Genomic DNA, 53,964 nt, shown 5'->3' with positions numbered 1-53,964 from the left:
CGTTACGCACCCGTGCGCCACTCTCACCACCAGCAAGCTGGTGGATCCCGTTCGACTTGCATGTATTAGGCCTGCCGCTAGCGTTCATCCTGAGCCAGGATCAAACTCTCCATTGTAAAAATGAAGTTATCGATCTGACCCGATATTCTCGGAATCAATCTTTATTATTATGTCTATTACTGATTGACTTAGGTCTGTTTTTTAACTTTCGTCTGAAAACAGACTACTCGTTACGCTACATGAATATCAATATCTTTAAGAACTATCTCGCCTCCGCTCGCGCTTCGGCTTTTATATCACGCCGGTTCAGAACCGGCCGATTTTTCTCTCTTTCAAACACCGGCTGCATCGCGCTGCCGGGCCGGAACTTCCTTCTTTCGAACCCCTGTTCCGTTTGGGACTGCAAAGGTAGAAATCTCTTTTTAAAAACAAAAAATATTTTTTTATTTTTTTTCTTCCCGCTTCCACGTTTCCGTGGTCCACCTTCCCATCAATTTCCTACCAATTCTTCTATCAAACAACACCCGCTTATCAACCTCACTTTCATCCCTTTGTCGATCGCGGGGTGCAAAAGTAAGAACACTTTCCTTGAATGCAAACAAAAAATTAAATTATTTTATAATTACGCTGATAATCAGCGTAATTAATTTTTTGCAATCTGTATTCTCCTCAATGAACAAGCCTGCGCCAAAAAAGAGCAGGGTTACAAAAATACGGATAATTCAAATACGATCCCAAATAAATGCATAATTCCTTGAAGAACCAGATTGTCAGGCTTTAGGTAAGTTTATTGCACTGCCAGGCACTGCATTGCCTTTCCCATCTGTCAGAAATGACATGGGGTTTTCCGGATCCTTAATAATTTCAAATAACGTATACTTCCAGGGTTTCCAAAAGTTTTCCAGCACCTGTCCATACGTTTTTACCTGCCAAGGATCAAAAATAGGCCTCATACTCATATCGGCCAAAGACATCGGTTCGACATAAATCTTTTCGTCCGTTGGTAAGATTGTATATTCAGGCAACCGGTTAAACAAATAGGCCGAGTAAAAAAAGCGTGCACATAGCTCCTCAAACTGAATCGGGTGGAGACGCATTCCTTCCATCTTTTCCACAAATTCCTGGTGGTAAATCCGGTTCGTACCATTGTCCTGCAGGCACACAATGATACCAACGTCATTCATTCTGAGCGAATACACCAACGTGTTGATCTCGTCACGGTAATTAAACGTCCGTTCAGCGTTGTCAACCTCAAAAACCAACACGGTAAATGGTACCCCGCCATCAAATTGCATGGGCAAAATTAATGACTGCAACATCAAATGCAGATTTTTGAATTTATGTGCAAGCACCTGCGAAAAATTCATTGCTTCTCCGCTGAGCATTTGCTGCCGAATACCTGTTTGTATTTCATTGAACACGACTCCGTATACCATCCTGGCCACCCATTGAAAAAGTAGCAGGCGGTCTACCTGTTTCACTGCTTCATATCCGTTGTTAAACGCTGCCTCCACCCGGCTATCCATTTCGGCGATCCGTTCGGCTATTTCCGTTGCACAGGGCAGTTGCAGCTGCTTGTAGGTACGGATACTCTCATCAAGTAGCTTGAAAGGCTTATCTTCAAGATCAAATTTCCGCATAAGCCAATGGGGGAAAACCTGTATTTGCTCATCCCCTGATTGCAAGGTTTGCCCACTCAGGAAACAGGTATCGTTGTCGAAACGAAAATTCTTGAAGGGATTATATAAATGTATGGGCATGTATCAAGCTATGTTCATTAATTGTCAGTCCAGGGAGGGAAACGATATTCCTTTTATCTTACGGTACAGTTCAACTGCATACAGGTCGGTCATTCCAGAAACAAAATCCAGCACTGAGCGGATTTTCGTATACGCATCGTCCTGTTGTGTGTGAAATTGGCGCGGCATCAATGCCAGCAATTTGGTATCGTAAGGTGTCCTGTCTTGCTTCAGATAAGCCGGAATAAACTCTTCGAGTAGCCCATTCATTACCTTATAGCCAGCTACCTCAATCTGTACGACCGACTGCGCATTATAAATTTTCTTAACCGACACTTCCTCAATCGTACCCATTGCCTTCACCAAATCTGTATCCACCGCTTCAATCAGTGCTCGACCAAATACCCCATTCAGAAACGCATCCTGATTTTCTGTAAATACGGTTGCGCACTCCCCAATTAACGTATTGATTGCCTTGGCTCTCAACAAGCTCACCCGGCTATCAAAATCGGCAAGCTTTTGCAAGCGCTCTTTCAAGTGTTCATCCCGGCAAACGGGCAGCAGTAAACTCTCGACCTGCTCATAGGGCAGAATACCCAACCGATGGGCATCTTCCAGGTCGATAATGTTATAGCAAATATCATCTGCCGCCTCCACCAAATAAACGAGCGGATGCCGTTTATAGCCACTCGGAGCTTCTGTGTCCTTCAACAATCCTAATTCGGCCGCTATTTTATCGAAAACGGTTCGCTCCGATTGGAAAAACCCATACTTCTTTCGATGATGCACTTTTTTGACGTGGCCGTCCGCGGCCGCACACGGATACTTTACAATCGCCCCCAACGTACTGTAAGTAAGAGCAAAACCATGCTCGTCCTTGCCTGCAAATGGATGGGTCAATATCCGCAGTGCATTGGCATTCCCCTCGAAATGCGTCAAGTCAGCCCATTCGGCCTCGGTTACCTGCTCTTCAAATACGCCCCCCATGCCCGCCGTAAAGTAATTGGAAATAGCCGCTTCGCCCGAATGACCGAACGCCGGGTTCCCCAAATCATGCGACAGGCAAGCCGCTGAGATAATGTTGCCAACCTCCTGCAGATAGGGGAGCTCACGGTCAATATCTGGATTTGCCTTCCGCATCTCATTATAGAAAATGCGGCCCAACGACCGCCCGACGCTAGCCACTTCAAGACTATGAGTCAATCGGTTATGGACAAACACACTGCCAGGTAGCGGAAAAACCTGCGTTTTATTCTGCAACCTGCGAAAAGGCGATGAAAAAATCAACCGGTCATAGTCGCGCTGAAATTCAGAACGCGCATCCTGCTGATCATCCTGCTTGCGAGATTCATATCCCCATCGTTTGGCGGATAGCAATTGCTGCCAGTTCATTATACCCATGTCGCCGCAAAGGTAAGAAATCTACCGTTCGATGCTCTCGCGAAGATCCTCCAAAATTTCCTGATAAACCGCATCATCCATAATTCCGTTTTCCTCGTAATTTAACATTCGCGATGTTCAGGGCAGATTCATCCGGAAAACATTTTCTTTCAGTCCTTGTTGGAAAAAAAGAAGGAGGACCCTACAATGAACAGCCAACAACATCCTCCGGTTGATCCGGAGAAAAAAGAAAAAGGCCTCGCCGAAAACGAGCGCGCTAACCATATCGCTTTTGATAAACAACAGCAATATGGCGATTCAGATGATGATGCTGATATCCGCGAGACCGATAACCCCGATGACGTAGACCGGGAAGGAGGAGACCTAGCAGGTACAGCCTCCGGAGGCTTGGATGACGACGAAACGTAGCAATCACAGCGATCCCATCACGCCATACTTTAAACACCAGGCAGCGATTCTGACGCAGTAATCCATTTCACCATCTTGTGGATATTGAAGTTACGTCCGAACGCCTGCAGCACCAGCCGATCATCCGGCCGAAAGACAAAGCCGGCCTTTTCGTAGCAACGTATGGCCGGCGTATTTTCGTCCCAAACGTTTAATTCCACGGCGTCGCAGGTATATAGCCGCCTGCATTCTTCCGCCAGTGTCGTAATAAAGCGAGTTCCCACCCCCTTTCCGCGCATCGCCGGGTTTCCTACCAAAATTCTTCCCAGTCTCGGCCGGCCATTGTCCTGCGGGATGATTTCGCCAAACGCCACCGGCTGTTCTTCGAACCAAGCTGTATACATGGGTCTGTCCGGATGCTCCGCGCGATATTCCGTGAACTGCTCGAGGCTCAACGGATATGAAAAGCGGTCGCCCGAAAATTGAAACAGCGGTTCTGGCGAGGTCACCCAACTTTGGAGCCAGCCGAAATCAGCCTCCTTAAACTGGCGTAGTATTAGCTCATCCACGGGAAAAAACCCTTTTGCCTGCAGTCAAAACGGCAACTGCAATCAGCCCCGCTATAAAACCGATAAGCATTTCCTTCAAGAACGAAGGCCATGAAGCCAATATATGATGGAGATAATCGATATTATGCACGAATATACCACCCGAAACCAGAATCAGCGCGACGGTACCGATCACGCCTAAACCTTTGATTACAATTGGCAGTGATTTTACTAGCAAATGCCCCAATTTAGCCAACCAGCCGGTGTCCTGAGTACGTTTTATCAATCGAAAACCCGCATCGTCCATCCGAACAATAAGTGCGACGATACCGTATACTCCAACAGTAGCCAGCAGTGCCACCACTGAAACGGTAAGAATCTGTATCGGCAGGCCTTTCTCCAGTACTGTTCCCAGACTGATGATTACAATTTCAATCGACAGGATGAAATCGGTGGTCACAGCTGCCTTAATCTTTGCCTTTTCAGCATCACTCTGCCTTTCCTCGCTCTCCTCAACAACTTCATGTCCTTTCTTCGGACGGTGAAAGAAGAATTCGATGATTTTTTCGACACCTTCATAAGCTAAGTAAAAACCTCCTAAAACCAGGATGACCTTTATTGCCACGGGAAAAAACACATTAAGTGCCAAAGCCACCGGAATAATGATCACCTTATTGAGGAACGATCCTTTGGTGATGGCCCATAGCACTGGTAACTCTCGTGATTCCAGAAAACCCGTTGCCTTTTCAGCGTTGACCGCTAGGTCGTCGCCCAATATTCCCGCAGTTTTGCGGGTTGCTACTTTCGCTGTCGTGGCTACATCGTCCATCAAAGCGCTTATGTCGTCCAGAATTGCAAAAAAACCTGATGCCATATCTTCGTAATGGTATGGCAGTAAAAATATAAATTTGGAGGCTATTTCCTTCTGCTTTTTGTTATTCGTTATCAGCACTCACGGTTCCATCGCCTAGCGTAATGCCAAAATCGCCTCCTCAGCCGGGCTTATCTCTCCGATCATGTACTGATGGATTCCGCAGATTTTCATCTCGTCCAGTATGTCTACGAGACTCGCATATGCTGCCCGTGCGCTGGGACGTATCACTACGGTAATACCTTTTTCCTCTTTGGTCAAGGTCCGCACCTCATCTTTCTTTTCCAATAGCACCTCCCGTATACCTCCTTTACCCATACTGGATGTATATGGACCCGCCAGAGGCTTATCCAGCATACCCCAATACCAATCCACCCGCCCGTCCCCGCCGAGCAGCAACGTAATGGTCCGGTTATCTGCCAACGGCATGAAATCTGTGGAGTCCGCTGTATCGGGCATCGCTACATCGAGTGCCTGTTGTTTGTTAATGTTAGTGGTTAGCATAAAAAAGGTGATCAGCAAGAAAGCCAGATCAACCATGGCGGTGAGGTCAACCCTGGGTTGCAATCGCCGTCCGGTGTTCAATTCAGCCATGATGTAAGAGGTTTATATACCTAGTTGATGATAATCGCCTGTATTTTCCATAAGCCAATTTTCGTAGTTTTGCTGCCATCAGTTAGTCAACATGGCGGTACGAAGAATTGTCGTAAACACGGCAACGGAAAACATAGAATCAGCACACCACTTTTATCACGACATTCTCGGGTTGGAGGTACTCATGGACTTGACCTGGATTCGCACATACGGCCTAGGCAGCTCCATGCAGGTCCAGATCAGCATTGCTAGCGAAGGCGGTTCGGGAACCCCCGTACCTGATATCTCCATTGAGGTTGATGATGTTGACGACGTATACAACCAAATGGTAGAAGCTGGATTTACTGTGACTTATGGTCCGGCCAACGAACCCTGGGGAGTCAGGAGGTTTTACGTAAAGGATCCTTTTGGAAAAACTGTGAATATCCTTTCGCATACCTAATGTATTGATACGTAAATCATGGACTCGAACACATAAATCGTAATTATACGCGCCTTGAAAAAAATGAACCAGCCATACCATGCCATCAAAACTTCGCTGCTAGCCGCTTGCCGGCACTATGTAGACGAACGCATTGCCAATGCCCTGCAAGCCCTCGCTTCGGCCAGTGACGCGGCCGCCGATGATACGAAAAGCAGTGCGGGTGACAAATTTGAAGCCACTCGTGAAATGATGCAACAGGAAATTGCCAGGCACCAGCAATTACTGGCCGATGCGGAACGCATGGCGCAGGTGTTGGCCTCCCTAGACGCACGCCCACACTCGGGGCCTGCAAAACTAGGTAGTCTGATCGAAACCGATCGGGGCACCTTTTTCCTCGCCGTCAGCGCAGGTCGTCTTGACATGGAAGGCAACGCCTATTGGGCAGTGTCCACCGCTTCTCCCATCGGCAGCCGGTTAGTCGGCCTACAGGCGGGCGACCGTTTTTCTTTCAACCAAGTAACATATGTCATTACACAGGTCTCATAATTGAATTCTTCGTATTTTGCCCACCATGACAGCCTGATACATAATGGATACGATGTATGTTTCATTAGCCGCGCTTGCGCTAACCGTCGCCTTCGTCATTTGGAGCACGGGCCGTAAAAAGCTGAACCCCTTTTTTGCCCTAGCCTTGGCTGCACTGGGTGTCGGATTGCTTACTGGGATGCCTTTACCCGATATTGTGGCGCAGCTGAAGGCTGGCTTCGGCGACACAATGGGTAAAGTGGGCGTACTCATCATCCTCGGAACAACGTTGGGTGGCATCCTGGAAAAAACTGGAGCCACCGTTCGCATGGCCGAATACCTGATCCGAAGCGTTTCTAAAAAGAATGCTCCGTTGGGCATCGCCCTAACCGGATACATTATCGGCTTTCCGGTCTTTTGCGACAGTGGCTTTATCGTTTTAAATGGATTGAACCACTCCATGGTCCGAAAAACTCATTGGAACATGGCCGTCATGGCCACTACGCTAGCCACCTCTCTTTATGCCGTGCATTGTTTGGTACCGCCCCACCCCGGCATTACCGCGGCCATTGAAACCATAGGTGCCGATTTCGGAACCATCATGCTTTTAGGTGCCCTTCTTTCGATACCAGCTGCCGCCGTAGGCCTCCTTTACGCCCGTTGGAAGGGAAAGCGCGTGGCCGATGACTATACACCTTTGACGGATGCTTCCCCAGAATCGGCACAATTACCGCCCACGTGGCTATCTTTCCTGCCGGTACTGCTCCCCATTTCCCTGATTGCCTGTGGCTCCTTAGCCCACCTCTTTGCTCCCCAACTCCAGCATTTTGACAGATTGGTTCAATGGCTCTTGTTCGTAGGCGATCCCAGCATCGCCTTGGGAGCGGGTATTCTGGTAGCCCTCTTTTTGGTCAAACGGGCCGATCGCGCGAAGCTTCCGGGCTGGCTTACCCAAGGTGTAGAAAAAGCGGGCGTCATCGTGGCTATTATCGGTGCAGGCGGCATGTACGGGCAACTGCTTCAACATTCGGGTATCGGTCGCGATATCGGGACCTTGCTGGGCGGCACCTCACTGGGCATATTTCTACCATTTCTGATTACTGCATTTTTAAAATCCGCCCAAGGATCGTCCACGGTCGCCGTCATAACCGGCGCATCGCTTATCGCGCCCATGCTAAGCAACTTAGGATTGGATCATCCGCTCGGCTTATCGCTCGCCATACTGAGTTTGGGGGCGGGCAGCATGTGCGTAAGCCATATGAACGATTCTTATTTTTGGGTCGTCAGCCGGTTTTCTGGTATCAGCGCCACCGTTACCCTCAAAGTCTTTACCACCGCTACGATGCTCATGGGGATGGCAACCCAATTGCTTATTTGGGCAATCTGGGTCTTAGCACCCACTAGCTGGTCTTAACCCCACCAAGGTTCCCGCCCTGGCGTCGAATACAGTCACCGTCAACTTACCGATGACGATTTGAAAATCAATTTTCAATATCATATCGTTCGGAGCTTCCGGTCAGCGACAGTTATACGGCTGCCGGCGACGCACTCGTCGGAATGGAAACCGTTGAGCGGACGATTTCGGATAAGCCGATTAACCGGTACCCAAGCAAGTCATTTACTATACCGCACATAGCTTTGCTGGTAGGCTATTGTATCCCTATCGCCCAGTGTGGCCAGAAAATCTTTATTAAATTCGTTAAATAGCTTACCGGATGCTACGCGTATATTGGCTTGTCCGCTATTGCCGGACGGGCGGCTAAGTTTATAAATCATCACGGGAAACAAGAACGACCGATCCGTCCCACTGCAATACGTCACTACTTCCCCTTTATACGAGATTTGCCCTCCCGAATGAAACATCTGCAACGGATCGTTATGTTTACTCAGTCGATAGGTATCCAGGATTTTCCGTGGCTCTTCACCCCTTGCATAAGGGCCTAATATAAATGGAGAACGAAAGACCACCGCTGTGTTGCCCTCACGAGATACGCGATAAAGCACGGCAGAAATGCCAAATTGCGCTGTGCTATCCGTTATAAACGTCATGAAGTCGTCGGGTCTCGGTGCAAATGATGCATTAAATCCTTCCTCACTGTTAATGAACTCCGCAATTACTCCTTCGTCCGTTATTTCGCCTGATTTCGTATACAACCTAACCGATCCACGGCTTTCCAAAGCGACTGCCTTCAACTCAATCGGGAATATCTTTGCAGGCTTTCCCCTGTATTTGCTGCAGCCCGCTACTGCCGCCACGGTACCTGCCATCATTAGGATCACGTTCAACTTCATCTTTTTTTGCACTTATGGTTTCAAATATAAACGGTCATACGGATATTACCACTCTAATCTTAAGGCCCTTCCCTCTGGCTTCCGTATTCCCTCCCTAGATTTTACCGATTTTTATCCATCCGATATTTTTTGTATTCGAAAGTCGAGCGCGGCAAAAAAAGCCATGCTACTTTTGTTTCATTAAAGAGCAGCAAGATGTTAAACGAATTAAACCGGGTGATTGACTATATCGAAGATCACATGACCGACGAGTTATCGCTCGAATCCATTGCCGAATATGCCGGCATTCACGATTTTCACTTCCGAAAAATATTCTTTTACCTTTCGGGGCATACACTTAATGAATACATTAAGAACCGGAAGCTGTCTGAAGCCAACAAGGATTTACTCGCCGGAGAGCGGGTAACCGACGTGGCCTTCAAATACGGTTACCAGTCGATGGACGGCTTTACCCGAGCCTTCAAAAAATGGAGCGGGTTTCTACCATCGGATGTGATCAAAAAAAAGACCCGCAAAACTTTTCCCAAACTTTCATTTATTATTACTGTAACAGGAGGTACTACCATGGAATTTAGAATTGAAGACAAACCCGCATTTCGCTTTGCGGGTGTAAGTAAACGCGTTCCGATGCAATTTGAAGGTGTCAATAACGAGATTGTCAAGCTGGCACGAAGCATTACCGAAGAGCAAAAAAAAGAAATGCATTCCCTTCAGAATATTGCACCTTATGAAATCGTCAATGTTTCGTACGATGCCGATGCCAAGTTTTTGAAGGAAGAGGGCGATTTGACCCACCTGATCGGTGTGCTAACCACCGAAAGCGAAGTAAGCGAACGGCTTGATACGATTTCCGTTGAACCCGGCACTTGGGCCGTATTTCCGAACGACGGCCCGTTTCCGGCTACCTTACAGCAGACCATGGCCAACATCTACGCAGTATGGCTGCCTTCTTCCAGCTATGAGGTGATTGATGCCCCTTCTTTCTCCTTTACAAAGATGGACGGGCAGAAACCGGACCACGCGTATAGCGAGGTATGGATTCCCGTGAGGAAAAAATGATGCACGTGCTTGCTAACCTGCCGGTTCCGCTTTCAATTGTTCAATAATCGGCAGGTCGGCAGGCGCCCAATCGTACCGGTCCAGTTGGTCTACCGTTGCCCATTGGGCGTCTGCATGTTCTTCGAGCAGCAACCCACCACCTGCTACCCTCGCAATAAACGGCACCAAACGGATCCGAAAGGTTGGATAATCGTATTCCACCGGCCGGAGCCGTTTCATTACTTCGATATCCAAGTGCAGTTCTTCCTTAATTTCACGGATAATGGTCAGTTTTTCGTCTTCCCCCGGTTCCACCTTTCCGCCCGGAAACTCCCATTTCAATGGCAGATCCATTGCGCCGCTACGCTGACAGACTAGTATTTTACCGTTCTGGATAATGATCGCACAGGTAACAATGAACATGAGCTGTGTTTATTTGGATAAAGGTACTATTCGTATGCGGATTTCCAAAAGCCAGTCCGCACAACTATCTCCATTTCCCATTGGATGTGAACAACATTATCATCATATTTGATCGACATCAGGAGATCATTGCATCCATGCAATAATCCTCAAAATCGTATTTTCACCTTTATAAAAATGCCAATGGATTATCAATTTGACGACCCTATCGATCGCACGCATACAGATTGTATAAAATGGGATACTGCCGAACCCGGCGTATTGCCCATGTGGATTGCCGACATGGATTTCAAGGCCGCTCCCGCTATCCAGCAGACGCTGGAAAAACGTGTGGCGCATGGAATCTTCGGATATACCCACACCCCGCAGCGGTTCTACGACGCCATCATCGGCTGGTGGAATAAACGGCATGGCTTTGCCCCCCACCCAGACTGGCTGATTCCCGTCACCGGAGTGGTTCCTGCATTATCCGTTATTATCCGGGCATTGACCGATCCAGGCGACAAGGTCCTGTTGCAGCCGCCCGTATACAACCACTTCTTTGCCAGCATTGCCCACTGCGACCGTCAGGCAGTCCAAAACAACCTGCGCCTGCATAACGGTGTATATGAATTTGATTATGAAGATCTGGATGCCAAAGCCTCCGATCCTGCGGTGAAGCTGCTCTTGCTCAGCAATCCACACAACCCGGTGGGCCGTGTCTGGACAACGGAAGAACTGTTGCGCATCGGCGAAATCTGCCTGCGGCATAACGTTGTGGTTGTTTCTGACGAAATCCACTCCGACCTTGTTTATGATCCGCACAGGCATATTCCCTTCGCATCCCTGGGCCATGACTACGCGTTGCGATCCATCACGGTTAGTTCCCCTACCAAAACCTTCAACATCGCCGGGCTGCAGGCTGCTTATTTATTTTCCGAAAATGCAGCATTCAGAGAACAGGTACGCCACATACTGGACATGCAGGAAATGACGCTCCTAAATCCCTTTGCCATTGAGGCCCTAGTTGCCGCCTATGAACAGGGCGAACACTGGCTGGAATCGCTAAAAACCTATCTGGCTGCCAACTTTACGTATTTGACGGACTTCTGTCGGTCCCACCTGCCGCAGATTCAGGTAATCCCCCTTCAAGCCACGTACCTGGTGTGGCTAGACGGTCGTTCAGTTATTCCCTCCTCTGCAGATTTCGCCGACAAATTGTTACGCGAACAGCGGTTGTGGCTGAGTCCCGGCACGCTATATGGGGATGCCGGTGAAGGCTTTTTACGCCTCAATATCGCCTGCCCGCGGCCCCTGCTGGAAGAAGGGTTGGTCCGGCTATCGCAGGCATGGTCCGATTCCTGAGTGTCCGCCTCATTTAGACTACAACTCCACCCGATTTGGCTACGTCGCCGGATCGGCGGCCGCCGAACTTTGTACCATCGTTCATTTAAAATCATTTGACTAATGGTACAACAACAAGCTGATGCGGCAGACGTCGTGAAAAGAATAGAAAAAGTATGGTTCATCACCGGAGCTTCACGGGGGTTCGGGCGGGTGTGGACGGAAGCGGCCCTCCGACGTGGTGACAAGGTAGCCGCAACTGCCCGCAATTTGGAAAGCCTTGCCGACCTGCAAAAGTATGGTGCAAACGTGTTAACACTAGCCGTAGATGTCACCAATCCAGAGCAGGTGCACACCGCGGTAAATGACGCCCACGCCCATTTCGGCCGATTGGACGTTGTCTTAAACAATGCAGGTTATTCCCTTGTGGGAGCCATTGAAGAAGCCCGCGCAGACGATATCCGGCAATTGTACGATACCAATGTACTCGGGCCGGTAGCTGTCATTCAGGCCGCGTTGCCTTTGCTACGAAAACAAGGACACGGTCATCTCCTGGGCACATCCAGTTCCCTGGGACATGTGGCGCATCCGGTAATCGGCTATTACTGTTCCTCCAAATGGGCATTTGAAGCCATTTATGAAAGTTTAGCCATGGAAGTAAAACCATTCGGCATTGATGTCACCATCATCGAGCCGGGAGCGTATGCCACGACGTTCGGTAGCCCGGAATCTTTGAAGTTCGCGGACAACCAGCCGATCTATGACCCGCTGAAGGCCGAAGTGTTCGGAAACATCCAGCGCCTGGAAAAAGGGGACCCCGAGGCAACACCAGCCGCGCTTTTTGCCGCGGTCGACGCTCCAAACCCACCGTTACGCTTATTTCTTGGAAAGCATAGCTTACGGGAGGTTCGCGAGGTGTATGCTGGTCGACTGAAGACCTGGGAAGCATGGGAAACCGTTTCAAATGCAGCGCAAGGATAAAACCACCAACAGCCGGTATCCGATTCAGGGTACCGGCTGTAAATACGGTTATATACCCTATTTTTGTAACATGAACAAACACGGACACGCACCGCGGCAGTTCGATTCGTTATCCGAAGCGATGAAAGCAGCCGGCTTTTCTGCTCCCCAGCATCCGTTGATTGCATTGGTCAACGGTGTAGACCATCCCATCGCCGGGGTGCCACCCCAGCACCGTCACGTATTGAATTTCTATAAGATCTCCTTCAGGCCTCATCTAGGCGGCACATTGCGGTATGGCCAGACGTATTTCGATTTCAGCGAGGGCGGACTGTTTTTCGCCGCCCCCCATCAGATTGTCGGCAATAACGAGCAGGTCGGCGACCGGATGGCTGAAAATCATTGCATCAATCAGCAAATCACCTTATTGATGCATCCTGATTTTCTCTTAAACTATCCCTTGGCGAAAACCATTAAGCGATACCACTACTTCTCGTATTCCATCAACGAGGCTTTGCATTTATCTGACAAGGAAAAAGAAATCATCCTCTCCATTTTCCGGAACATGGAAGACGAGCTCAATAGTCGCATCGATGACATTAGCCACGACGTAATTATTTCACAGATTGAGTTATTATTGAATTACGCCCAGCGCTTTTACAAACGGCAGTTCATCACGCGGAGGCCGATTAACGACACGGTACTGCAAAACCTGGACGCCCTACTGGACGAATATTTCGATGGACAAACGTCATTGACCCACGGCATCCCTACCGTCCAATCTCTTGCGGATCGGTTGAATTTTTCCCCGAGTTACCTCAGCGACATGCTGCGATCCCTCACCGGGCAGGGTACCCAGCAACACATTCACAACAAACTGATTGAAAAGGCCAAAGAAAAGCTTTCCACTACCGGCCTATCCGTTTCGGAAATTGCGTATGCATTAGGCTTTGAACATCCGCAGTCGTTCAGTAAGTTCTTTCGAAACAAAACCAATCAGAGCCCGATGGCGTTCCGCGAAAGCTTTAACTGACAAAACCCTTCCCGTATTTATACGCTAAGCTGATCAACAAAGCCAGCCCAAAACTGAGCAATGTACCAATTAGTACATATTCCGTCAGCTTTCGATCTTTCGCTGTCGATAAGTCACTGAAACGAAAAATTGATTTGGCGGCAATTAAAAATCCGATTGCCTGCCATTGGTTCATCAAAATAAAGCAGAAGAGGAACAGCCGTTCCAGATAGCCAATGTATTTGCCAGCATGGGTGAGTGAATCGGTTTCGGATTTTTGCACGATTCCCTGTTGATTTGATTTCCCCCGCGATGCTTCCCGCGCCTCAAGGCCCCAGCTTGACAGCGACTGTTTGATAATGATCGAAGAAACAAACGTAACGCAGATCGTTGCCACGAGAAACAACATTACCTCATTGGTAAATAGCGGTTGCAACGAAATCGCGTAGGGTTCATAAAGATAGACCGCCAATAAGATGAAACCACTATGCGCCAACTGATCCAACCAAAACAACGCCTTTTTATTTACGCGCCCATATAAATGGGTTTTCGTGATGTCAATGATCAGGTGACTTACAATGACCGTTAAAAACGCTTTCCAGTAAAAAACATCAAACTTCAGCAAAAGCAGAAGCGTCAAGGCATGGATCGCGATGTGCAGGTACAAATGCTTTGATTTATGTTTATTATCTGTTTTGCCTTTAACCCATTTATCGGGTTGAAAGACAAAATCTCCCAAAACATGGGCGAGAAATAATTTTAGACCTAACGTGACCATGCTTTGAGAATTTGGTGTTCGAAAAATTTCTCCATTCGCATCACCGCATCGTATCCACCCCGTTTGAGCGCTTCGCTGATGCTGCTTTGCGATTTATTCATTTTTTTAGCCAATGCTTCCTGGTTCATTTGGGGATTTTCAATCGCGGTCTGGATAGCCTCAGCTGTCGCTGGGCTCCAATTATCCATCGTCAGGGACGCGAGCGACAAGAGCAGGTTACCCACTTCGTCCCATTGGTCATTAGCCGTTGCGATTGCCAAGGTTTGCTTTTTTAGCGTATCAAAACACTCACCTGAAAGGATGAAAGCGCTACCCGTAGACGATGTAACTTTGCTTGAAGCATGGTCTTCCATACCAATGCCTATCGCGATTCTCACGTCAAGTGGTGTGGTTCGCTTTACGCCTGCTTTTATGTGGATCGCTGCCTTCAGCGCCTTTTCAGGAGCAACACGGATCTGAAAGCTATCCCCACGGAATAATTCCCAGTCATTAGGTTCATTTCCATACTGGCATAAGATACCGATCAGCCCGGGCTGCCATTCGTCTGCAAGTTTTGTACGGGAATTGACGATGTCTCCTGTTAATACTCCTATCATATTTATATGAATGTGTTTTTTCAAATATCGGTAAAATAGCCGATAAATCAAAATATCGGCAAATTAGCCGATAATGCAATTTATAGCCCCTACATCCGATCTGCCAGCATCGTCGCTGCGTAAACTCATTAATCAAACCGTATATGGCGGTTGTTTTCCACCGAGGTAAACTCAACGTCAAATATAATACTAAAAATATTAGTTTGAAAATAAAAGAGAAAAAGTTACATAGGTTGTTTTCCGGGCCGGTAAGCCCACAAGTAGCCCCAGGCGAGGGCGGCCACCACCATCGTCCCGAAGAAAATATACGGAATGTGGATAATCACATCGCGGTATACCCATCCTGCGAATAGCGCCCCCAAGCCAATCCCCGCTTCCAGGGCAATGTACATGGTCGCCATGGCTTTGCCACGTTGCTGTGGGTGGCTCAGGTCTATTGTCCAAGCATTTACGGCCGGCGACAGGATACCGGCGCCTATACCGTAAACCGCGGCGCCCGCAATCAGCCAAACGGAACTGTTACCCCATGTCAGGATACCCATTGACACAATAAGCGTAGCCAGCCCATACTGCATTACCGGCACGCGCCCATATCGATCCGAAAGCCTGCCGGAGAAAAACCGTATAGCTACCGAGGCGATGGTAAACGCCACGAAAAACATACCGCGGTTGGATATGCCCAGATGCGTCGTCCAATCAGGAATCAGCGTAAGGATCACCCCGTACGCTATGTAGGATAGCAGGGTGACGATCGCCGCTGGAATCACCCGTAGGTCGATGATATCGGTACGAGATATGCGAAAGGAAGACAGCTTCAGCCGTTGCCGCTGCTGTAGGGGCAATGTCTCGTTCATGTTCATTAAGATCACAATGGAAAGCAATGCGAACGCCGAAGAGCAGTAAAAGAGCGCGTCGATCGAGTATGCCTGACTAATGGCGCTCCCCACAGCCGGGCCTATGGCCATTCCCAAGCTAAAACAAAGCCCATGCACGCCTGCGGCTTCACCCCATCGTTCCCGTGGAATGATGTCGGCAACATAAGCCGCCGTTGCCGTAGGCTTAAAGCCCGTAGAAAATCCGTGTATAAGGCGCAGAAACAGAAATCCCGACACGCTGGACAGCACGGGGTAGAGGAAGCCGCACACGAAACATACGATGGAGCCCACGGCCATCACGGGCACTCGTCCTATCGTGTCAGTTAGCTTGCCACTAAACGGTCTTGAAATACCCGCCGTGAGCGTAAACAGTGCAATGATAAGCCCTTTATATTCTCCACCGCCCATGCTGCTCAGGTATTCCGGCAGTTCCGGGATCAACATATTGAAGCTTGCGGAAAAAAGCAGGGAACTCAAACAGAGCAGCACAAACGGCAACCGGTAAATCGACGGCGAAGCATCCTGCATGGGTCACTCACTCTTCCGCCTTATCCCGCCGCAGGATCACCGACACTATCCCGATCAGGGCGACCAGGATCACGCCTGCGGTAATCGCATACAGCCGATGATCATCGCTGAATTCCGGAAGCCGACCCGCTTTCTTCAAACCTTCCAGAACCGCGAAGGATAGCAAAGTCGCTATCATCAGGATAGCTAAGCATAGTTTCGATTTATTAATTTCATTCATGATTATCTCCTTTGCCGGCCGTTATCTGACCCACCCAATTAACACTTCGCCGTTTGGTTTCTGTATTTGGTTAATTGCAAAGGTAAAAGTTTTCGGCATGGATCAAAATTTTGCCCAACGCTTAAGCCATTGATCAGAATCCGATATTGCACACGCTGATTGCACAAACTTTTTCGTTAACTTTACGAACGAGTTGACAAACCGATTCTTAGTATTATGAAGCGACGAGAAACAGATTCAAAAACGGACGCGGGCTATACGTATGCCGACCAGCCGACCACTTGTCCGAAATGCGGAAACCTTACCACATTCGTGGGATCTTTTTTCCAGCCCGCAACGCAATGGCACACGTGTCTATCGAGGAGCTGCCGGTATTCGTTTATCCAGGTCGCAGACGAGTAAATTACAACCCCTCCCATCCTATTATGCAAACGAGTTTACGATACCTATGTACGTTATGGCTAGCTTTTTTCAACTGTGTTGCTACGATGAGCGAAGCCCAGCAACCTTCTGCCCGAAAAGCCCAATTCCGTGCGGCCACCTACAACATACGCTATGATGCCGATGCCGACAAGCAATCCGGCAATGGTTGGAACGTACGCAAAGGCCCCTTGTCCGATGTGATCCGTAACCATCAATTCGACGTGGTTGGCACCCAGGAAGGCGATGCCACCCAATTGGCAGACCTGAAGGGCCTGCTACCGGGTTTTGATTACGTAAGCCACCCCTATGGCGGTAAAGGCGATTTGCATAATTGCGCCACTTTCTATCGCACCGCCATGTTTGAGGTGCTGGACAGCGGCGTATTCTGGTTTAGCGAAACCCCTGATGAGCCTAGTATTGGCTGGGACGCTACCGACCGGCGTATTTGCAACTGGACAAAATTCAAGGTGAAGGAAACCAGCAGGGAATTTTACTTTTTCAACGTCCATTTCTACTGGCAGCTGGAAGTAGCCAGAAGAGAGTCGGGGCCGCTGCTCGTCGAGAAAATCAAGGAAATCGCCGGGAAAGTCCCCGCCATTTGCGTGGGCGATTTTAATTCCACGGTTGAAACCTACCAGATTAAAACGATAAAAACACTGCTCCACGATGTGTATGACCGCAGCGAGACTCCCCGCCAGGGAGTAGAAAATACCAACTTAGGAGGTGGTGTTTTTCAAGGCGAACCCAAAAATCGCATCGACTATATCTTTCTGACGTCCCATTTCGAGGTGAAGGATTACCAGGTGATTTCCGATGTCTATAACGAAAATCGCTATCCATCGGACCACTTGCCTGTTACTTCGTCGTTAGCATTTTAAGTTCCTCTTGACACAAACTAAGCCATTTCCCATCCCGATCGCACCGGCTCCCGGAGAAACGGATCTGCTTCAGGCAAACCCTTCGCCCGCATGTTCTCGCTATCCCAATAAATCTTCTTTCCCCCCAGTCGGAGCGACAAGACGCCAAGCAGCGTTATTTCGGTAAGGCGGGCTCCGTATTCAAAATTCGAACTCGCGGCCGGTCCGCCTTTAATGGCATCAACCCAATCTCGAAAGTGTCCATTCGAACGGGGGATACTGGGCTTTGGCGGATTATATCGCTCGCGGCGCCTTTCAGGAAAGATCCGCGGGTTTGAACCTCCCGCTCCCGTTACGATAATACCTTTCTTTCCAATAAAAAGCGAACCACGACTAGGCAGTTCCACGTTATCGGGCAGCAGTTCCGGCCGGGGAGGCTGCAGCCCTCCTGAATACCATACCTGCTTAAATTCGGGCTGATTGCCGTTTTTCGCAAAATGGTAGTACCCGATTTCACCGTAAGGGGCAATATTCGCATCGCTATAGCCCGCGGGCAGTACCTCAACGCTTTCAGGCGCATGAAGGTCAAATGCCCAAACCGAAGCATCCAGATCGTGGCAACCAAAATCGCCCAATGCGCCGCAACCCAGTACCCAAAAATCCCTCCAGGTTACCGGTACATACTCTTTATGACAAGGCATATAAGGTGTAGGTCCCAGCCACAGGTCCCAGCCGATCGATTGTTCATCGATCGCAGGCCCCGCGGGCAATCCCTTTAAACCTGGATTCCACCGCGAAGCAGGCACCCAGGTATGTGCCTCTTCAACTTTCCCGATCGCACCGTCGCGAAGATACTCAACCGTCTGCCGTATTCCTTCCCCGCTGTGAAGAACATTTCCCATTTGCGTCGCCAGACCGGTTTCCAAGGCAACCTCCCTTACTTTTCGCGCCTCCCAGACGTTATGCGTCAGGGGCTTTTCACAATACACGTGCTTACCGGCCCGCAACGCTTTTATCGACACGTACGCATGCGTATTATCGGGCGTTGAACACATGATGGCATCGAGAGATGATTCTTTCTCCAGCATCTCCCTGAAGTCAATATATTCATTGATTCGGTAATTCCCGTTGGTCGATTTATAATGGCTCTCGATCATTTCCTTTACCGGTTCACGCCCCGCCTTAGACTTGTAGTAGAAATCTTTTAAGTCCCAGTATTTAGCAGGATCAGCAACCGCCGTAATCTGTACATCCTTCAATTTCAAGAGCTCTTCCGCGTTTTGCCTGCCTTTGCCGCCCGCCCCAACAATGCCTACCGTTATTTTATCGCTGGGTGCCAAAAACCCTCTTCCGCCCAGCACATGCCTGGGAACGATCATAAACCCAGCCGCCGCGATTGCCATTCCTTTTACAAATTCTTTGCGTGAATATTTGCTTTGCTTCATATCACAATTTTAATTGGGGTAAACGAGTAAAGTGCTTTTCAAACTTACGTAAAAAATGAGAATTAAGATTAAGGGTTTAAAAAAAACCGAAATCCGGCGTTCTCCCGATGGGATCCCGTATTTCCGGCTTTCGTTCGCGTGCAGAGAATGTTTAACGGTCAAAGCAGCCGATGGGTCAGCGCCTATCTGTTCGTGTTCCGGTAAAAATACACCCTATCAAACGCCCTGTAAAAATAAGGTGGTTTATCCGGGTCTTTCTGAATTTCCATAATCAGCCGGCTACATTCGTCGCGGCTTCCAGCATGAGCGATGGGAAACCTGTATTGTCCGAGTACAGCGTCATACACAAACGAGACGACGGGAGCATCCGGCCGCATAAGCGAGCTAAACAAATACTGTCGTCCCTTCTTTTTCCAGGAAAGAATTGGCCGTCTCCGCCATTCGGCGTCTTTAGGCCATCCGGTCTTTCCCTGAAGATAACTCGCGTATAACCGTAACTCCAATTCATATGCCACCGGACGCCCACTCGCAATTCCTGGCGACCCTTTCTGCTCTTGGGCAACAAAAGCATCCAACGAGGTTCTAAACGGGGTATCCGCAACATTGATCAACGATCCATCACGTTCCACAATAAAGCAAATAGATGTCCTGTCCTGTAAACGATCGATCCAACTATGCCCTTGGCTTATTTCCGCTTTCAGGTAGTCATGGAGTCGCCGAGAAAACGCTTCCATTCCTCCCAACGGCTCAACCATGATTTCGATGGACTGAAAAATTTGGTCCGTCGTATACCCTTTCACGCTTACCAATGCCCGATCCGTATAACGGTCAAAATAAATTTGCCCCGTTAACCTCGCGTGCGAGGTACCACCTAAAATTTGATTGATCAGGCCATCCAACGTATCCAGGGTATATTCAGGCAAAGGAGTCTTCGGAGCTATATGGAGTTTAAACCGTAACGCTAGGGTATCAAATTTCAGCTCAAAATCGCGATGGAGATCTCGTATGCCGGTTCCGGACAATACTTGCTCAAATGCGGTCTTTAACCGTTGCAAGGTTCCCGGAGAAACGGGCTTCTCCTCGGCTATCTGGCCATCCACCCCCAAAACCGGGAAAAGCATCAAGAGCGCCAGGAACGCCGTTTTCATATTTATCGCTAATCTACTAAAGCGCTAATCTACTAATTTCAAAAACAATACGCCAACCTGTCGATCCTCCCTGTCTCCTCCACTCCGTGGCGCCGTTCAAAATTTTTATGTATAATTGGTGGATTATGACAAACGATTCACCCGTCTCTCACACCCTATGAAGTCCACATCTTATTCGCTGTTTGTATTCTTTCTTGCATGCCTATTGCAGGCAAACGCAAAGCACGGGCCTGTAATCACGCCTAACGATTTTTCTGGCAGCGACATCGAGCGCATTCGTCAGGCGATTGCCGCTGCGAAAGGCACTACAAACAAAGTGGTTATCCCGCAATGGAATTCCAATGGAACCACTTATTGGGAAATCGATAGCGCCATATTGTTACCAAGTAACATGACGGTGATTCTGGATAATTGTACCATCCAACTATCTGATCGCTGCAGAGACAATATGTTCCGGAGTGATAACGTAGGTGCCGGTATCAGTCACCCGGACTGGAATTACAACATTCAGATTGTGGGTGTGGGCGAGGCGCTCCTGCAGGGAGCAGCGAACCCAAGGGCTACGGGCGACGCATACCGGAAGCTGACTACCTCCAACGAATCAGGCCGGGTCAGTTACGGCAGCGATGCCGGCAAGAAAGACGTGAAACAAACCGGAGATTGGCGCAATAACCTGATTCAAATCGCTTATGTTGATGGGTTTAAATTAAAGAACGTCACCATAAAAAATTCGCACGCTTGGGCTACCTGCTTTGAACGCACCAAAAACGCGGAATTATCGGCGTTACGATTCATCAATCCTGAATACATTACGGTGGATGGAAAGACCGTCAAGGCATATAACAAAGACGGTATAAATTTAAGGCACGGTTGTAAATATTTCCGCATCGACAACATAACAGGCATCAACGGTGACGACCTGATTGCTCTTTCCAGTCTTGACGTTGCACCTTACTTTCATACTTCGGGGGATATCCATTCCTATCAGGTCACGTCAACCAAATGGCGTGGGCCCGAAGACGACACTGAGCAGGTTTTCATCACCAATTGCCAAACCAACTACACGGGCGTAGCCATCAGGGCAAGCGATTCTGCCAGTATCCATCATGTTTACATTGACGGCGTCATTACCCAGGCGCGCCCGGATACACCCCCGCCTTATGGTGGCAGTCCTTACACGCTGTTAGTGGGCGGCCAAGGTTACGGCGCGGCATCTATCCCGGGGAAGATCCACCATATTTACGCAACGAATCTTACCGGAGACGGCAAGTCGCTAATACTGGTCGCATCCCCCATAGCTGATAGCCAGTTCCTCAACAGTGTATATACCGGTGCGGCGCCGACAGCCATTACGTATCAGATTGAAAAAGCACAAACAAAAAATGTATTGGAAGTCAATCTGATGAAAGCACCGATGGGTGAGTGAATAGTTGCCAAGTATCATCCCATTAACCGGGAATCTCAAACCAAATCCCCGTCAACGACTCACAGCGCTCCCACAACTGTTCAGCTACATTGCGGGCATTAGCGGGCAAGCGTGCCCGCTTTTTTTTCCGTTTTACGTAATAGCCGCCATTCTGCAAATCTGCGTTTTCCTGTGCTGCAAGATACACCATTGTATCCGCACCCTGCCTTACAGAACTTAAAAAAGGCCGGAACCATCTGAAAAAATGATGATATACCGATGTGCTGTCTTTGGCGAAATTGGAAGCAATCACACCCGGATGAAACGCATACATCCCTATGCGATTGGGGTCATCTGCCAACTGCTGCCTCCGTGCAAACTCAACGCCCAGGAGGATAATGTATAATTTTGCGTCTCCATATGCCTGTTGAGCGTTGAATTTCGTTTCATACATCAGGTCATCGAGGTTAGGTTTTCCCAACATGTGGGCCATCGAAGACGTATTGATGATTTTGGCCCCAGGCCGTCTTTGCAAAGCAGGCAAAAGCAGCGCCGAGCACATAAACGGAGCCAGCACATTCAACGCGATGGTCCGTTCCCAGCCATCCACAGTTTCCTGCCGCACTTTATTCATCACACCACCGGCATTGTTGACGAGCACATCCAACGAGTCATACCGTTGATTAAAGGTGTCGGCCAGCTTAACCGTGTCCGCCCGGCTTTCCAGATCGGCAATCAGGATATCCAGTTTCGCATCCGGATATCGGACCTGTATCTCCTGCTTTACCAAGGCGGCTTTCTCCGCATTACGCCCGTGTAGAATCACCTCAAACCCATTCGCTGCCAATTGAAATGCAGCCGCCTTTCCGATGCCTTCCGTTGCTCCGGTAATTAAAACCCGTTTGGACCCCGCCCTCATATGCTAGATGCTATACTCATATTTACATTTACTTTTCAGTTGTTCACTATCGCACTCGTTAGGGCCACCAAGTCATATTGGCCTAAGCAATCAACAACTTCACAGGCCGGGACGAGCATAGACTCGAAGTCAAACCGTACGTCGAGCCAAACTAAGCATAAAATTTGAGTATACGATTACCGCGCCCTTTTTCATGCCGTTTCGAAGCGAATTAAAAAAAGCGAGGCTGCCCCAAAAGTAGTTTTGAGGCAGCCTCGAATCCGTTCAACTAGTTATACCCCGGATTTTGCGGAAAAGCCTCCGAACCGCCGGCCGTACGATCTATCTGGTCCTGAGGGATTGGCCGCAGCACATGGTAGTCCTGGATGTTGTCGCCCCCGTCGGGATTATGCGCGCGTACCCGGTCTACCAACGTATGCGTACGCACGAGATCATACCAGCGCAGCTGCTCACCGAGAAGCTCACGGCCACGTTCTTCCAGTATCAGGTCGAGCGAGAGCTCCCCGGCCGTCACCATCATCGCGGCCCGCCGATTTGCGTCTTCGGCTTCATCCAGCCCATCATAAGCCGCGCGCCCGCGTACCTCGTTAAGATAAGTTACCGCTTTCGCTTCATCGCCGGCATACATTAACGCCTCGGCGGCGATCAGGTAAGTTTCGGCGAGCCGGAATGCGAGAAAATCGCGCGAACCAGCTTCGTAGTTCATATCCGGCCGTTCCGGATCGAGAAACTTTGTCAGCGTCGGATAGAGCTTCTGCGTGTAGTCAGCCGGCTCAATGACCAGAAAATTCTTTGACGCCTTTACCGCGGGATCAAGCTGGTAACCCGGCAGCCAGACGGCCGTGTCTCCCTCCGCATAGGTTACCTCCTTGCCATTCACGGTATAGGTACCCGGGCGGGTACATAAAAATACGTCCTTGAAACTTTTCCGGTAACGCGTATCGTTTACCCGATCAGCAAACAGCGTTTCCAGGGTATAGGTAGTCGGCATAAACCGCTTCCAGGGCTGGCCATCACGCACATTCCGGTTCATCCCCGGCAGCACATCATACTCCATCAGGAAGTACCGGTGCGCCGCATTTCCCGTTCCATCCGCTTCCGAATTGGCACCGTTAGTGATCGCGTTTTTTGTATATTGGATCGCCCAGATCACTTCCGCATTACGTTCTCCCGAACCCTGTTCGAACACCTTAGCAAAATCATCCAGGAGCTGAAAACCATAATCGTTAATCACCTGCTCGGCAAGTGCACCCGCTTCAGCATAGTCGCTGTCTTCAGCCGCCTCCGAAGTAGCCCGGGTAAGCAGCACGCGGGCGAGCAGATGTGCCGCAGCAGGCTTGATCGCCCGCCCGTAATCCGGCGACGTTTCCGGAAGTTGCTCAATCGCGAAACGGAGATCCTCTTCGATCACTGCATAAACTTCCGAAACCGGGCTCCGAGACGCTTCCGTAGTTACCTCGGTCGTTTCGTTGACGCTAAGGTGCACCGGGCCGAATTGCTGCACCAGCGTAAAGTAGTAATAAGCCCGGAGGAAGCGAGCTTCCGCAACACGCACGTTCCGGATCTCCTCACTGAGCCCCTCAACCGTCGGTGCCCGGTCTATCACCGCATTGCAGGTGTTTATGCCAATATAGAGGTTGTTCCACAGGTCGCGCACAAACGTGGTCCGCGGATCAAACTGCGACGTATACTCATTGACGAATTTGTAGGAACCATCCGACCCCATGGTGTACGTGTCGGTTCCAAAAACGGTAAGGGTCATGCCCAATTCATTGGCGTGAAAGGTGCGCAGCGTGGAATATGCAGCCCTGACACCATCTTCAAAGCCCTCCGGCGTAGATAAGTGGGTATCACCCACCTGCGAGCGGATTTCCTCATCCAGCATGCGTGAGCAGGAGCTCCATACGACAGCCAGAAAGAGAGCAGATATCATTGATAATTTAGCCATTTTCTTAGAATTTAACGTTTAAACCAAAAAGCCATGTGCGCTGGGGCGGCGTATCTACCGGAAGCTGCTCGCTATCCGCATTAAAATCGATACCCTCAGGGTCGATACCCTGATGCCTATTGACGTAAGACGAAATAATCAGCGGTTGCTGGGCACTAACGTAAATGCGCAGTGACTCCGCCTCGATTTTTGCCGCCCAGCTTTTCGGGAAGTTATACCCGAGGTTAACGTTTCGGATCTTCAGAAAAGAACCGTCGAAATACGCCATAGACGTATTATAAACCGGCTTTTCCTGGTTCTGGTTGGGCCGCGGATAAGCGTTAGTGGGGTTATTCGGTGTCCAGTAATCGACATCCAGGTTGTTATAGCGGCCAAATAAGGTATTGTGCACCTCGTGGAAACGGCTGTAGATCATGTTGCCGTGGTTGAAGTAGAGAAATACGGAAAGGTCAAACCCCCGGAATCCAAAGCGGTTTGTTAAACCGCCGGTCAGTGACGGCCGGTTATTCCCCAGGATGACCCGGTCCAGGTCATTGATCACCCCATCTTGGTTCTGGTCTTTAATTTTGATTTCACCCGGCACCCGGCCATAGCTTTCAGCCGCATCGGCCTCGTGGGTTTGCCAGATGCCTATTTTTTCAAAATCGTAATATACCTGAATGGGCTCGCCGATAAACCAGCGGTTTCCCACATCATCCTGGCTACCGCCGTAGAGTTCAAGGATCTTCTCGTTGTTCGTCGCCAAATTCAGATCCGTACTCCAGCTAAACCCACCTTCCCGTTGGGGCCTGATATTTTCTGTGGAAATGCTGAACTCGAAACCCGTATTCTGCGTTGCACCCACATTCTCCATGACCGAGCCATAGCCGCTGGTGAACGGAAGCTGGCGTTGCATCAACAGATCGCGTGTCTTTTGCTGATAGTACTCCGCGGCACCCGATATCCGACCGCCCAATACGGCGAAATCCAGACCAAAATTAAACTGGCGGGTCGTTTCCCACTTTAGGTTATCGTTGCGCAATTGGTTGGGGCGAAAGCCGAATGCCCCCGTCTCATCAAACGCATAGGTTGTCCGGCGGAGCAATCCCTGCGTGCCGTACGGATCAATCCCGGTATTTCCCGTCTCCCCGTAGGTTGCCCGGAGTTTAAGCAAGTCAAAAACACCATTCCCCTCCATAAACGATTCGTTGCTGATGTTCCATCCCAAGGCGACCGAAGGAAAGAAGCCATACCGATGGTTCCTGCCGAAGCGCGACGAACCATCGATACGCGCGGTGAGCGTCACCAGGTAACGATCGTCGAATACATAGTTGGCGCGCCCCATGTAGGATAAGATGTCCCACCGCTCGAAATCACTGCCCGTGCCGAGAATCTCTTCGGCAGCCCCAAAGTTGTAGTACTGCATCTCTTCCACCGGAATGCCGCGCACGCTGATATTCGTAGCTTCATATTGCCTATGCTGGATGCCGAACAATCCGGTCAGCTCCAACGCATGCACCTCGTCGAATACCTTATTGTATTTTACGATATTTTCCAGCGTGTAGTTAAAAACGAGGTCCTCATTGCCCTGAGCGGCCGAAGATCCGCCTAAACGAGCATTGGTAAACTTACCCTGGAAATTGCCGACCCGGTTCTGCACCAGGTCCGGCCCGAAGTTCAGCCGGTAGCTGAGGCCCTCCGCAAGTTCCACCTCGCCATAGATGCTGCTAAACAGGCGGAGGCGCTTATTCCGGTTGAGCAGCGCACCGGGCACCAGTTCAGCCAACGGATTGCTCCGCAGTCCGTCGGGCGTCGGCAAAAAAATCAGCTCCCCATTGTCATCGTATGGAACACCCAGTGGATTTTCCAACAACGTGTCGTCGTACGGATTAAGGCTTTGTCCGTTGCGGACACTATAATTTCCAAGTATGGATGCGCCGATGCGTATGCGGTCGCTGATGTCGTGATCCAGGTTCACCCGCATGGCGTACCGGTTAAAGTCTTGGACAGAAATGACCCCTTGGTCATTCATATAATTGAAGCTCAGGTTAAAGCGCGTCTTCTCCGAGCCGCCCCTTACGCCCAGTGAATGATTCATGCTATTACCTGTTTCGAGCATCAGGTCTTGGTAATTGGTGCTGATCCCTGCGGCGATCGAAGCTAACTCCACCGGCGAAAACAGACCCGGCGTATTGGCGTCGGCATTCGGATCACCATCGTCGTAGTCGCCCGTAGCCCGGCGCGACTCCCGCTTGAACTCGGCAAATCTAGCGCCGTCCATCATGTCAATCTGTTTATACGCATTCGAAAACCCAAACCAGGTGTCGTAACTCACCACCGTTTTTCCTGTATTGCCCCGGTTCGTCGAAATGATCACCACGCCATTGGCACCTCTCGACCCATAGATTGCGGTAGCCGAGGCATCTTTTAACACCTCCATCGAAGCAATATCCTGCGGGGGTATGTCCTGCAAACCACCCGTAATCGGGATGCCGTCAATGACGTACAACGGATCATTCCCTGCGGAAAACGACCGGTTACCCCGGATGCGGACCGTAGCCCCGCCACCCGGCTTATTGCTGGTATTTGTCACCAAGACACCTGCCGCCCTACCCTGCAGCGCCTGTGATGCCTGGGTTACCGGCACCTCTTGGATCGATTTCGCATCTACCGAAGACACGGCGCCTGTGATGTCACGTTTGCGTTGGGAACCGTAGCCGACCACCACAATCTCATCCAGTTCATTGGCCTCTTCGGGTTGCATGGATACGATGATCTCTTCGCCGGGGTCTGACTGCACGGGGTATTCCTGCGTAACGAAGCCGAGAAAAGAGATCACCAGGGTAGCCCCATCCGTTGGGATGGCGATGGCGAAATTGCCCTGCTCATCGGTAGACACCCTGGTATCGGTCCCTTTGACGCTCACCGTCGCACCGGCAAGCGGCTGTTCCGACCCGTCAACAACCTTTCCACGGATGGTCGCCTGGGCGACAAAGTCACGAGCGCCATCTGCAATGGCAGGGCCGCGTGCAGCCGCGGAATGGACAGCCAGCAGCATCAACCAGCAACTGAGAAATACAGATTTGATTTGTTTCATACATTAAACATTTAACTATTAATAGATCTAACTGGTAAACAATAACCGGGTAACCGGCTTACGATAAGCCGGTATCTGTTAGTAGTATCTGGAGTATGAAAGCAAACCTTGTTTGCATTTCGGGGGAAAATGAAGAGTAATGTGTAACCCCCCCAGCCCCCTCGTAGACAGGAATTAAAACGCACGGAAAAAGCCCAATGTTTCAGCTGTGTTAAGGTTTTTTTACGAAAACGTTGTAGTAGTATGGCTGATTTCCCGCGCAAGTGTGAGCAAATGGTGCCGCAACGCGGTTCATGCACGCCCGAAAGTATCTTCCAAAGGAAGCGTGGCGGCCGCCCTATTGACTATTGTGCAGGTATTAACAATTAAGTAATATTAAGTTTATATTTTTGCGCTGTTCCAGTTTAATTTTTATGGATTACTTACTGTTTATTGTTGCACTTTTACTCCTTCTGGCCATTGCAGACCTCATCGTGGGGGTAAGCAACGATGCCGTAAATTTTTTGAATTCGGCAATCGGAAGTAAGGTCACTACGTATCGGAATATCATCCTGATCGCCAGTGCGGGGATATTAGCCGGATGCTTCTTTTCCAGCGGAATGATGGAGATTGCCCGTAAAGGAATTTTCCAGCCCCAGCATTTTACGTTTGATAAAGTGATGTGGATTTTTCTGGCGGTTATGCTTGCCGATATTGTATTATTCGACATTTTCAATGCCCTCGGCCTGCCCACATCGACCACCGTTTCGATCGTCTTCGAACTGCTTGGTGCCGCGGCGATTGTCGGTTTCCTGTTCGCCGCAGAGAAAGGGGAAGCCATCGGCGAGGTAATGAAATACATCAATGCCGAAAGTACATTTTCCATCATATCGGGTATTTTCTTATCGATCGTGATTGCATTTACGGCGGGGGTGGCCGTCCAATATGCGGTCCGGTCGGCCTTTACCTTTCAATACGAAGACAGGTTGAAAAGCCTGGGAGCCCCTTTTTCCGGAATGGGAATCACCGTGATCATCTACTTTCTGTTGATCAAAGGACTTAAGGGCACGACGCTGGCACAAGCCGACTGGGTAAGAACGCTAAACGACAACATCGTTGTCTTTATACTGCTTATCCTGGTTGTTACCACGGCAATTTCATTCTGGCTGCAGCGCCAATTTCGCGTAAACCCCATCAAGATTGTCGTCATCGCCGGCACATTTTCCCTGGCAATGGCATTTGCCGGAAACGACCTGGTCAATTTTATTGGCGTTCCCATCGCCGGATTGATGGCATACCAGAACTGGGTCGACAGCGGCGTTCCCGCCGATGCACTGTATCAGGATTACCTGGCGACAAGCGATGTCATCGTACCCACCTATATGCTGGGAATAGCCGGACTTGTCATGGCATTAACTATCTGGCTAAGCGCCAAAGCCAAAAAAGTTACGGAGACAGAAATCAGCCTGAGCAAGCAGGATGAGGATGGAAGTGACGATCGCTTCAAGCCAAATACCGTATCCCGGCGGGTGGTAAAAACCGCTATGTTATTAGGCAGCGTCTTTGATACGTTTATCCCCCGTAATATCAAGCGGCGATACGACCTGAGTTTCGAACGGGACAAGCTACGCAAAGCCACCCGGGTGGATCAGGATGCACCCGCTTTTGACCTCATCCGGGCGGGAACCAATCTCGTGCTCGCGAGTATACTCATCGCATGGGCGACATCGCTGAAATTACCACTGTCTACCACCTATGTAACGTTTATGGTCGCAATGGGCACGTCGCTAGCGGACCGCGCATGGGGCCGCGAATCGGCTGTATATCGGGTCACGGGCGTACTCAGCGTAATTGGCGGGTGGTTCATCACGGCATTGTTCGCGTTTTCGGTGGCCGCGTTCTTTGCATTCGTGATTTACCAGGGCGTACTGCCCACGGCCATTCTGCTGGGCGTGGTCGCCGTTTACATCGTCGTTTCCAATATAAAATTTGCCCACCGGGAACGTCAGTCAAAAAAAGAGAAAAGCCGGCTCAGCCTACTGGAGGAGCCAGACCTCGATGTGTACATCCGCAGCAAAAACACGCTTGTGACCATGATCATTGAAGCATCCGGCCATTACAGCACGATTTTGAACGGCATACGCAATGGCGATGCATCGGCCATAAAGAAGACCGACAACGAGCTCCAGGAGCTAATCAAATACACGTATAAACTCAAACGGAACAGCCTTCGGGCGATCCGGCAGCTTGGCGCCGCCGACCGGCGATCCGCAGAGGTGATCGTGCACGGTGCGGACCTTATCCAGGACCTGCTTCAGTCGGCAAAGTTCCTGAGTACTGAAAGTCTCCAGTATATCGAAAACCTGCACGAATCCCTTGCAACCGGGTTTATTGCCACCCTTGAGGAGTTAGGCGTAAAAATGGACAAGTTTTTCACGCTGGTCACCAACCAGCTTAATGAGGAAGACGGGCCGAATGTGTCGCTGATCCGCAAAAGCCGCAATGAAATCCGGGAATTCATCAACACCAATTTCGGGAATGAGCTCGATCTTATCCGGCGAAAAAACATCGGCAGTAAGCAAGCGCTGCTTCAAACCAGTATTTTTCTCCAGAGCCGGGACATTCAGGCTGTGCTGTTCCGGATATGCAAGATTTATGGCCGGTTTGAAAATTAAGTAGCCCCACCCTGCCGGACCGCACTTACAATTTCAGTGTAGCTTCCAGCGGCAAATGATCCGAGTAGTGGATCTCTTTCCGGACGAGGGTGCTGTTCCTCTTTTTAAGAAGTGACGGAGATACGAAAATATAATCTATTTTTTTGACGGGTTCGGCTGCCGGAAAGGTAGGCGCCAAACCTTGGTCCATAAACGTTAACCGCTCCGAAATCAATTCAATCTCTTTCGTATCGGGCAGGGCATTGAAATCGCCGGTCAGTATCACCGGTTCGCTTCCAGCCAAATGGCGCATGATTTCCTCCGCTTGGATCAATCTTGTCGGCTGATCCAAGGCCAGATGCACCGTGGAAAACACCAGTTCTTTTTTTCCCACGCCGAGTTTAACAGCCAAGAAAGCCAGCGATTCCTTTTTTCCGTTCTTCATGGAGGTAATACGTTCGTTGCGTTGCTCCTTGATGGGAAACTTGGATAAAATCCCTAAGCCATAAGCCCCTCCATCGTAGGCAAAATGCCGGTAAAATGCATAATGCATGCCCGTGATCTCGGCCAGCACTTTCATCTGGTCCCGATTCCCCGATCGTCGGCAAAGGCTGTCCACCTCCTGCAATCCCACCAGATCCGCCCCGGATTCTTTGATGAACGCGCCGATTTCCTGCAGCGTCATTTGTTCGGCGGCATCTGCCCCATGATGGATATTGTAGCTCATCACCTTGAGGCTTTGACCTTGTGAAGGGAAGCTAAACAGCATAACCCACAAGCAGACCACCCCGAAAAAGAAACCCCTGTTTGCCATGTTCAAAAAATTAAATGTTGATGCCCCTTCCCGGAGCATCAACAATCAGTTATACCATTATCCGGTCAATATCGCGTCACTTCCAACCCGGATTTTGAACCAGGTTCGGATTGAGTACAATATCTGAATTGGAAATCGGATAAAGATACTTTTTATCTTCAAAACTACGCTCTTCGTTAGCACCCCAGATCACGTGGCCGGAAGTTCCCTCAGAGAGTTTGGAAATATTGTTATCGATCACAAAGTACGTTACCCCCGCCTGCGGGGCATCCGGCGTTCTGGAGACGAACGATACATCCGGCGTACCATTCCCATCCAGATCCATCGGGTGGTTCATGGCCGGCACATATATGCCCTTCCACGGCATTTCCACCAGTTCGCCTTTTTTCCACCGCATCAGATCCTGGTACCTGAGGTTCTCATAGCATAATTCGATACCGCGCTCCCTTCTGATTTCCAGCAGATACTTGTCAGCTATCCCGGGAAAATACACTTCCCGGAGATACGGATCAGCCGTTTGCGGGATGGCTGTGTTCACCCCGGCCCGCTGCCTGAGCAGCCCGATGGTCTTGGCCCATTCCACGTCGTCAAATTCACCCAGCTCCGCTTTCGCTTCAGCGTAATTCAAGAGTACCTCCGCATAGCGCATCAACGGGATCGTATTATACGCTTCGCCAATCCCATCCAACCTTTTGTCGTCCATGCTCCATTTAAGCAGGTGATAGCCGGTAAAGGTGTAACCGAAGTTCGGCGGTGCGGGGCTTCCATCGCTTCGTTTGTAACCCAGCGACCTGACCGTCTGTGCCAGGCGATGATCACGGTTCGCCATCTCATCCACAAACAGCAGCTCATCATATCCGGCCTTATCCGTAAACCTGCTTCCATCAGTCATCAAATACGTATTGATGAACTGCTTGTTCAGCCCCCAGCGCGAACCGTAGGTAGCCGAATTGAACTTCCAGGTCAGCGCATGCCATCTTTTCAAGGCGTTGTTGAAGACCATCGCAAACATCACTTCCTGGCTGACGGCGTTTTCAGATATGAACAGTGTCCGGTAGTCGGATGTCGGCTTTCCGGTGTTGTAAAGCGAATATGTACCCGCATCCATCACCATTTTGGCCGCATTGGCCGCCTCCCTGAGCCATTGATCGGCTGTACTCACCAGGTTCAGTTCCGTATGATATTTCCGGTAGGTTCCTTCGTAAAGCGCGATTCTGGATTTATACGCCAACGCCACTTGGCGGGTAATCGTCGACGAAGTATTGTCTTTCGCTTCGCGGATGTTTTCCGCCGCAAAGTTCAGGTCTTCCAACACGTGCTGCATCACCACCTCCCGTGGGTCCTGCGTTTTATACAGCGCCTCGTCATCGGTGGTCAACGGTGTATCATACCAAGGCACATTTCCGTAACGCTGTACCTTTTCAATATAAAACCAGGCCCTGAAAAACCGCGCGATGCCAGCGTAGTGGTTTCTGGCTTCCTCGGGAATGGCCTCGTTGTTATAATTGGCCAGGAAGTAATTAATATTCCGCAGATTGGACCAGTTCCAGGAACCTTCGTCTACCGACGAATAATTCCCGGATATAAAGTTCGAGCTTTGGGTTATGGAAGAATAATCGGCCATACCATCGCCCTGCGTTGCCGCATCCGCAGAAGGAAGCATTTGCTGATAGAACGAGTTGGTATAGAGTTCCAGGTCCTCTTCCGTCGCAAAAAAAGAACCCGGCACCAATTTGTCAAAGGGTTCTGTTTCGAGGAAATCATTACAAGATGCCAGCGATAACATCAAACCGACACTGGCGGTTATATATAACATTGATTTTTTCATGATCAATATTTCTAATCGTTAAAAAGAAAAATTAAGCCCCAACGTGTACGATTTCAGCATCGGATACGCATCCCCCTGACCGTGGCTATTGGTCATATCGCCCGCGGGGTTCTCGATGATTTCAGGGTCAAAGTTGTCCGTGTGCTTATACAGCCCGGAGAAGGTGAAAAGATTTTGTCCGCTCAGGTAAACCATGGCCTTTCCGATACCAAGCTTGCTCATCCACGCCTCCGGGAATGTGTAATTGACGGTGATGTCTTTCACCCGCAGGTAGCTCGCATCCTGGAGGTATCGGGTCTGGGGGGCGCCCAGTGAGCGGTTGGTGCCCAGGGCCGTATACCCCCGGTATCTGGGCCAGTACGCATTGGGGTTCTCTTCCGTCCAATAGTCATCCATCATGATCTTCGGCTGAAAACCATAAGGCCGGTTGTACGGGCCGTAGAAAAGGTCGGCCTCCGGCGCAAAGTACCAGTCACGCTTGCCAATCCCCTGTACGAAGGCTGAGACTCCCACACCTTTCCAGTTGCCGGACACGGTGAAACCATACTGGTACCGTGGCGAATTGTTGCCGATGATCATCCGATCGCCTGGATCGTCCACCGTGTTCTTCCCCTGATTAATCACCCCGTCACCGTTCCGGTCGGCAAACTTCAGGTCGCCGGCAAGGTATTCATTGGTATTCGAGTTCAGCAGAAAGCTCTGATCGGCCCAATTTGCCGCCTCTTTGTCCGAAGCGAAGAATCCAAGGGTTTCATACCCCCAGATCTCTCCCAGCTTCATGCCCTTGTAGTACGTGCTGGCCAGCGTCCTGGTCGGGTTATTGAATTTCAGGATCTCAGACTGGTTATCCCATAGCGAGCCAGACACGCTGTAGTGAAATGGCGTTCCGCCGGCATCAAATTGATCCTGCCAGCCCAGTGTCAATTCCCAGCCATTTGTTTTCAGGTCGGCGTAGTTGCCAAAAGGTACCGTCGCTCCGAATACATTGGGTAGGGGCTGCCCCGCCGTAAACATATCCGTGGTGACGCGGCTGTACCAGTCGAACGTCAGGTTAAACCTTCCAGAAAAAAGCGTGGCATCCAGGCCGACGTCCAGCGTAGTAGCCTTTTCCCAGGTCAATCCATCCGGAATCACGCCCGGAATCGATGTATATGGCGTTTGAACCCCATTTAGGATGACACTTGTTTTGGATACTGACATGGTTTCCATATACCGGTAAGGTGCCACATTTCCATTTCCGAGCGACCCGTAGGAAGCCCTCAATTTCAGGTTGTCCAACCAGGTGCGGCTACCCGCCATAAACGGCTCCTCGGAGATGTTCCAACCTGCAGAAGCCGACGGGAAGAACCCGTACCGTTGATTGTCGGGGAATTTCGAAGACCCATCGTAGCGGCCATTGAATTCCAGCAGGTACCGGCTTTTATACGCATACGTCAACCGATAGAAAACCCCCAGATATTTCCACTCGTTGCCCCCACCCGCGATGTTATAGTTCAGGCCGTCCATCAGGTTAAAATCCGGTTTACCCGGCACCAGCAGACCATCCCGTTGCGCATCGAAGTTATCCCAGCGGTTCGATTCGATGTTGTATCCCACCAAAACCCCCAGATCATGCGCATCGTTAAGGGTCTTTTTCACTTCGGCCGTGATGTTAGACCCCCAATAGGTCGTATTGTCGGATAAGGTGCGGTACAAGCTATTCCCAAACCGGGCGGTTTGCCCAGGCCTGTCGCTCGAGTACAGATAATTGTTGTACCGCTTATCTTTATTGAACGTCTTGGCGTAGGTAAAGTTAGCCTTGAAGGTTACCAGATCACCGAACGGCTTAGCGGTTACGCTTGGCGTCGTTCTGACGAAGAATCGGTCGTAATCCGAACGGCTGCTTCCATCCACAAACGAAGCCCCCGCTTCGACCGCCTGCCGGGTAAATGTGCCGTCGGGATTGTACATCGTAGCAATCGGAAAGCCCGATACCGCCCAATACCTCCAGATGCCGGCATCACCGTTGGCAAGCAGCGGATAACCGTACTGATACGTGCTGACATCGACATTATTGTCGAACGTCAGCCAGTCGTTCAGGTGGACCTCACCCTTGGCTCGCACGTTCCATTTGTTAAAATCGTCTGGAGAGTGCTTGAATATCCCATCTTGGTGGTAATAAAGGCCAGACACAAAATATTTTGCCCTTTCATTTCCCCCCGATGCGGTGATCGAAGCCTCCGTGGCCGGCATTCTATCCCGGTGCAGGGCAGCAAACCAGTCAGTGCTGCCAAAGTATTCGTATCGTCCAAGCGATTCGTTATAGACCGCATCCCCCTGAGAAGGATCGTGATTTTTCAATCGCTCCAGGTATTCCAGCGAGAAAGGAAAATTGGCGTTGACGGTGATGGGATGCGTCTTATAATCATACCAGGCATAGAACGCATCATCGAAATTTTTGGCCCAGGTATAGCCATCTGTCACCAGATTCGGAACCACCGTACGCTGATTGACCGTTTGGCTCAGCCGTACATCCAGCCGCGGTTCGCCTTTGCCCACGTCTTTGGTGGTGATCAGGACCACCCCAAACGCCGCCCGCGAACCGTAAATGGCGGCAGACGAGGCATCCTTCAGGATGGTCACGCTTTCCACATCGTTCGGATTCAGCAGGTTGGGGTCTCCCTCCACGCCGTCAATCAACACCATCGCATTGCCGCCCGCACCGATAGACGTAATCCCCCGGATGTTAAAGGCAGCACTACGGGTTGGGCTACCATCCGTCATCCTCAGGTTGAGGTTGGGCAGCGTCCCCTGGAGCATACGGGTCAGGTTAGGCTGAGGCCTGTTTTCAAGCACCTCGGAGTTGATCTGAGACACCGCTCCTGTCAGGTTAATTTTCTTTTGCGTTCCATAACCAACCACCACAACCTCCTCCAAATCGTTCTTACCATCCAACTGGATCACGATGTCGCGCGTGCTACCGTTCACTTGATGGGTTTTCGTCTCAAAACCCACATAAGATATCACCAGCGTCACATCCGTTTGATCCGATTCCAGGACAAACCGTCCGTTTTCATCGGTAGACACCGCTTTACCCGTGCCCTGAATGGCAACCGTAGCGTTCTGGACCGGCTGACCATCACCATCCACGACCCTTCCCGAAAGCGTTGTCTGTTGCGAGCTGTTAGCAGTCTGCTCTTTGTAGCTCACGGCAAAAGCCGTAGCGGCCTCCCCAAGAAATGGAAACGACAATATCGTCCCCGCCAATAAACATATTGGTACACCTACTTTCATCTGTTTAAAAAAAATTAATTATTCCCTTTGTGGCGGCAAACGTAAAGAGGCAATGTGACCGGGATGTTAAGCCTATATTTGTTTTAAGAGAACTTTTTTCGCATTAGGGCAGTGACGTAACGACCACATCGTCATAAACCCGCGTTTCTGTCGAAACGACCTGTCCCGATTCATCCGTCACTGGAAAAATGTACTGCGGGGTCATGATCACTTCGTAGCCATGCGTCCCTTTCGGCACCAGGTCGACCACCAGATGCCCGTAATGTTTACCCCCAGAAAGGAGTTGCCGTCCACGCCAGTTTTCCGGCGCATCCACGTGAGCCACCCATTGCCGGTACGCATTGAAACGGCGCGGATCCACGTCGTCAAGCGAATATCCGAGCCCATCTCCGGCGATGCCCACATCCCAATAATGGATCCCGTCTACCAGCGAATGTTCAAGCGATTCGTTGTGCCCGCAGATGACCGCTACGACGCCGTATTTTTCGAACATCGGGTGATATGCGCGCATGGGCACCCCCGCCTGCCCGGAGCTCTTTTCCGCGGTCAACGGCAAAATGTGCCCGCCGCTGGAGTACGGGATGTGATGGAATTGCACGAAGATCACCTGGCCGGCCTCCTGTGCGTCTTTCAATTGCGCCTCCGCCCATTTCCATTGCTCAGATCCACGGCCGATGTCGGGCAGGTCATCGCCCGGGTAGGTCGATGCGCTGATGTTGATGTTGGTATCATAGTCCGTACTGTCGGGCAGTCCGTTGGATGAATCCAGCGTAATAATGGTTATCGGCCCGTAGTCAACCCGGTAATAGCAGTCTTGGTAGGCCGCGTATCCATTGCCGGGCAGCGAAAAGTAGGCTTTGTACTTGGCCCTCGATTCAAACACCGCCTGCGGGTCATAGCCGCCGTTGCGTGCGCCGAAATTTTCCCAGTTACCGATGGCCGGCAGGAGCAGCGTCTGGCCGAGAACATCATCGAATTTGCCAGCAACATGGAAGAAAAACTCATCCCAGGCACGCTGGTAGCCACCACCCTGCACAATATCTCCTGGCAGGACGATAAAGTCAGGCTTTTCCATCTTGATCTGTCTGAGGTTTGCCTTGAAACCTGCCGTCTCGGTGAGCAGGTAGTTATCCAAACCCCGTGGCCTGCCGGAACTTTCCGGAGCCTGTCTTCCTGTCACCCATGGGCGTTTGGTATGCCGGCCTTCCGGGTCCGTCTCACTGTCGGCAAATGCCACAAACCGGATGCGCTCCCGCTGGCCTTTCACGGGTGCAGCGGTAAACTCGTCGGTATAGCGCTCCGTACCCTGGATCACCCGATACGCATAGGTCGTCCGTGGCGTCAGGCCCTTTAACACAACGGTGTGCTTCCAGTTGGCATTGCGGAACATGTCCGGAAAACTATCCCGTTCGGATTCCTCCAGCGCTGAGTAATTAAGCGCCGGAACAAGAACCGGCGTTGGTGAATAATATTGGGTATCTACTGCATTCGGTTCCCACACAGCCAGTTTACCCGTCACCTCCTGATCCGTAAACCAAGTAAGCCGGACTGCGCCCGCGCTGTCAGCGGGCAGCAAGTAGGGCGATACCCTGAACTGTCCATAACATGCGCCGGAAAAAGCGGCTATGCAAACCAGTGAGGTGATTGTCTTTCTGTACATGAGGGCTTCGTCTTATTCCGGGCAAAAATAACATGCCCATGTTACCTCAATATTATGTTTGCTTATTGACCAGCATCGCGCAAGCTGCATTTTTTTGAGGGGTAATATCAATATAAAACTTAAATAATTTTTACACACAAATCATTTATAATCAACGCAAATAAGCTAATTTATGCATGAAATTAAAATTTAATTTCTTGCAAAATAATCAAAATATTAGGATCTTTGTCGTAGTATTATGGCAAGAGTAAACGAATTAAAGCGGCAACTAAAACCAGGTCAGGTCTATCGTCGGGAAGACTTGGCCCCATATTCCAATGCCGTAGATCGTCATCTTGCTTTACTCGTACAGGACGGTACGCTCCACAAAATCGCGCAAGGCTTGTACTATTTTCCTAAAAAGACTGCCTTCGGCGCTTCGCCGCCGGATGACGAAACGTTAATTCGTAGCTTCCTTAAAGACAAGCGATTCTTACTGACTTCGCCAAACAGTTACAATGCGCTAGGAGTAGGTACCACACAGCTTTATAATAAACGGATCGTGTACAACCTAAAACGCCATGAACAGGTTACCCTGAATGGCAAAACTTTCTTTTTCCACAAAACGCCTTATTTTCCAAAAAAGGCTACTCCAGAGTTCTTGTTGGTCGACTTGGTCAATAATCTTGGTAGCCTTGCTGAAGAGCGTGAGCAAGTATTAAAGAATACCTTGGCAAAGGCCAAGACAGTGGATTTGAACAAGTTAAAGCATGCCGTTGAAGCATATGGCCACAGTAAAACGAAAAAGTTATTCCATCCCGTACTTGCGGAAATGAAAAATACCCGCTATGCCCAAGCAGCACCTGTATAAATTATGATCGCTGTCCTCAACCTGACATCTTCCGACAAGGTTTAACAAATTTTAACAGTTTCATGCCTAACTCGGCACGCCATTTGAAAGTCTATGGTTGTAGAATTGTCTTTTCATAATTTAGGTTTATAATTGGTTAGTTTGAAAACCCTGCGTCTCCCCGGCGCAGGGTTTTTTTATGCTAAGGAATCGTTTCAAAACCGCTGATCTGACTTAAGTTCGTAACGTCCGCTGCACCAAATATGGATGGTGTTTAGCCAATTCTGTACGGAATACATCAAGTCCATATAAAAACGAGCTGATTCGTAAACGCTCTCGGTCTTTGGTATATACGCGGATTTCATTCATTAAACTATTGAAATCAGCTGTCTTAATACCTGCCCATTCAGTGCTTTTTGACCGCCCCCAAGCATCGTAAACAGTCAGTCCAGTTTCCGTTAGCTCAACACGATGCCTATGATAGTATGCTAGGCAATAAAAGCAACCATACCCTGTCAGGGGTAAAAATATCGCAAGCGACACAATCGCATACCAGAAATCATCCTCCTTACCTAATCCTACAAAGACAACAAGCGCAATAAGACCGAGAAACATAACTCCACATACGTATCCCAGAATGGCGAAAAAAACGCTATTTTTCAATAGCGCCACTCCAGGAGAGACCGTTATTGCATTAGTTCCCTGCTGACTTGTCCATCGGTATAAAATAGAAACTGCACTTACGATTAATAAGACAGTTATGGCAACTTGTATATTCATATTTACCTACACAATCGGTTTGTAATAATAATTAGAAAATTGGCTTCATAAAAACAAATTACGCTACTTAGATCATAAATTACAAATCGCAATAAAGGTTGTATCCGGTGGTAACCGCCACATGCCTTGCCCTTGCGTATACCCATTTTTAGGTATTTCAGGAATCAACGTTTTTTTTGAATTTAGATGCTAAATTTATTGTTTACTTGATTGTAATTCGCAAAGCGACAAGCCAATAACAAACCCCAAATTAATTAACCATGAGTTTACCAACCGTTCTACTCTGTCTCGCGTTAGCAGTGCCGGTCATTTCGCCTGCTCAACGTTTCAAGGTCGTGGACCAGCGCCTGTTTGCACCTCAGCAAAGAACAGTCTTTCTACTTCAGGACACGCTTACCGACAAAAAGATTATCCTCTTCCGGACAAAGATCCAGGTTAATACCGACGGCACGCCCATGTCCTATCATCCATATGATCTTCATGGCGAAACCAAGGCCATTAATACCATCGGCAACGCCGTTGCTGTACGGAAAAAAGGATCGTCAAAAAACCTCTGTCTCGACAGAAAAACCTATAAGGAAGCGATTCGAGTGTTTGCGTCATACCGAGATTCAGGATTCGAAATCGTACCAGAAGGGTATGAGATAACCTGGAAAAACGTATTGGCAGCAGAGCGGGTGGGCGACATCGATAAGCCGTGCATCATTAAGACCGGTCCTTACGCCGGCTATTTCGGTTCGTTGACGTCACTAACCAACGGTTTAACGGCAAATAGGGGAGAGTGCGATTGCAATAATCAAGTCAACCCCTTGGAGGTGCCCGGATTAGTGCTGCCCGGAGGGAACAACGCCTTAAGGAATTATGGAGCCAAGGTGGGCGACTTGGTCGCTGCCTATAATCCGGCCAATGACAGCCTGGTGTACGCCATCATAAATGATCAGGGACCCGCGCACAACCTAGGCGAAGGATCGGTGCTTTTAAACATGACGTTGTTGGGGATTACCGAGTTTCCCAAAAGCCGTAAGGCCACTTACAAACTAATTCCCAAAAATGACGTCGTCATTGTCATCATACCCCAATCGGTCAATTATGAGCGGGTCAGACCCTATACGGCTGCCAATGTGCGTAAACGAGTAACGGAGTGGTTCGAAGCCGTCGGCATCCATAATAAAGAAGATTTCAAACAATTAGTAAGTGCCAACGGCGAATAAAGGTGTGGTTTAACAAATTTTAACGATTTCGCGCTTAAACCGGCACGCCCTTTGAAAGTCTATCATCGTAGAATTGTCTTTTCATAATTTAGGTTTATAATTGGTTAGTTTGATAACCCGCGTCTCCCCGGCGCGGGTTTTTTTATCAAATCATTATCTTAGTGCTCAACGGACTATCTCTTGATATATGGCTTGCTGAGGGATGCCGGCCAGCACGCGGTGGCCGAGGGACCGAACGCCGTATCTGGGCATATTATCGACACCGAGGCATTTTACGGAATCCGTCGAACCAGGTGGGCTGCTAGCTTATCCGCTTGGGCTACATTAAACCATAACGAATTGACATCGTGCTGCAGCCCCACCAGCAGATGGCCGATCGCATAAAAAGGAGCAGGTCCGGCGGTGGGCCGGCTTACGCGCATCGTGTGAAGGTCGGCAACCAAACCTCCTGCCCCATATTCTTCAATATAACCGCTTGCTAAGAGCTGCTGAAGCAGTGGAATGTCATCCATCTGCCGGATGGCGACTGCAGGTCCAGTCGCGTTGATCACAAAATCGGTGCGGTACGCCTGGCCGTCGTCCGTTTTCAGCAGAAACCCATTACCATCCCGGCGGACATCGCTGCTATTGCCGATAACGCGTAGTTGTTGCTGTTCCAGTAGGCGTTTTAACTTGAAGGCATTTTTGAGCGGGATAGCGTGCCGGTTGATATCGAATTCCGTCCCTATCCACTTAGCAAATAGTTGCTGTTGTGTCATCGGAAGAAGATTCCATATCGTGTCGGCTTCATACCGTAGCGAGTACAGAACGTCCTGAAAGACGCTGCCGCCGCTCAGTGCGTCCCGTATATCCGCGTTCAGCAGTTCCAGCGGTGCTTTACCCGTCCGTACCTCCGCTGCCCAGTTTACGCGGCGCTCGAGGTACTGTTCCACCTCCGCGCGGAATAAGCGGATGAGATCTTTAACGCGCAATGCACGTTGTTGTTTGCGGATAAACCTACGGATGGCTGAAAGCGTAAAGACGCTACGTTCGTAATGCCGCTCAACCGGAGGCTGTACCCGCGGCAGCAACCCTTCGGACGAAAAAAAACTAATCGGCCCCCGATGACCGTTTTCCACGAGGGTAATCATGGCATCAATCGCCGTTAGGCTGCTGCCCACAATACCGATGCTCGCGTATTTGTCGTGAATCGTCGATAAAATGCCTGCCGATGGCCAAGGAGAGGCCAAGTATTCCGGGTATTCGTTTAGGTGCCTAAAATTATTTGACTTGGGATTTCCTGTTGCCAGAATCACGAAATCGGCCACGTAGCTGCCGTCGCGTGTATGGAGCGTTACCTGTGCATTATCCCCGATTTCGGCTGCCAAGACCTCTGAACGTTTCTTTCTCAATGTAATGCCATGGTGTTCCGCCTCGCGCCAATACCGTTTCATCATGGCCTGCACATAGCAGCCGTACAGCATCCGGGGCGGGTAAGCGTCCGGATGGATGCTATGAAGGCCGAACCTGCTTTCAATCATTTTTCTGTGCCGGTGCGCCCATTGTACAAAATGTAGCGGCTCTTCCGGGAAAATCCCCATTAATCCAGCCCGCGTATTCAGCAAATGGCCTTCCTGACCGGTCCCATACGCCAGTCCTGGGCCAAGCTCTTCCCTTTTTTCAAATAACCAGATAGCTAGCGGAGCAGTTTTTCCGGAAATGATGTATTTGGATATTAATTGTGTAAAGCAGGCGACTCCGCTGGCTCCTACGCCCACGATGGCGATCGTTGTTCCCCTTTGATTAACCATACGGTTAAACAACCGTCTATCGACGTGATTGTTCTGCGGTTTGCCTAAAGCCCCAAGTGCTGTGACTTACCTCGCCGGGCAACGTTGACCGCCGGACTTCCCATTCACTTTTAATTAAACGCCTGCCGGAATTCCAGAGGCGATTGATTGGTTTTTGCTTTGAATAATTTACTGAACGATTGCGAATGCTCAAACCCCAGCTCATAGGCGATTTCACTAACCGATAAACTGGTCGTTGATAATTTTTCCTTCGCCTTTTCGATCAACTTTTCGTGGATATGCTGCTGGGTACTTTGCCCGGTTAGCACTTTTAACAGACCACTTAAATAATTAGGCGACACATTCAGTGCATCCGCCACAAATTGAACCGTCGGTGCCCCTTTTAGCATGAGATTATCGCCGTTAAAATAATCATCCAGCAAGTCTTCCAAACGGTTTAAAATCTGGTGATTCGTTATTTTCCGGGTAATGAATTGCCGTTCGTAAAAACGTTCGGAATAATTCAATAAGGTTTCAATCTGCGAAATAATAATGCGCTGGCTGAATTTATCGATATTGGCGTGATACTCCTGTTTAATGTTGGCAATTATCCCGTTGAGGGTCGCTTCCTCCTTTTCCGAAAGAAACAGCGCTTCGCTTACCGAGTAATCGAAAAACTCGTACTGTTTAATCGCTTTGGCAAGAGATGTTCCCCACAGAAAATCCGGATGAATCAGCAAGATCCAGCCCGAAGGATGCGAATTTTCATCCGGGGCCGGCGATGCGTGCAGTACCTGCTTCGGTGCCAAAAAATACATCACGCCCTCATCGAAATCATATTCCTGCTGCCCATAACGCATTTTTCCCGTCAGCCCGCGCTTAACCGAAATCGAATAGTAGTCGGCAACCAAAGGCGGCATTATGGGGTTGTTCCGCTTGGCCTCCACCACCTGAGCATAATCCACTACGCTAATGAGTGGATGCTCAGGGGGAGCCAGTTGGTGCAGCTTGTGAAAATCACTAACGGTTTTAACAGTTAACGGATTCATTTCACTAAGGTAAGAAAATCAAAGCGACTGTCCGCCCGAAACTTCAATGCGTTGTGCATTGATCCAATACGCATCTTCCGTACACAAGAAGGCCACTACACCGCCGATGTCGTCGGGCAAACCCACCCTACCGAGGGCAGTATATCCCGCAATCGTCGCATTGATATCCTTATTATCACGCGTTCTTCCACCGCCAAAGTCCGTTTCGATGGCACCCGGAGCAACCACGTTGGCCCGGATTTTCCGTTCGCCCAATTCCTTTGCCAGATAGCGCGTAAAGGTTTCCACGGCAGTTTTGGCAGAGGCGTATACGGAAGAACCCGGCAAGGTCATCCGGGTCAACCCTGATGAAACGTTGATAATTCCCCCACCGTTATTAATGTACGGCAACGCCTTTTGTGTCAAGAAAAACACCCCTTTATAGTGTATATCGAAGATCTCCTCCACTTGGTCCTCGGTAACCTCTGCGATGGGGGCGTACAGCGCCGTTCCTGCGTTGTTGATAAGAAAGTCGAAATTCGGACTACCTGTTTTTTCTTGTAGGTATCCGGTTACCTCGTTAATAAACGCATCAAACGTACTTACGTTTCTGGTGTCTAGCTGAAAGGCAAATGCGTTTTGTCCCAACGACTCGATTTCGCTGACAACTTCGTCAGCCTTTTCTTTGTTGCTGTTGTAAGTTACCACCACGTCTATTCCTTTTTTGGCAATAGCGATGGCCATGTTCTTTCCAAGTCCGCGGCTTCCGCCCGTTATTACTGCAATTTTGTTTTTTGTGTTCATGATCTAACTGTTAAGTATGTGGCTACCATATAGCCTTATTCAATTTATTGGAACAAAGTTCAGGCAACTTCAGAAATTAGGTGTAGCCAAATCTATGATTGTTGTAGTCACTTTTGCGCTCAAATTTATATACGATCCAGTAGCACTTAGTTATTCTCTTTCGTCTCTCAATTGAAATAGCTTATCTTTACATATCAAAATAACCAATTATGAAAATTAACTTGTTCCCCTTAGCCATCCTGTCGACATTCTTCGTATTTCAATCATGCGATAAAGCCGAGCATTTGGGTGACGATGTTTTCCGCATCGCCTACCTGGGACCATCCGATGGCTGCCCGGGCGGATCTTTGATCCGTTTTGCGAAAAAGGATATCGATCGGTTGTCACGGTTGATTGATATGGAATTCACCGAAGAGTACCGCAAGGAGCGGGTTGCATCAGCGGTTAATCTAAAAGGAAACTATCGTGAAGGGCAAACCGTTATACTGAAGATAGGGCAATTTCCGCCGGAAGAACTACGCCCCTGCCTGGCATATATGCGTTCGTATCTAGGTGTGTTTGTTTTAGAAGAACACCCCGATTAATACGTTCCGTATTGGGGCGATGAGAACCCCGCGTCTCCAGGCGCTATATCCCCAATAACCTATCCACCTGTTCTACCGATTGCCCCAGGTCTAGGAAAGTTCGAGCGTAACATACAGCCTGTACTGCAGTCGTATTTTTGTAACTTATCAGCCGTTTAATATTGTCCGCTTTTGCGTAGATTTGTTTCTATGGAACATGCACGTACCCCTGCAACACAAAGAAAGCCCTTCCGCAAATGGATAGTCATCGCAGGGCTTATCCTGTTGGTGATAGCCGCCGGGATGATCTGGTGGAAATATTACTATGTATTTGGCGAAGGGGTGAAGTCAGGTCAGTTGAATTATGTTGTTAAAAAGGGCAACATTTTCAAGACCTACGAGGGCAAATTGATACAGACAGGTCTTCGTTCAGCAAACTCAGGTACGATCCAGTCCAATGAATTCGAATTTTCGGTAGAGAATGACAGTATAGCCAATATCTTGATGCGCAATAGCGGTAAAACTTTTGATCTGCATTATAAAGAGTATAAAAATGCCATTCCATGGCGGGGTTTCAGCCCGTTCATCGTTGATAGTATTATCGACATGCGCCCGTGACGGAACGGTACACCACATACAGAAAACAAACACCGAAAGGATGGTTTCTCATTCGGTGTTTGTCATTGTGGAATACCAATAGCGTATTTTAAAAAAGTTTCCTGTACAACTTCTTCACTCTGATCGCGTCGCTTGGTGAGGGCATAGGCAAAACGATATACTTTAGCATACATTTTATTGTAGATGATACGGAAGGCCTGCTCATCGCCATTGTTCAACCGACGAATAAAGCTTTCGCTTACCGACTTTTCTTTTTCAGAATGCATGAAATTCCCGTTGTCCCTGCTCAAGGTTTAAATCAGAAAGATAATATAGTCATCTAACAATTGAACCTTAATTAAAAGCTTGCCGAAACTCAATTGGCGACATGCTCGTTTTCTTCTTAAAAAGCGTACTGAACGATTGCGCATGCTCACCTGCTGACCACTATTCCGACAGGCTTCTTCAATCTGTTTAACAACAAACAGTTGTTATTTAAATTTCACGCCCCTTATTTAAATAACTTTTTTGCTATTTAAAAAACAAGGCAATATTTTAAATAAGATAGCATTAGTAAGTATTCCGATAAATTGCCGATAACTCGGTATCGCTGTTGTTTTTCAGGCGTGAATATGAAAAACAGTATTTAGGCGTTAACAACCCAATACCCGCAGGGCTTCTTGATTGAATGGTTCCGGATGACAACACCACTTTTATCTCTTTCTTAATGGTCGGAAGAGTTAACCAGTTGATCAGCAAGTCAATTGCGGGGGTGAGGCCACTCCACCTCATCTGCGTATTTTTGGATAGTGAATTGTCAAAATACGCTTTGCTTCCATACCGGCCTGGCTTTGATCTTATACCTACGGCGTTTGTAGCGTCTATCCACCGCTTGGGGTAAGAACGAAATTGTTTAATCCTGCCTGTTTTCTAAACCCGTCGAATTCGACGGGTTTAAAATCCGGATTATTTAAAATTTCCGAAAAACCTAAGAGTTCGATTGTATTTCTATTCCTTAGCCAGTTTCTAATAATGTCATCCGTATGCTCGGAATCTTTATACCTAGCCAAATCGGTCAGCGATATATAATCGTCAGTTTCATGTTGTAAAATAGTTATCTCTGTCCCTTTTACTTCCAATTTCTTACTTTTTGCCATGGGTAGGTTGCTGTTGTATCTTCGATTTTTCTTTCCGCGCCCAGTCCTATTTTAACCATTCCGTGGACTTGCACGAAATGGTCTAATACGTCTTGATTGCTGTTTTTGCATGCCTCTTTGACTTTAGTAATGACGGGCTTAAAATTTCTATATTCTAGATACCCAAGCACCTTGCCTAAATCCCGAGCACTCCAAAACTCATTTCCATCAGCATCGACCTGTTTAATTTGTTCGAAAATACTTTGCGCTTGTAATTGTTTTGCCATGAGCAAGTTGTTATTTTGGTTATATGGCGAAGATACGTTTTGTCAAACAGAGAAAATTGGGGAGACAAAGTGGTTTTCGTCGACCAAGACTTCGTCCTAGTTGCCGTTGTGCCCGTCTGCAGCCGAGGTATAATGGATTCATAATGCAGACTCAATCTGTTCTATTAACTTAGCCCTATCCATCGGGTAACCAGCTTGCGACAACTCGTAAGTTCCATCGGCCTTAATGATGACATATGTCGGATAACCGGTGCCACCCGTTTTTCCCATAATGTCTTCAGTGAGTTTCTGGCTAGCGAGTACATGCATGCCTTCTAGACCATAGTACGCAATGAGTTGCTTCCATTTTTCCGGTTGGTGGATATCGTAATTGGCCACGTAGAGAAAATCCACGCCCTTGCCCTTGAAATGGGCTTTAAGGGCCTCGCCGTTCCGCTCAATCTCCTCTCGGCAGGGGCCGCACCACGTGCCCCACATATCGAGCAATAACGTTTTCCCTTTGACATGCGCGAGTACCTGTTCGAAGGTTTCCAGCGAACCGCTTTCATCGATGAACACCATCCGGTCATTCAGTGTTCGCACATTTTTTTTGCGTATTTCGGCAATGGAAGGCGCGAGCAACGGTAGGTAGGCACTCGCCGGGTAAGCGGATTCAAAATTTTCATAAATGGATACCAAATTGTCCTCTTTGCTACCCACGGCATTGTTGATGAGATGGGCATATGCAAAAGCGGCTACCTCGCCAGAGAAATACCTATTGATTATTTTTTCGGTTAGTAGGTTTTCGGGGTCGTCGTTAAGGCTCTTCCGGGCCAGCGTCTCATCCCCGCCGTACCAGTCCCGCGCTAATTCAGCGAAGTTCGCCTGCCTCAGCATCCACAATGCTTCCTTTTTGCGCAGTAAGAAGTCGGCGATAAAGTCAGTGTAATGGGGTGCGATCAGCGCCTCATCGCTATCAATGTCGTTTTCAGCGATCAACCGGTCAGTAGCTTCATCCCACTGTTTTATCAAATCTTTTCCACTCGGTTTATTGCGTAATGCAAACTTGTGGTTTCCGGCGAACTGGTAAAATTCCTTCAGCACAAAATATCGCTGGTTAATACGCTGGGCACCGACAAATGCATCTGTGGGGTTGTACTGGCGGATATAGCTCTCCAACGTCGCGCTATCTTTGCGGTATTGCGATCTTAAATCTTGCAATATCCGGCTGGGTAGGGTATCCGTTTCGTAGGCATCGGTGCCGAACCACGTCGTTGTCTCTAAAAGTTGATTGTTTTGGGCGCCCTTGCCGGTAACGGTTACTGGACCGTTTTTGGCTTCCGAGAGCGTGATGTCCAGCCGGTCGCCGGGAGAAATGAACAAGTTGTAATTTTGCAAGTTGGCCGCCCGTATACGCATGAATACGGGTTCGTCTAGGTCGAGTGTCACGCTGCCATGGCCGTCGTTGAGTGGAACATGTATTGTCCAAAACCAGTCGGTCTTTTTGCGCACGTAAGTCTGCGTCAAATTCGGGCAGTACAAGGTTACCTCGTTTACTTCTGCGCTTGCAGACCGGAAGGAAATTGTAGTCTGTTCCCGTAGGGTCTCTTCGGTCGAGAAGCCCAACGCCAATTTGCAGAAGCCGAAAGCGACCAAGCAAATGGGAAGCACTTTTATCGAAAGAATCTTCATAAGTTGCTCTTTTTTTTCTGTGTACTTATCATCTTCTAGTTGCCTTGGCAGGCTTCCTACCCACCAGCCAATACCCAATACTGCCAAGCAAGGGAACAGCTAAAATCAGTAGCCCCCAGATCAGCCGATGCGTGCCCGATATCGCCATGTTTGTAGCCGCATGGAAGAGGCTGTAAAACATGAATGCCAAAAGCGGCAATACGATGAAAAGTTCCGTGGTTCCCAAATTCAAAAAAAGTAAAGTCATATTTCGTGGCTTGTCTTGCTGCCTATCGGAATCCCGCCCTACCCTTTTTTATCCAACGTTTCAATTAACCTGTTTTTAGTTTGTCGTTGAATCGTCTTACAGTTGCTTCAGGTTCCAATTATATTGGGCGATATAAAGATAACAACAATACTCGACATTTTTCGTCAATAAAAACAATACCATAGGATTCTAAGTTAGGTAAATTGCTAATACAGGTATTTCAAGCAGTATTCATAACTTTGTCTCTACTTCGGTGACACAAAGGTGATTTACGCGTGCTTACCTTTGCCGTGATAGAATGTCACATATAGATTCTTCAAATATAATTGACAAATCATAAAATATACACATTCCCTTCAATCATAATTGAAGAAATAGATTACCTTTGCATAAGAATCAATTATAATGGAAGGAATCATAAAGCGACAAAGATATATAGAGCGTGTCAAACCGTTCATTGGCAAACAGCTCATTAAGATTCTCACGGGGCAACGCCGCGTGGGCAAAAGCTATATGCTTAAGCTGATCATCCAAGAGATACAGGAGCGGGAGCCGAAAGCGAATATCATTTCTATTGACAAAGAGCTGGAAGAATTTGCCGCTATCACCAACCATCAAGAATTGAATGAATACGTGCTCGGTAAATTAAAAGACAACCAACCCAACTACCTATTTATTGACGAGGTGCAGGAAATCTCAGCTTTTCAGCGTTGCCTGCGTAGCTTGCTCAACCAAAACACCTGTGACATCTATTGCACAGGAAGCAGTGCAAACATGCTGTCGGGCGAACTGGCTACGTTGATGGCCGGACGGTATATCGAGATTCCAATACATTCCCTTAGTTATAAGGAATTCCTGACATTCAATAGGCTAAGTGACGGCACGGAGAGTTTACAATTGTATTTAACTATCGGCGGGCTCCCGTACCAACACCATATCGGGCTGGAGCCATCGCTCGTATTCGAATACCTGAAAAATGTATATGCATCCATCTTACTGAAAGACGTAGTGAGCCGCGAGGGCATACGCAATGTGTCTTTACTTGAGAACTTGGTAGCGTACCTGGCTGATAACGTGGGTAGTCTCTTTTCTGCCCAAAATATAAGCAGATACCTTAAATCTCAACAGGTTGCCATACCCACACAATCGGTTATCAACTATTTGCATGCATTGACCAATGCCTATTTTATACACAAAGTATCAAGGGCTGACATCAATGGGCTGAAAATATTCGAAATAGGTGAAAAGTACTATTTTGAAGATATTGGTTTACGCAACAGTATCCGTAGCTTTAACTACCGTGGGGATATCGGGAAGTTAATGGAAAATGTAGTGTTCTTACATTTGATTAGAAGCGGATTCCGCGTATTCGTGGGCAAAGACGGTGATCAGGAAATTGATTTCATGGGAGAGCGAAACGGCGAACGATTATATGTGCAGGTTTGTTACCTACTGACTGATGAAAAAACCATCCAACGTGAATTCGGAAATCTGGCTGCCATCGCCGATAATTACCCCAAATATGTGATTTCCATGGATTCTTTGTCCTCAAAAAACACGTATAAGGGGATTCGCCAACTATCATTGAATGAATTTTTGATGATGGATGATTTTTGATGCCAGCACTGGGCAGATAAACAACCACTTCTTTGCCTGAGTCTGCATTTTGGACAATGAGGCTGCAACTGCGACCCTGTTAGGCATGCCCACAGAAGCTACCCATTCTTTAGTTTTCCCACCGATTTGCTATGCGCCACCAACGAACGCAATTGCATAATTGCCATCCTGTTCAATTGGATCAATCGCTCCGATTGGGCCAGTCCTTGGTGAATAAGCAACGCGTTCGTACTTTCCATATTTGACAATACCACCAGTTGCTCAATAGATGCATAATCCCGAATATTACCCTTCTTATCCGGATTATCATCTCGCCACTGCTTGGCAGTCTTACCAAACAAGGCCATATTCAGTACGTCAGCTTCGTTTGCATAAACGAAAGAAACCTGGGCTTTTGACAACGTCACCGGAATTAGGTTTTCTTTGATGGCATCCGTATGGATGTGGTAGTTTACCTTGGCAAGTGTACGCTGGAAGTCCCAATCAGCATTAAGTCTACTGCTTTCTTCCTCTTTCAGCCGTTGAAATTCCTTAATCAGATAAAACTTGAACTCCGCACTTAACCAAGTAGCAAATTCGAAAGCTATATCTTTATGCGCAAATGTACCACCATACCTTCCGGTCCTCGAAAAAATACCAATAGCATTCGTTGTTTCAATCCATCTCTTTGGTGTAAGCGCAAAGCTGTTTGATCCCGACTGATTTTTAATTCCATCGAATTCGATGGAATTAAAACCTGGATTATTGAATAATTCCCAAAGACCAATAAATTCGATCGTACTCCGATTCCTCATCCAGTTCTGCAAAATATAGTCGCTGCGTTCGGGATCCGGCTTCCCGACCTCCAGTACGAATATAGAACGTCTGGCGTTTGGGCCGTATTCAGGAAGGATATCTATCACGAAGCGTATTTGAAAGAGCTCGGATTGAACGAGCGACAATCAGATCCAGCTCTATGCTATTTGCTAAACCTCACATAGCTTTGCTGGTAGGCAACCGTATCCTTATCGCCCAGTGTCGTCAAGAAATCCTCATCAAATTCGTTGAATAACTTTCCGGAAATCATGCTTTCGCTTGCCTGTCCTTCGGTTCCAGAATGGCGGTAAAGCTTGTAGATCATAATGGGGAACAACAGGGATTGGTAGGTTCCCTGGCAATAAATCACCGCCTCCCCTTTATACAGCAATTGGCCCCCCGAATGAACGTTTCCAGCAGACCGTTGTGCTTGCCCAGTCGATAGGTGTCCAGTGCCGTCCATTGTACCGCACCCGTCGCATATGGTCCAAGTATAAAAGGCGAGCGGAAGACCACAGCATCATTATCTTCACGGGATGCGGGAATACCGATGTATAGGAGCATAGGAATGAAGATCAGGAATGTGCCCATAATTCGAAGGTTTATAATGTTTTCTCTTAACTATTTATCGCTACTTTTTTGCAACTTCTATCCGATATTCCTCGGGTGAATATGAAAACCAGTACATAGGCTTTCGGGAGAAACTGGCCACGTTTATAGATGATCGGGAACCGGGGCGTTAACTTCCCCAATACCCGCAAGGCTTCTTGATTGAATGATTAACCTTATGCGGTTAATCAAAAGCGGATATGATCAGTCTTCCATATCTAACTCGCCCGTCAGCGTAAACTCGCCCTTTTCCACCATTTTTTCCATGCGTGCGATGGCCTCTGTTCGGGCCTCATCTTTTGTTTCGGCCAGCAAATAGACGGTCAGGCAATTCGGCACCCCATCCAATTCACCGACTTCATGTACGTTGTTCATTGCTTTTTCGGTTTCTGTGGGATCGTACACAATGAATAGGTTTGCTCTTCCATCGCTGTAAAAAGGTGCACAATACGGGTTACGGCTTTTGTCCCCCGGAAACTGCGGATTTAAAGCTATTTCTCGAATTTCAAAGTCATCGGCTCGATCCTTAAAACGATACAAAAATTCATCCATCCGTTCTTTTGAGTCAAACACACCGTAAATATCGTTGGCATCATCATAGTAGGGCGAATAAACAACAAAAACAGTTTTGGTTTCCATGGTCGTTGGTTTTATATCATAACTTCAAATAGTCAGCCACCGCTTTCATCATTCCAAATCCGGCTGGCAACCCGTATTGTCGTCGACTTCCCAGTCGCCTTAGGCAATAGCCCTGTCTCTGATCTCATTGGCACATGCACCGTCCTAATCCGCCGTGCAGGCGCAGGCTGCTGCGTGCCCTCTCGACTACCCATAGTTTAGATTTTATGTTGAATATTGCTTAAGGAGCTATACTTAATTCATTGCTAATCTATTCATTTCAGATTTAACATCCTAATTTGATTTCATTTTCCGGTATGTTGAAAGTGATACGAGGTCTATATTTTGTCCTTAGGAAACTCCCATTTCAAAGGTAAACTCCTCAAGCTGCTCCACTGGCAAATTAATATTTTATGCTCGGCCTGACACTTCATGTTCGTGTTCCGTCACCTAGTTCTTAGCCCCACCATGGTTTATTTTATTACAAACTAAGTAAAAATCTGCCCTTATTTTGTTACAAAGAAGACTTATTTTTCCCCTTATTTTATTACAAATCATAACTGATGGCATTTAAAAGGGACATCGAACTTTTCCCAAACAAAAAAATCTTAGCAATCTCCACCGTCTTTCAAAACCCTTACCTTTGCTTTAAATACGTTACCAAAATAAAAATCAGCATATCCAACATGACCGATAAATTGCTCGAAACATTGGCCGACATTGCCTACCAAGCGGGGCAGCAAGGATACGACACAGGCGATTCGAGAGCCGATGTAAACAGCTTTATACATTGGGCGCGCGAATTTGAAGAGCGACATGTCACTACCGATTGGGATATCACAAATTACATGCTTGAAATCGAACAGTACGTTGCCACCAAACTATGATGGCATAAACGTTCATTGACTTTACTAGCGAGCCGCTATAACCACTCTTTACCAATTCAACCCGCTAGCGATCAAAACCTATTCGACTTCTCCTTGCATCCAGGCTAAAACAGCCTGCTTACCGCACAGCTCAGCCCGAAAGAAAGGAACCGGTTTTTATCGTGGCCCATATCCTTTTTGGCAACATTGGTTAGCCCTTCACTATAGCGTACAAAAGCCCCCAATCCCACGCTACGTATTTGATAGCCGATCTCAGCCGTTGCGCCGATATCCATCACGCGCATATATTCGAGGATCATAAGCCCCCCGTCTTTCCGCTCTGGGGTATATATGGGGAATCCCAGCAATTGAATATTCCGGGGAAAGTACACCACCCGTTCCGGATGAAAGTACACCAGTGAAGAGGCCAATAATCTGCGCAGCTGCGCCACTGGGTTTTCAAAGTTAAAGATTTTTTTTCTTCCTCATAGACTTGCCCTGCAGGGGCAGCCTATGTGCCGAAGCTGTCAATCTGTCCATTATCGCGTCGGCCAGTGTAGGCTCATCGATAAAG

53 protein-coding genes and 1 rRNA gene are annotated in these 53,964 nt (G+C 48.7%); 18 read left to right on the top strand and 36 right to left on the bottom strand.

Annotated elements, in window-relative coordinates; genetic code table 11:
* From ACFQRK_RS22835 to ACFQRK_RS22825, 3 genes are all read right to left on the bottom strand, one after another.
* Window positions 1-116, bottom strand: a 16S ribosomal RNA gene (locus ACFQRK_RS22835); the annotation flags it as partial.
* Window positions 117-770: 654 nt separating this feature from the next.
* Window positions 771-1,760 (bottom strand): hypothetical protein, encoded by a 990-nt coding sequence (locus ACFQRK_RS22830; protein WP_379010635.1) that lies wholly within the window; start codon window positions 1,758-1,760, stop codon window positions 771-773.
* A gap of 24 nt (window positions 1,761-1,784) precedes the next feature.
* Window positions 1,785-3,131: a deoxyguanosinetriphosphate triphosphohydrolase gene (locus ACFQRK_RS22825; protein ID WP_379010638.1), complete on the bottom strand. Its 1,347-nt coding sequence runs from the start codon at window positions 3,129-3,131 to the stop codon at window positions 1,785-1,787.
* Between the two features lie 195 nt (window positions 3,132-3,326).
* Between ACFQRK_RS22825 and ACFQRK_RS22820 the strand changes: the two genes are divergently transcribed.
* Complete coding sequence (locus tag ACFQRK_RS22820; RefSeq protein WP_379010634.1) at window positions 3,327-3,548, top strand: hypothetical protein; 222 nt, start codon at window positions 3,327-3,329, stop codon at window positions 3,546-3,548.
* 29 nt (window positions 3,549-3,577) lie between these two features.
* Here the strand turns inward: ACFQRK_RS22820 and ACFQRK_RS22815 are convergent, their stop codons facing one another.
* From ACFQRK_RS22815 to ACFQRK_RS22805, 3 genes are all read right to left on the bottom strand, one after another.
* Window positions 3,578-4,096, bottom strand: a complete 519-nt coding sequence (locus ACFQRK_RS22815; RefSeq protein ID WP_379010633.1) for a GNAT family N-acetyltransferase — start codon at window positions 4,094-4,096, stop codon at window positions 3,578-3,580.
* The gene (locus ACFQRK_RS22810; RefSeq protein WP_379010631.1) at window positions 4,089-4,949 is read right to left on the bottom strand and encodes a DUF808 domain-containing protein; all 861 of its coding nucleotides are present in this window, start codon (window positions 4,947-4,949) and stop codon (window positions 4,089-4,091) included. The genes ACFQRK_RS22815 and ACFQRK_RS22810 overlap by 8 nt, the downstream gene beginning before the upstream one ends.
* A 93-nt stretch (window positions 4,950-5,042) precedes the next feature.
* Window positions 5,043-5,540 (bottom strand): ExbD/TolR family protein, encoded by a 498-nt coding sequence (locus ACFQRK_RS22805; RefSeq protein WP_379010630.1) that lies wholly within the window; start codon window positions 5,538-5,540, stop codon window positions 5,043-5,045.
* A gap of 91 nt (window positions 5,541-5,631) precedes the next feature.
* Between ACFQRK_RS22805 and ACFQRK_RS22800 the strand changes: the two genes are divergently transcribed.
* The 3 genes from ACFQRK_RS22800 (at window position 5,632) to ACFQRK_RS22790 (ending at window position 7,903) form a co-directional block, all read left to right on the top strand.
* Window positions 5,632-5,982, top strand: a complete 351-nt coding sequence (locus tag ACFQRK_RS22800) for a VOC family protein (RefSeq protein ID WP_379010629.1) — start codon at window positions 5,632-5,634, stop codon at window positions 5,980-5,982.
* A gap of 63 nt (window positions 5,983-6,045) precedes the next feature.
* Window positions 6,046-6,510 carry a 3-oxoacyl-ACP synthase gene (locus ACFQRK_RS22795; protein ID WP_379010628.1) on the top strand — a complete coding sequence of 155 codons (465 nt, stop codon included), beginning with the start codon at window positions 6,046-6,048 and terminating at the stop codon, window positions 6,508-6,510.
* 52 nt (window positions 6,511-6,562) lie between these two features.
* Window positions 6,563-7,903, top strand: a complete 1,341-nt coding sequence (locus ACFQRK_RS22790) for a GntP family permease (protein ID WP_379010627.1) — start codon at window positions 6,563-6,565, stop codon at window positions 7,901-7,903.
* A 200-nt stretch (window positions 7,904-8,103) separates the two neighbouring features.
* Here the strand turns inward: ACFQRK_RS22790 and ACFQRK_RS22785 are convergent, their stop codons facing one another.
* Window positions 8,104-8,781: a hypothetical protein gene (locus tag ACFQRK_RS22785; protein ID WP_379010625.1), complete on the bottom strand. Its 678-nt coding sequence runs from the start codon at window positions 8,779-8,781 to the stop codon at window positions 8,104-8,106.
* 195 nt (window positions 8,782-8,976) lie between these two features.
* Between ACFQRK_RS22785 and ACFQRK_RS22780 the strand changes: the two genes are divergently transcribed.
* The gene (locus ACFQRK_RS22780) at window positions 8,977-9,840 is read left to right on the top strand and encodes a GyrI-like domain-containing protein (protein ID WP_379010624.1); all 864 of its coding nucleotides are present in this window, start codon (window positions 8,977-8,979) and stop codon (window positions 9,838-9,840) included.
* A gap of 12 nt (window positions 9,841-9,852) precedes the next feature.
* Here ACFQRK_RS22780 and ACFQRK_RS22775 read toward each other — a convergent pair whose 3' ends face one another.
* Window positions 9,853-10,242, bottom strand: a complete 390-nt coding sequence (locus ACFQRK_RS22775; RefSeq protein WP_379010622.1) for a (deoxy)nucleoside triphosphate pyrophosphohydrolase — start codon at window positions 10,240-10,242, stop codon at window positions 9,853-9,855.
* 183 nt (window positions 10,243-10,425) lie between these two features.
* Here ACFQRK_RS22775 and ACFQRK_RS22770 point away from each other — a divergent pair, with 183 nt between their 5' ends.
* The 3 genes from ACFQRK_RS22770 (at window position 10,426) to ACFQRK_RS22760 (ending at window position 13,558) form a co-directional block, all read left to right on the top strand.
* Entirely contained in the window at window positions 10,426-11,586 is a 1,161-nt protein-coding gene (locus ACFQRK_RS22770; protein ID WP_379010620.1) for a MalY/PatB family protein, read from the top strand.
* A gap of 102 nt (window positions 11,587-11,688) precedes the next feature.
* Window positions 11,689-12,546 carry an SDR family NAD(P)-dependent oxidoreductase gene (locus ACFQRK_RS22765; RefSeq protein ID WP_379010619.1) on the top strand — a complete coding sequence of 286 codons (858 nt, stop codon included), beginning with the start codon at window positions 11,689-11,691 and terminating at the stop codon, window positions 12,544-12,546.
* 70 nt (window positions 12,547-12,616) lie between these two features.
* The gene (locus ACFQRK_RS22760) at window positions 12,617-13,558 is read left to right on the top strand and encodes a helix-turn-helix domain-containing protein (protein WP_379010618.1); all 942 of its coding nucleotides are present in this window, start codon (window positions 12,617-12,619) and stop codon (window positions 13,556-13,558) included.
* Here the strand turns inward: ACFQRK_RS22760 and ACFQRK_RS22755 are convergent.
* From ACFQRK_RS22755 to ACFQRK_RS22740, 4 genes are all read right to left on the bottom strand, one after another.
* The gene (locus ACFQRK_RS22755) at window positions 13,551-14,315 is read right to left on the bottom strand and encodes a DUF3307 domain-containing protein (RefSeq protein ID WP_379010617.1); all 765 of its coding nucleotides are present in this window, start codon (window positions 14,313-14,315) and stop codon (window positions 13,551-13,553) included. The genes ACFQRK_RS22760 and ACFQRK_RS22755 overlap by 8 nt on opposite strands.
* The gene (locus ACFQRK_RS22750) at window positions 14,303-14,911 is read right to left on the bottom strand and encodes a hypothetical protein (RefSeq protein WP_379010614.1); all 609 of its coding nucleotides are present in this window, start codon (window positions 14,909-14,911) and stop codon (window positions 14,303-14,305) included. Before ACFQRK_RS22750 ends, ACFQRK_RS22755 begins: the two co-directional genes overlap by 13 nt.
* 224 nt (window positions 14,912-15,135) lie before the next feature.
* A complete protein-coding gene (locus tag ACFQRK_RS22745; RefSeq protein WP_379010612.1) occupies window positions 15,136-16,314 on the bottom strand; it encodes an MFS transporter in 1,179 nt (392 codons plus the stop codon).
* Window positions 16,315-16,321: 7 nt separating this feature from the next.
* Window positions 16,322-16,534, bottom strand: coding sequence for a hypothetical protein (locus ACFQRK_RS22740; protein ID WP_379010610.1), 213 nt, complete (start codon window positions 16,532-16,534; stop codon window positions 16,322-16,324).
* A gap of 216 nt (window positions 16,535-16,750) precedes the next feature.
* Between ACFQRK_RS22740 and ACFQRK_RS22735 the strand changes: the two genes are divergently transcribed.
* Window positions 16,751-16,936 (top strand): hypothetical protein, encoded by a 186-nt coding sequence (locus ACFQRK_RS22735; protein WP_379010609.1) that lies wholly within the window; start codon window positions 16,751-16,753, stop codon window positions 16,934-16,936.
* An 86-nt stretch (window positions 16,937-17,022) separates the two neighbouring features.
* Window positions 17,023-17,835: an endonuclease/exonuclease/phosphatase family protein gene (locus tag ACFQRK_RS22730; protein ID WP_379010607.1), complete on the top strand. Its 813-nt coding sequence runs from the start codon at window positions 17,023-17,025 to the stop codon at window positions 17,833-17,835.
* 17 nt (window positions 17,836-17,852) lie between these two features.
* Here ACFQRK_RS22730 and ACFQRK_RS22725 read toward each other — a convergent pair whose 3' ends face one another.
* Both ACFQRK_RS22725 and ACFQRK_RS22720 read right to left on the bottom strand, forming a co-directional pair.
* A complete protein-coding gene (locus ACFQRK_RS22725) occupies window positions 17,853-19,259 on the bottom strand; it encodes a Gfo/Idh/MocA family protein (RefSeq protein WP_379010606.1) in 1,407 nt (468 codons plus the stop codon).
* A gap of 182 nt (window positions 19,260-19,441) precedes the next feature.
* A complete protein-coding gene (locus ACFQRK_RS22720) occupies window positions 19,442-20,407 on the bottom strand; it encodes a hypothetical protein (protein WP_379010603.1) in 966 nt (321 codons plus the stop codon).
* 157 nt (window positions 20,408-20,564) lie between these two features.
* Here ACFQRK_RS22720 and ACFQRK_RS22715 point away from each other — a divergent pair, with 157 nt between their 5' ends.
* Window positions 20,565-21,833, top strand: coding sequence for a glycosyl hydrolase family 28 protein (locus ACFQRK_RS22715; RefSeq protein ID WP_379010601.1), 1,269 nt, complete (start codon window positions 20,565-20,567; stop codon window positions 21,831-21,833).
* A gap of 22 nt (window positions 21,834-21,855) precedes the next feature.
* Here the strand turns inward: ACFQRK_RS22715 and ACFQRK_RS22710 are convergent, their stop codons facing one another.
* The 3 genes from ACFQRK_RS22710 to ACFQRK_RS22700 all read right to left on the bottom strand — a co-directional run bounded on the left by ACFQRK_RS22710 (window position 21,856) and on the right by ACFQRK_RS22700 (window position 27,755).
* On the bottom strand, window positions 21,856-22,731 hold the full coding sequence (locus ACFQRK_RS22710) for an SDR family NAD(P)-dependent oxidoreductase (protein WP_379010599.1): 876 nt from the start codon (window positions 22,729-22,731) through the stop codon (window positions 21,856-21,858).
* A 268-nt stretch (window positions 22,732-22,999) separates the two neighbouring features.
* Window positions 23,000-24,679 (bottom strand): RagB/SusD family nutrient uptake outer membrane protein, encoded by a 1,680-nt coding sequence (locus ACFQRK_RS22705; RefSeq protein WP_379010597.1) that lies wholly within the window; start codon window positions 24,677-24,679, stop codon window positions 23,000-23,002.
* A gap of 4 nt (window positions 24,680-24,683) precedes the next feature.
* Entirely contained in the window at window positions 24,684-27,755 is a 3,072-nt protein-coding gene (locus ACFQRK_RS22700) for a SusC/RagA family TonB-linked outer membrane protein (protein WP_379010596.1), read from the bottom strand.
* 413 nt (window positions 27,756-28,168) lie between these two features.
* Between ACFQRK_RS22700 and ACFQRK_RS22695 the strand changes: the two genes are divergently transcribed.
* Complete coding sequence (locus ACFQRK_RS22695) at window positions 28,169-30,409, top strand: inorganic phosphate transporter (RefSeq protein WP_379010594.1); 2,241 nt, start codon at window positions 28,169-28,171, stop codon at window positions 30,407-30,409.
* 25 nt (window positions 30,410-30,434) lie between these two features.
* Here ACFQRK_RS22695 and ACFQRK_RS22690 read toward each other — a convergent pair whose 3' ends face one another.
* The 4 genes from ACFQRK_RS22690 to ACFQRK_RS22675 form a co-directional block, all read right to left on the bottom strand.
* Window positions 30,435-31,202, bottom strand: a complete 768-nt coding sequence (locus tag ACFQRK_RS22690; protein WP_379010593.1) for an endonuclease/exonuclease/phosphatase family protein — start codon at window positions 31,200-31,202, stop codon at window positions 30,435-30,437.
* A gap of 76 nt (window positions 31,203-31,278) precedes the next feature.
* Window positions 31,279-33,030, bottom strand: a complete 1,752-nt coding sequence (locus tag ACFQRK_RS22685; RefSeq protein WP_379010592.1) for a RagB/SusD family nutrient uptake outer membrane protein — start codon at window positions 33,028-33,030, stop codon at window positions 31,279-31,281.
* Between the two features lie 18 nt (window positions 33,031-33,048).
* The gene (locus ACFQRK_RS22680; RefSeq protein ID WP_379010591.1) at window positions 33,049-36,303 is read right to left on the bottom strand and encodes a SusC/RagA family TonB-linked outer membrane protein; all 3,255 of its coding nucleotides are present in this window, start codon (window positions 36,301-36,303) and stop codon (window positions 33,049-33,051) included.
* Between the two features lie 103 nt (window positions 36,304-36,406).
* Window positions 36,407-37,963, bottom strand: a complete 1,557-nt coding sequence (locus ACFQRK_RS22675) for a metallophosphoesterase (protein ID WP_379010589.1) — start codon at window positions 37,961-37,963, stop codon at window positions 36,407-36,409.
* A gap of 238 nt (window positions 37,964-38,201) precedes the next feature.
* On the opposite strand from ACFQRK_RS22675, the gene ACFQRK_RS22670 reads away from it, so the two are divergent.
* Window positions 38,202-38,813 carry a hypothetical protein gene (locus tag ACFQRK_RS22670; protein ID WP_379010588.1) on the top strand — a complete coding sequence of 204 codons (612 nt, stop codon included), beginning with the start codon at window positions 38,202-38,204 and terminating at the stop codon, window positions 38,811-38,813.
* Window positions 38,814-39,026: 213 nt separating this feature from the next.
* Here the strand turns inward: ACFQRK_RS22670 and ACFQRK_RS22665 are convergent, their stop codons facing one another.
* Window positions 39,027-39,572 carry a hypothetical protein gene (locus tag ACFQRK_RS22665; RefSeq protein ID WP_379010586.1) on the bottom strand — a complete coding sequence of 182 codons (546 nt, stop codon included), beginning with the start codon at window positions 39,570-39,572 and terminating at the stop codon, window positions 39,027-39,029.
* A gap of 260 nt (window positions 39,573-39,832) precedes the next feature.
* Between ACFQRK_RS22665 and ACFQRK_RS22660 the strand changes: the two genes are divergently transcribed.
* A complete protein-coding gene (locus tag ACFQRK_RS22660) occupies window positions 39,833-40,783 on the top strand; it encodes a hypothetical protein (protein WP_379010584.1) in 951 nt (316 codons plus the stop codon).
* Window positions 40,784-41,055: 272 nt separating this feature from the next.
* Here ACFQRK_RS22660 and ACFQRK_RS22655 read toward each other — a convergent pair whose 3' ends face one another.
* The 3 genes from ACFQRK_RS22655 to ACFQRK_RS22645 form a co-directional block, all read right to left on the bottom strand.
* A complete protein-coding gene (locus ACFQRK_RS22655; RefSeq protein ID WP_379010583.1) occupies window positions 41,056-42,573 on the bottom strand; it encodes an FAD/NAD(P)-binding protein in 1,518 nt (505 codons plus the stop codon).
* Window positions 42,574-42,683: 110 nt separating this feature from the next.
* Window positions 42,684-43,601 (bottom strand): helix-turn-helix domain-containing protein, encoded by a 918-nt coding sequence (locus tag ACFQRK_RS22650; RefSeq protein ID WP_379010581.1) that lies wholly within the window; start codon window positions 43,599-43,601, stop codon window positions 42,684-42,686.
* Window positions 43,602-43,619: 18 nt separating this feature from the next.
* On the bottom strand, window positions 43,620-44,384 hold the full coding sequence (locus tag ACFQRK_RS22645) for an SDR family NAD(P)-dependent oxidoreductase (RefSeq protein ID WP_379010580.1): 765 nt from the start codon (window positions 44,382-44,384) through the stop codon (window positions 43,620-43,622).
* Between the two features lie 209 nt (window positions 44,385-44,593).
* Between ACFQRK_RS22645 and ACFQRK_RS22640 the strand changes: the two genes are divergently transcribed.
* Complete coding sequence (locus tag ACFQRK_RS22640; protein ID WP_379010578.1) at window positions 44,594-44,968, top strand: hypothetical protein; 375 nt, start codon at window positions 44,594-44,596, stop codon at window positions 44,966-44,968.
* 189 nt (window positions 44,969-45,157) lie between these two features.
* Window positions 45,158-45,565, top strand: a complete 408-nt coding sequence (locus ACFQRK_RS22635) for a hypothetical protein (RefSeq protein WP_379010575.1) — start codon at window positions 45,158-45,160, stop codon at window positions 45,563-45,565.
* 62 nt (window positions 45,566-45,627) lie between these two features.
* Here the strand turns inward: ACFQRK_RS22635 and ACFQRK_RS22630 are convergent, their stop codons facing one another.
* From ACFQRK_RS22630 to ACFQRK_RS22610, 5 genes are all read right to left on the bottom strand, one after another.
* Window positions 45,628-45,831 (bottom strand): RNA polymerase sigma factor, encoded by a 204-nt coding sequence (locus ACFQRK_RS22630; RefSeq protein ID WP_379010574.1) that lies wholly within the window; start codon window positions 45,829-45,831, stop codon window positions 45,628-45,630.
* Window positions 45,832-46,425: 594 nt separating this feature from the next.
* Entirely contained in the window at window positions 46,426-46,701 is a 276-nt protein-coding gene (locus tag ACFQRK_RS22625; RefSeq protein ID WP_379010572.1) for a KilA-N domain-containing protein, read from the bottom strand.
* Window positions 46,674-46,967, bottom strand: a complete 294-nt coding sequence (locus ACFQRK_RS22620) for a hypothetical protein (protein WP_379010571.1) — start codon at window positions 46,965-46,967, stop codon at window positions 46,674-46,676. The genes ACFQRK_RS22625 and ACFQRK_RS22620 overlap by 28 nt, the downstream gene beginning before the upstream one ends.
* Before the next feature lie 138 nt (window positions 46,968-47,105).
* Entirely contained in the window at window positions 47,106-48,638 is a 1,533-nt protein-coding gene (locus ACFQRK_RS22615) for a TlpA family protein disulfide reductase (protein WP_379010570.1), read from the bottom strand.
* A gap of 28 nt (window positions 48,639-48,666) precedes the next feature.
* A complete protein-coding gene (locus ACFQRK_RS22610; protein ID WP_379010569.1) occupies window positions 48,667-48,885 on the bottom strand; it encodes a hypothetical protein in 219 nt (72 codons plus the stop codon).
* A gap of 405 nt (window positions 48,886-49,290) precedes the next feature.
* Here ACFQRK_RS22610 and ACFQRK_RS22605 point away from each other — a divergent pair, with 405 nt between their 5' ends.
* On the top strand, window positions 49,291-50,502 hold the full coding sequence (locus ACFQRK_RS22605) for an ATP-binding protein (protein WP_379010568.1): 1,212 nt from the start codon (window positions 49,291-49,293) through the stop codon (window positions 50,500-50,502).
* Between the two features lie 98 nt (window positions 50,503-50,600).
* On the opposite strand, the gene ACFQRK_RS22600 is transcribed toward ACFQRK_RS22605, so the two are convergent.
* The 4 genes from ACFQRK_RS22600 to ACFQRK_RS22585 form a co-directional block, all read right to left on the bottom strand.
* A complete protein-coding gene (locus ACFQRK_RS22600; RefSeq protein ID WP_379010567.1) occupies window positions 50,601-51,404 on the bottom strand; it encodes a KilA-N domain-containing protein in 804 nt (267 codons plus the stop codon).
* A gap of 56 nt (window positions 51,405-51,460) precedes the next feature.
* On the bottom strand, window positions 51,461-51,622 hold the full coding sequence (locus tag ACFQRK_RS22595) for a hypothetical protein (RefSeq protein WP_379010566.1): 162 nt from the start codon (window positions 51,620-51,622) through the stop codon (window positions 51,461-51,463).
* A gap of 41 nt (window positions 51,623-51,663) precedes the next feature.
* Window positions 51,664-51,888, bottom strand: a complete 225-nt coding sequence (locus ACFQRK_RS22590; protein ID WP_379010564.1) for a hypothetical protein — start codon at window positions 51,886-51,888, stop codon at window positions 51,664-51,666.
* Between the two features lie 222 nt (window positions 51,889-52,110).
* Window positions 52,111-52,545, bottom strand: coding sequence for a hypothetical protein (locus ACFQRK_RS22585; protein ID WP_379010562.1), 435 nt, complete (start codon window positions 52,543-52,545; stop codon window positions 52,111-52,113).
* A 542-nt stretch (window positions 52,546-53,087) separates the two neighbouring features.
* Between ACFQRK_RS22585 and ACFQRK_RS22580 the strand changes: the two genes are divergently transcribed.
* Window positions 53,088-53,411: a hypothetical protein gene (locus ACFQRK_RS22580; protein ID WP_379010561.1), complete on the top strand. Its 324-nt coding sequence runs from the start codon at window positions 53,088-53,090 to the stop codon at window positions 53,409-53,411.
* Between the two features lie 104 nt (window positions 53,412-53,515).
* On the opposite strand, the gene ACFQRK_RS22575 is transcribed toward ACFQRK_RS22580, so the two are convergent.
* Both ACFQRK_RS22575 and ACFQRK_RS22570 read right to left on the bottom strand, forming a co-directional pair.
* Window positions 53,516-53,842 (bottom strand): hypothetical protein, encoded by a 327-nt coding sequence (locus tag ACFQRK_RS22575; protein WP_379010559.1) that lies wholly within the window; start codon window positions 53,840-53,842, stop codon window positions 53,516-53,518.
* 13 nt (window positions 53,843-53,855) lie between these two features.
* The coding region (locus ACFQRK_RS22570) for an ATP-binding protein (RefSeq protein ID WP_379010636.1) at window positions 53,856-53,964 on the bottom strand (109 nt) is incomplete at its 5' end.

It is taken from the genome of Parapedobacter sp. GCM10030251 (assembly GCF_042666505.1).
GTDB lineage: Bacteria > Bacteroidota > Bacteroidia > Sphingobacteriales > Sphingobacteriaceae > Parapedobacter.
The sequence above is the reverse complement of the archived record's forward strand: the minus strand, read 5'-3'. Positions and strand labels throughout refer to the sequence as shown.

Coding starts and splice junctions, on each gene's coding strand:
- ACFQRK_RS22830 (WP_379010635.1), bottom strand. CDS start 1,760: ATGCCCATACATTTATATAATCCCTTCAAGAATTTTCGTTTCGACAAC.
- ACFQRK_RS22825 (WP_379010638.1), bottom strand. CDS start 3,131: ATGAACTGGCAGCAATTGCTATCCGCCAAACGATGGGGATATGAATCT.
- ACFQRK_RS22820 (WP_379010634.1), top strand. CDS start 3,327: ATGAACAGCCAACAACATCCTCCGGTTGATCCGGAGAAAAAAGAAAAA.
- ACFQRK_RS22810 (WP_379010631.1), bottom strand. CDS start 4,949: ATGGCATCAGGTTTTTTTGCAATTCTGGACGACATAAGCGCTTTGATG.
- ACFQRK_RS22805 (WP_379010630.1), bottom strand. CDS start 5,540: ATGGCTGAATTGAACACCGGACGGCGATTGCAACCCAGGGTTGACCTC.
- ACFQRK_RS22800 (WP_379010629.1), top strand. CDS start 5,632: ATGGCGGTACGAAGAATTGTCGTAAACACGGCAACGGAAAACATAGAA.
- ACFQRK_RS22795 (WP_379010628.1), top strand. CDS start 6,046: ATGAACCAGCCATACCATGCCATCAAAACTTCGCTGCTAGCCGCTTGC.
- ACFQRK_RS22790 (WP_379010627.1), top strand. CDS start 6,563: ATGTATGTTTCATTAGCCGCGCTTGCGCTAACCGTCGCCTTCGTCATT.
- ACFQRK_RS22785 (WP_379010625.1), bottom strand. CDS start 8,781: ATGAAGTTGAACGTGATCCTAATGATGGCAGGTACCGTGGCGGCAGTA.
- ACFQRK_RS22780 (WP_379010624.1), top strand. CDS start 8,977: ATGTTAAACGAATTAAACCGGGTGATTGACTATATCGAAGATCACATG.
- ACFQRK_RS22775 (WP_379010622.1), bottom strand. CDS start 10,242: ATGTTCATTGTTACCTGTGCGATCATTATCCAGAACGGTAAAATACTA.
- ACFQRK_RS22770 (WP_379010620.1), top strand. CDS start 10,426: ATGGATTATCAATTTGACGACCCTATCGATCGCACGCATACAGATTGT.
- ACFQRK_RS22765 (WP_379010619.1), top strand. CDS start 11,689: ATGGTACAACAACAAGCTGATGCGGCAGACGTCGTGAAAAGAATAGAA.
- ACFQRK_RS22760 (WP_379010618.1), top strand. CDS start 12,617: ATGAACAAACACGGACACGCACCGCGGCAGTTCGATTCGTTATCCGAA.
- ACFQRK_RS22755 (WP_379010617.1), bottom strand. CDS start 14,315: ATGGTCACGTTAGGTCTAAAATTATTTCTCGCCCATGTTTTGGGAGAT.
- ACFQRK_RS22750 (WP_379010614.1), bottom strand. CDS start 14,911: ATGATAGGAGTATTAACAGGAGACATCGTCAATTCCCGTACAAAACTT.
- ACFQRK_RS22745 (WP_379010612.1), bottom strand. CDS start 16,314: ATGCAGGATGCTTCGCCGTCGATTTACCGGTTGCCGTTTGTGCTGCTC.
- ACFQRK_RS22740 (WP_379010610.1), bottom strand. CDS start 16,534: ATGAATGAAATTAATAAATCGAAACTATGCTTAGCTATCCTGATGATA.
- ACFQRK_RS22735 (WP_379010609.1), top strand. CDS start 16,751: ATGAAGCGACGAGAAACAGATTCAAAAACGGACGCGGGCTATACGTAT.
- ACFQRK_RS22730 (WP_379010607.1), top strand. CDS start 17,023: ATGAGCGAAGCCCAGCAACCTTCTGCCCGAAAAGCCCAATTCCGTGCG.
- ACFQRK_RS22725 (WP_379010606.1), bottom strand. CDS start 19,259: ATGAAGCAAAGCAAATATTCACGCAAAGAATTTGTAAAAGGAATGGCA.
- ACFQRK_RS22720 (WP_379010603.1), bottom strand. CDS start 20,407: ATGAAAACGGCGTTCCTGGCGCTCTTGATGCTTTTCCCGGTTTTGGGG.
- ACFQRK_RS22715 (WP_379010601.1), top strand. CDS start 20,565: ATGAAGTCCACATCTTATTCGCTGTTTGTATTCTTTCTTGCATGCCTA.
- ACFQRK_RS22710 (WP_379010599.1), bottom strand. CDS start 22,731: ATGAGGGCGGGGTCCAAACGGGTTTTAATTACCGGAGCAACGGAAGGC.
- ACFQRK_RS22705 (WP_379010597.1), bottom strand. CDS start 24,679: ATGGCTAAATTATCAATGATATCTGCTCTCTTTCTGGCTGTCGTATGG.
- ACFQRK_RS22700 (WP_379010596.1), bottom strand. CDS start 27,755: ATGAAACAAATCAAATCTGTATTTCTCAGTTGCTGGTTGATGCTGCTG.
- ACFQRK_RS22695 (WP_379010594.1), top strand. CDS start 28,169: ATGGATTACTTACTGTTTATTGTTGCACTTTTACTCCTTCTGGCCATT.
- ACFQRK_RS22690 (WP_379010593.1), bottom strand. CDS start 31,202: ATGGCAAACAGGGGTTTCTTTTTCGGGGTGGTCTGCTTGTGGGTTATG.
- ACFQRK_RS22685 (WP_379010592.1), bottom strand. CDS start 33,030: ATGAAAAAATCAATGTTATATATAACCGCCAGTGTCGGTTTGATGTTA.
- ACFQRK_RS22680 (WP_379010591.1), bottom strand. CDS start 36,303: ATGAAAGTAGGTGTACCAATATGTTTATTGGCGGGGACGATATTGTCG.
- ACFQRK_RS22675 (WP_379010589.1), bottom strand. CDS start 37,963: ATGTACAGAAAGACAATCACCTCACTGGTTTGCATAGCCGCTTTTTCC.
- ACFQRK_RS22670 (WP_379010588.1), top strand. CDS start 38,202: ATGGCAAGAGTAAACGAATTAAAGCGGCAACTAAAACCAGGTCAGGTC.
- ACFQRK_RS22665 (WP_379010586.1), bottom strand. CDS start 39,572: ATGAATATACAAGTTGCCATAACTGTCTTATTAATCGTAAGTGCAGTT.
- ACFQRK_RS22660 (WP_379010584.1), top strand. CDS start 39,833: ATGAGTTTACCAACCGTTCTACTCTGTCTCGCGTTAGCAGTGCCGGTC.
- ACFQRK_RS22655 (WP_379010583.1), bottom strand. CDS start 42,573: ATGGTTAATCAAAGGGGAACAACGATCGCCATCGTGGGCGTAGGAGCC.
- ACFQRK_RS22650 (WP_379010581.1), bottom strand. CDS start 43,601: ATGAATCCGTTAACTGTTAAAACCGTTAGTGATTTTCACAAGCTGCAC.
- ACFQRK_RS22645 (WP_379010580.1), bottom strand. CDS start 44,384: ATGAACACAAAAAACAAAATTGCAGTAATAACGGGCGGAAGCCGCGGA.
- ACFQRK_RS22640 (WP_379010578.1), top strand. CDS start 44,594: ATGAAAATTAACTTGTTCCCCTTAGCCATCCTGTCGACATTCTTCGTA.
- ACFQRK_RS22635 (WP_379010575.1), top strand. CDS start 45,158: ATGGAACATGCACGTACCCCTGCAACACAAAGAAAGCCCTTCCGCAAA.
- ACFQRK_RS22630 (WP_379010574.1), bottom strand. CDS start 45,831: ATGCATTCTGAAAAAGAAAAGTCGGTAAGCGAAAGCTTTATTCGTCGG.
- ACFQRK_RS22625 (WP_379010572.1), bottom strand. CDS start 46,701: ATGGCAAAAAGTAAGAAATTGGAAGTAAAAGGGACAGAGATAACTATT.
- ACFQRK_RS22620 (WP_379010571.1), bottom strand. CDS start 46,967: ATGGCAAAACAATTACAAGCGCAAAGTATTTTCGAACAAATTAAACAG.
- ACFQRK_RS22615 (WP_379010570.1), bottom strand. CDS start 48,638: ATGAAGATTCTTTCGATAAAAGTGCTTCCCATTTGCTTGGTCGCTTTC.
- ACFQRK_RS22610 (WP_379010569.1), bottom strand. CDS start 48,885: ATGACTTTACTTTTTTTGAATTTGGGAACCACGGAACTTTTCATCGTA.
- ACFQRK_RS22605 (WP_379010568.1), top strand. CDS start 49,291: ATGGAAGGAATCATAAAGCGACAAAGATATATAGAGCGTGTCAAACCG.
- ACFQRK_RS22595 (WP_379010566.1), bottom strand. CDS start 51,622: ATGATCTACAAGCTTTACCGCCATTCTGGAACCGAAGGACAGGCAAGC.
- ACFQRK_RS22590 (WP_379010564.1), bottom strand. CDS start 51,888: ATGGGCACATTCCTGATCTTCATTCCTATGCTCCTATACATCGGTATT.
- ACFQRK_RS22585 (WP_379010562.1), bottom strand. CDS start 52,545: ATGGAAACCAAAACTGTTTTTGTTGTTTATTCGCCCTACTATGATGAT.
- ACFQRK_RS22580 (WP_379010561.1), top strand. CDS start 53,088: ATGGCATTTAAAAGGGACATCGAACTTTTCCCAAACAAAAAAATCTTA.